Here is a 57,671-nt window from a genome sequence, read left to right as displayed (position 1 = left end):
TCAGAGTTGTTACTTTCAGAAGGATACAAAGTGAAATTGGTAGGTGGGTAATATGGTATTATTTAGATCTAAAAAGAATGCACTTAAGCGGCTATATTCCTTGTAACCATCTGTAAATTAATTATTAATAATCGTTTTAGCATTGTTTAAAGAGGGTTGATAGGTTAGAAGGTGGTGAGTGAGCGGTTACTTGAATTTGAAATTAAATCGTTTGTTTTCTTGCATATCAAAAAAAAAATGATTTTCATTGTAAAAAATTTATTGCTTTCTCCTGATAAACGATGCGAAGCACATAAATTCTAGTCGGAACCGCTGAGGTGATAACTGAATATTAAGAAATTGTAAAGGGAAATTAAAGTCTCTTTTATATTTCTAATTTATTTCGCTTTAAGATTTTAAATATGGCATAAAAGACTATATTTGCTTGACAAATTTTAAAACGAATACTTAGAAAAGCATATAATTAAAAAAAACATATTATATTTAACAACAGTAAAAAACTAAAAAATTAGAAAAATGGCAAACGCACCTAAAACAAGTCCTGCTGCAAAACAAGAGAGCAATAATTCAGGTTCTTTCTTTGCACAAGCTGCAATTATCATTTGTTTCATTCTCGGTTACCTTTTATGGAAATTTGTGATGGGTAGTCCTTCAAACTTTATTGATAATAATCCAGAAAACCAACCTTTACCAGGTAACTATTTAGGAATGGTTTATCACGCAGGTGCTGTAGTACCAGTTTTATTAGGTTTATTCTTTATGGTATGGGTATTCTCTATCGAGCGTTTCATCGTAATTGGAAAAGCTTCTGGAACAGGGAATGTTGGTAATTTCGTAAGAAAAGTACAAGTATTAATTAACGGTGGCAATTTAGATTCAGCTATTGCTGAGTGTGACAAACAAAAAGGTTCTGTTGCAAACGTAATCAAAGCTGGTTTAGTAAAATACAAAGCAGTTTCAGCTGATACTGCAGTAGATACAGAAAAAGCTACAATTGCAATTCAAAAAGAAATCGAAGAAACTACAGCATTAGAAATGCCAATGTTAGAGAAAAACTTAAACGTAATCGCTACATTAGTTTCTATCGGTACATTAACAGGTTTATTAGGTACAGTAACAGGTATGATCAAGGCCTTCAGTGCGTTAGCAACTGGTGGTACTCCTGACTCTGCTAAATTAGCAAATGGTATCTCTGAGGCCTTAATCAATACAGCAACAGGTATCGGTACTTCTACAATTGCGATTGTAATGTACAATATCTTGACTGCAAAAATTGATAAATTAACTTATTCAATCGACGAAGCTGGATTCTCTATCGTACAAACGTACGCTGCGAACCACAAATAGTAAAATATATGATTTTTGAAATTTTATTTTATGGAATATGAATTTCAAATGCATCATATAGTAAGAGATTGAATAATTAATTTATAAAGAAGTTTAAAAATGGGTAAAGCAAAAGTAAAAAGAGCCAGTACCTCCATTGATATGACCGCGATGTGTGACGTATCATTCTTGCTTCTTTCATTCTTCGTAATGACATCAACGGCAAAACAACCGGAAGCATTTCCGGTAGATACGCCAGCATCTACGACGAAAGATAAATTACCAGACTCTAATGTTGGTATCATTACCATTGGAGATAAAGGTAAAGTATTCTTTGGCGCTACAGATCGTGATGTTAGGGTTAAAACTTTAGAGAAAATGTCTTCCAGATATGGTGTTCAGTTTTCTCAACAAGATTACGACCAATTTGCGTTGATGGAAAATGTTGGCGCTCCAATGAAAGCTATTAAGCAAGTATTGGGAATGGAACCAAGCAAGCGTCTTGAAAAAGGGGTTCAAAATGGTATACCAGTTGATAGTACAGAAACATTATCAAATGAATTATACCAGTGGGTACAAACGGCACGTTTAGCTGCAGCAGAATTGAATAAGGAAAAGGAAAGTAACAAAGATTTTGTTGATCCAGGACCGTTAAAAATTGCTATTAAAGCTGATGGTGCAGAAAAGTATCCTTCAATTAATGCGGTAATCGAAACATTACGTAATCAAAAGCAAAATAAATTCAGTTTTATTACTGGTTTACGTGCTGAAGATAAATAGTGTTGATTTAATAAAAAGACATAAATGGCAGAATTAAATCAAGACAGTGGTAAGGGCGGAAAAGGTGGTAAAGTAAGATCAAAGAAAAACGGTGGTAAAGTCGATTTGACAGCCATGGTTGATTTAGCGTTCTTATTGATTACTTTCTTCATGCTAACTACGTCTTTAAATAAACCACAAGCAATGGATGTTGCGATGCCTGATAAAAATAAAGTTAAAGATGAGCAATCTGAAGTATTAACAGCAGATAATCGTTCGGTAACTGTTTTATTAGGATCTGACAACAAAGTTTCTTGGTATTACGGACAGGTTAAAGCACCTATAGAAGGTCCTACGGTTGCAGGATTCGGCGCTGATGGTATACGCAAGGTTTTAATTGAGAAAAAAGCTTACGTTCCTCGTGTTGCGGGCGGAAAAGATGTAATCGTGATTATTAGACCTAGTGATATGTCTACACAAAAAGATCTTGTTGACATCCTTGATGAGATGAAGATCGTAGATATTAAACGTTATATGATTGCGAAAATTAGTCCTGAAGAAATAGATGTTTTAAAACGTGATAATATCTATAATGACTAAGTTAGTCTTTATACAAATCACGAAAACTATAGAAATATGATTGGGTCAAAATTAGATATTTTTAAAAAGGAATGGCTTGATGTAGTATTTCAAGGCAGAAATAAGGAGTATGGAGCTTATGAGCTTCGTAAACTAGCTCCGAAAGCTACCAACGTTGGTTTGTTGGCAGTGGTAGTTGCCGTAGTACTATTAAGTCTTCTTAAATTATTCGGAGGAAGTCTATTTCCTGATAAACCTATTGAAGCCGCTCCAGTTATTACCGAAGTGACTTTAGAGGATTTGGAGGAAATTAAACCACCGGAGCCAGAAGAAGAAGAGCCACTTCCAATTGAGGAAGAGAAGCCTCAACAAGTTGCAATGGATATACCAAAAGAAGATTTGGTACGTTTTCCAGAGCCAAAAGTAGCTCCGGCTGCTCAGGTAAAAGAGGAAGTTGCTGCTCAGGAAGAGTTCAAGGATGATAAAAAATCACCAGCACGTATGACTTTAAAAGGTAGTGCGGCAGGTTCTTCAGTAGCAAGAGGTGAATTTGGTACTAAGAAGCAAGATGGTGCTATTACTGCAGGTGTGTCCAAAGGTGATCCAAATGGTGATCCAAATGGTGACCAAATCTTTAATGCTGTTGAGGTGCAACCTCAACCTCCTGGAGGAATGGCAGCATTTATGAAATGGGTAGGAGATACATATGAGTATCCTTCTGGAGCTTTAGAAAATGGAATTAATGGCGTAGTAGAGGTTTCCTTTGTCGTTGAAAAGGATGGTAGTTTAACAGATATTTCTGTAAAACGCGATCTTAAATATGGTACAGGTGAAGCTGCAGTTAGGTTGTTGAAAAAAGCTAAAAAATGGAGAGCAGGTATTCAAAATGGTCGTCCAGTACGTGTAGCTTATACATTACCTATCCGCCTAAACACAATTAATCAGTAATTAGTGGCGAATTTTAATTCAAATAATACAAATTACAGACAGAAATCGCCTATAAAGCGATTTCTGTCTATTTTAGGACTATTTATGTTCGGCCTATACTTTGGTTTAGGTCTCTTAGTGATCTTTTGGAAGGATTTACCTTTAGATATCAATCCAACATATAAAACTTTGTTTGGTATTGTACTTATTGTTTATTCCTTTCTGCGTTTTGTAAGGCTATGGCAAAGTAATTTTAATTAAGCCCTTATTACGAATCTGAAATCTTCATTATTTATTAATTGATTGCCATATGAAAAACAGCTTTAAAATAGTTTTAACATTGCTAGTCGCGATTTTAATTTTGGGAAGTTGTAATCGTTCCAAGAAACAAGAAACAACAGCTCCGACTCAGGATATTTTAAGAGGTAAAGTAAATGTCCTTGTTGATGAGACATTATATCCGATTCTTAAGGAACAAGTTGATGTTTTTCAAAGTTCTTACTCAGATGCAACTATTCAGTTACTCGCTAAGCCCGAAATTAAAGCCGTGAATGCCTTGCTTGCTGATTCATCTAGTGTTATTATTTTGACCCGTAAATTGACTGAAGCGGAAGGTAAAAATTTTAAAGATCGAAAAATTATACCCAAAGAGTATCAAATAGGAAGTGATGCAGTGGTATTGATAAATAATATTGCTGATGCAGATACTACAATTACTCTTTCTGACGTTAAATCATTGTTAAGTGGTGAGCTTAAAGGTAAGTATAAGGTGGTTTTTGATAATGCTAACTCCAGTACATTGAGATTTTTGAAGGAATACTTATCTATAAATAAGATAGATCCGGCATCGATTTCCGCATTGGAAAAGAATGCAGATGTTATTAAATATGTTAGCGAAAATAAAGGTAGTATCGGTATCGTAGGTTACAATTGGATATTGGATATGGCTCAAAAAAAATCTGATTTATTGAATAAAATTCGTACATTGAGCGTTGAAAATGCATTAGGCGCTAAGAAAGATGGTTTGTTTTATAAACCCTCGCAATCCAATATGTCTTTGGGATTGTACCCTTTTACGAGACCTATTTATGTTTTGAATTATCAACCGAATATGGGCTTGGGTCTAGGGTTTAGTGCTTTCTTAACGGGCGACAGGGGACAACGCATTATATTAAAAGCAGGTTTGCTTCCTGTGACAATGCCAGGTAGAGAGATTATCATAAGAGAAGAAAATAGTTTAAATTAGAATATAAAATAGTACAACAATAGATTATGACAAACAGTAAATTATTATTTAGTCTGTTATTAGCAGGTTCTGTTGGCACAGCAAGTGCACAAAGTTTAAAGGATGCTAGAGCGGCTATTGAAACAGAAAACTACGGTAAGGCAAAAACAATTTTGCAACAATTAGTAAGTAAACAAGCTAAAGTTGGGGATAATTACTTCTATTTAGGTCAGATTTATTTAGTTAATGATAAGCCTGATTCAGCAGCGATTATGTTTAATCAAGGTTTAGCAGCTGATCCAAAATCATTGATTAACAATGTTGGTTTGGGTTATATTGATTTATTGAAAAAGGACAAAGCATCTGCTGAGTCTAAATTTTCTGCTGCAAGTGCTAATTTAAAGAAAAAGGATTACGAAGAATTGTTGGAAATTGGACGTGCTTATATTAAAGCTCCAGAGCCAGACTATGCAAAAGCTTTAGATTACTTAACACAAGCCAAAGCAAAGAATACTAAAGATGCTGCTATTCCATTGGCATTAGGTGATGCTTATAGAGGATTGAAAGAAGCAAGTAGTGCTTATACAAGCTACAGTGATGCTGCTGAATTAGATCCTGCATCAGTTCGTGCAAAAATTGGTCTCGCTGTTATCGTTCGTGGTGCACAGGCTTATGATGAGGCGATTGCTCAATTAACGACCATTACAGAAGAAAATCCTACATATGCACCTACTTACCGTGAGTTAGCAGAGACCTACAATATGTGGTCAAAAGCTCCAGGTACATCTGATGAGAAATATGTAGAATTGAATAAAAAAGGGGTTGAGCAGTATAAAAAATACTTAGAAGTCAATGGAGATAACTCTTTGGAAGCAAAGATTCGTTACGCCGATTTCTTGGTATATGCTAGACAATATGATGAGTTAGGAACTGTTTCAGAGGAGTTAGCTAAAAATCCTGATGTAGATCCAAAAATCTATCGTTACTTAGCTTATAACGCTTTTAGAAATAAAGAATACACAAAATCTGCTGAATATTTAGAAAAAATGTTTGCTAAGATGGATGCTACACGTATCATTCCATTAGATCATATGTATGCCGGTTTATCTGATGTCGCAAACAAAAAGGTGGAGTCAGGTATCGTTCATATTCAGAAAGCAATCGATGCAGATAAAGAATTGTTAGCTGAAGTGGCAGAAACGGCCTTTGCTAAATATCAAGATCAAGAAACTGCAACTGCAGTATCTTTGTTTGAAATCATCGCCAAGTATCCTGATACTGACTACTACTATGATTCAAATTATTATGCTGGTGAGGGTAACTATTTAATTGGTTTCAAAAAAGATCAAGAAAGTAAAGATGAGGAAGGAAAAGTTATCAATCAAGCTTTAAGAGATGAAGCGATTGCTGCCTTTGTAGAATCTCAAGCCCAATTAGCTATAATTGAAAAAGCGACTAAGCCTGAAGTATTAGACAAGTATCTAATTACCGCATTGTATTACAAAGCTTTTTCAGCATTAGGAGCTGATAATTTAGAAGCACCTAAAGGAGATTTCGTAGCTCCTTTTGAAAAATTAATCCAAGTGGTTAATGAAAAAGGAACACAAGAGAAAAATAAAGCATATTTAATTGATGCGCATACTTATATTGGTTTCTATCAATATAACAAAAATGAAATTGCAAAAGCAAAAGCTAGTTTTCAAGAGGTTTTAAAATTAGATCCTGAAAATGAAAGCGCTAAATCTTATTTAGAAGGTTTAAAATAAGCTGATCAATATTTTGAAAAAAGGGTGAAACATTTGTTTCACCCTTTTTTGATTTACCCTATTTTTTTCTTAAATTTAGGTTTTACCAATATAAACATTTTGATATGGAACAAGTTAGTGCAAATGCACCAATTGATTATTTACCAATTTTATTCCAACTTATTGTTGCAGCAGGATTTGGTATTGGAACCATTATTATTACACATTTAATTGGACCCAAAGTTCGTACTGAAAACAAATTATCTTCTTTTGAATCTGGTGTAGAAGTGATAGGCAATGCTAGACAGCCCTTTTCCATCAAATATTTTTTAGTGGCCATCTTGTTTGTCATTTTTGATGTTGAAGTTATCTTTATGTATCCTTGGGCTGTTAATTTTCGAGATTTTGGTTTCGAAGGTTTGATTCAGATGTTTGTCTTTATGGGTATGTTGCTTTTAGGATTCATCTATGTCATCAAAAAGAAAGCATTGAACTGGGATTAGAATAGTTCTAAATTATGCTAACCGCTTGATTTTTATTCAGAAAATGTTAGTTTTGATATGTGCGAAGGCACACAACTATAAACCACTTTAAATTATATTTCCATGAGCGATATTAAGTTGGCCAAAGCACCTCCGGGAGTTGAGGGCGCTGGTTTTTTTGCCACGAGTTTAGATAAAGCGATTGGCTTGGCGCGTTCAAATTCTTTATGGCCATTGCCTTTTGCCACTTCTTGTTGTGGAATTGAGTTTATGGCCACGATGGGGTCAACTTATGATCTTGCTCGCTTTGGTGCAGAAAGACCAAGCTTTTCTCCTCGTCAAGCTGATATGCTATTGGTAATGGGTACAATTGCAAAAAAAATGGCACCCGTTTTAAAGCAGGTCTATACACAAATGGCGGAACCACGTTGGGTAATTGCTGTGGGTGCTTGTGCATCTAGCGGAGGTATTTTTGATACTTATTCTGTTTTGCAAGGTATTGATGAAATCATTCCAGTAGATGTATATGTGCCTGGTTGTCCACCAAGACCTGAGGCAATTTTAGATGGCGTACTACGTTTGCAGGATATTGTGAAAAGTGAGTCTTTAAATAGAAGAAATACTCCTGAATATAGAGCTTTGTTAGAAAAATATGGAATAGAAACTTATGAGTAAATTTGATAACACCTATTTATTAGATAAGTTAATTTCTCAATTTGGTACCGATGTTTCACCACTCCGTGATGAATATGATCTTTTGACTGTTCATGTAAATGTTGATGCCATTATTGATGTTTTAACTTTTCTAAAATATGATGAAGAATTACAATTTATTCATCTGACAGATATTACTGCTGTTCATTATCCACTTCAAAAAAAGGCTTTTGAAATTGTATATCATGTCAATAGTTTGATTAATAATATTCGTATTCGTGTTAAAGTGGAGGTGGATGGTATAGATCCAGCAATTCCAACAGCAACTACCATTTGGAAAGGTGCAAATTGGATGGAGCGCGAAACATATGATTTTTATGGAATCCAATTTTTGGGTCATCCAGATTTAAGACGGATTTTAAATGTAGATGATATGGAAGTCTTTCCAATGCGAAAAGAATATCCATTAGAAGATCCAAATCGTGTCGATAAGAAAGATCTTTATTTCGGCCGTTAAAGTTAAAAAGCAGACCAATTATGAGCGATTTTATTACCAAGATATCCCCCAATAAACCTGTATATGAAGATAACGATCCTCAGGATGAGTTAATCACTTTGAATATTGGTCCGACGCATCCTGCTACACATGGCGTGTTTCAAAATGTTGTTCAGATTGATGGAGAGCGGATCGTAAGTGGTGTGTCAACAATCGGTTATATCCATCGTGCTTTTGAGAAGATCGCTGAGCACAGACCTTTTTATCAAATAACACCTTTAACAGACAGATTGAATTATTGTTCTGCTCCTATTAATAATATGGGCTGGCATATGACTGTTGAAAAGTTATTAAAAATAGAAATTCCCAAACGTGTACAATATATGCGTGTTATTGTGATGGAATTGGCGCGTATAGCAGATCATATTATCTGTAATGGGATTCTTGGTGTTGATACAGGAGCTTTTTCAGGCTTTTTATATGTCATGCAAGAGCGAGAGTTTATTTATGAGATTTTTGAAGAGATTTGTGGTGCGCGATTGACCACTAATATTGGAAGAATTGGCGGTTTCGAACGAGATTTCAATGATATTGCATTTGCAAAAATTGAAGAGTTTTTAAAACGATTTCCTCCTGTTTTGACCGAATTTATGGAGTTGTTTGATCGCAATCGTATTTTTATTGAGCGTACTTCCGATATAGCTTCTGTGACAGCGGAAGAGGCTTTGGATTATAGTTGGTCCGGTCCTATTTTACGCGCTACAGGGGTGGATTATGATATTCGGGTTCAAAATCCTTACTGTTCCTATGAAGAGTTTGATTTTGAAGTCCCTGTTGGCACCAAAGGTGATGTCTATGATCGCTATATGGTGCGTAACGAAGAAATGTGGCAGTCTATGCGGATTATCGAGCAGGCGCTATCTAAAATAGCAAATGAGCCTAAAGGAGTTTTCCATGCTGATGTTCCTGAGTTCTATTTACCTCCAAAAGAACAGGTATATACCAACATGGAGGCATTGATCTATCATTTCAAAATTGTTATGGGTGAGGTGGAAACTCCGAAGGCGGAAGTTTATCATGCTGTAGAGGGTGCCAATGGAGAATTAGGATTTTATCTGGTGCACGATGGTGGACGTACGCCATATCGTTTACATTTCAGACGGCCTTCTTTTATCAATTATCAAATGTTTGCTCCTATGAGTGCAGGTATGTTACTTTCGGACGCAATTCTTAATATGAGTAGTCTTAACGTTATTGCAGGAGAATTAGATGCTTAGTGTCAAACATAATGAGATTGTTGAATTTTCTTCAACATTGCTAAATCAATTTGCTGAAGTAGTGGCGCGTTTCCCAGAGGGAAGGCAAAAATCGGCTTTACTTCCTATTTTACATTTAGTACAGGCTGAATTTGGATGGTTAAGTCCTGATGCCATGAATAAAGTTGCTGGCTATTTGGGTATTGAACCTATTGAGGTCTACGAGGTGGCCACTTTTTATACGATGTATTTATTACAGCCACAAGGAAAATATGTTTTGGAAGTCTGCCGTACCGGACCCTGTTGTTTGGTTGGTGCCGAACGTATTATGACGCACCTGGAGAATAAATTGGGCGTGAAAGAAGGTGAAGTGACGGCTGATGGCTTATTTTCTTGGCGGGGAGTTGAATGTCTTGCCGCATGCGGATATGGACCTGTCTTGCAGATAGGCCCTGAATATACGTTTTATGAAAACTTGACAGAAGCTAGTGTCGATCAATTAATAGATGATTTAAGCTCAAAAACGAATTAAAATGGCACGTAAACTTTTGCTAACACATATTGATGTCCCGGGAATCCAAACTTTCGAAGTATATCGTCAACAAGGGGGGTATCGTGCTGTAGAAAAAGCACTTAAGACGATGTCTCCTGATGATGTTGTTGAAGAAGTTAAGAAGTCAGGTCTTCGTGGAAGAGGCGGAGCAGGATTTCCTACCGGAATGAAGTGGAGCTTCTTGGCAAAACCAGAAGGTGTGCCTCGTTATTTAGTCTGCAATGGTGATGAATCTGAACCTGGCACTTTTAAAGACCGGTTTTTGATGACCCACATTCCGCATGCACTGTTGGAAGGTATGATTGTTTCCAGCTATGCTTTGGGAGCTAAAACTTCTTATATCTATGTTAGAGGTGAGATGATGCCCCAAATCCGTATTCTGGAACGGGCGATAGAGGAAGCAAAATCTGCTGGTTTTTTAGGTAAAAATATCTTGGGATCGGGCTATGATTTAGAAATTTATGTTCAACCGGGTGCTGGAGCTTATATATGTGGAGAAGAGACCGCTCTGTTGGAATCTTTAGAAGGTAAAAGAGGTAACCCGCGGATAAAGCCGCCATTTCCAGCAATAGCTGGCTTATACGGTTGTCCAACTGTTGTCAACAATGTTGAATCAATTGCAGCAACTGTCCCCATTATCAATGATGGAGGTGAAGAATATGCCAAAATTGGTATTGAACGGAGTACGGGTACAAAATTAATATCTGCCAGCGGTAATTTGCTGAAACCAGGTGTATATGAAATAGAATTGGGTTTGTCTGTCGAAGAATTTATCTATTCCGATGAATATTGTGGAGGTATGGCAAATGGGAAGAAATTGAAAGCAGTTGTGGCTGGAGGTTCTTCTGTTCCCATTTTACCTGCAAATTTGATCTTAAAAACGGCGAATGGTCAAAATCGATTAATGACTTATGAATCCTTAGCTGATGGAGGCTTCCAAACGGGAACTTCGATGGGCTCTGGTGGTTTCATTGCTTTCGATGAGGATCAATGCATTGTCCGTAATACGTGGAATTTTAGTCGTTTTTATCATCATGAAAGTTGTGGACAGTGTTCTCCTTGTCGTGAAGGAACAGGATGGATGGAAAAAGTGTTGCATAAAATTGAGATGGGGCATGGTAGTTTGTCAGATATTGAATTGCTTTGGGATATCCAAAGACGTATAGAAGGAAATACCATATGTCCTTTAGGGGATGCTGCAGCATGGCCAGTTGCAGCAGCGATTCGTCATTTTAGAGATGAGTTTGAATGGCATATCAATCATCCAGAGGATGCATTGACAAGAAATTATGGATTAGCACATTATGCAGATCCTTTAGTACCGATTGTTTCTTAATTAGATTGATAAACGAGATACGAAGATGGCAGAAGAGGTAAAATTGAAAGTTATTATAGATGGTATTCCTGTAGAAGTAACACCAGGCACTACGATTTTGAACGCGGCACGTCAGATCGGTGGAGATATTGTTCCTCCAGCGATGTGTTACTATTCCAAATTGGAGGGCACTGGGGGTAAATGCCGTACCTGTCTGGTTAAGGTATCAAAAGGATCGGAAAAAGATCCTCGTCCGATGCCCAAGCTGGTTGCTTCATGTCGAACAACGGTTATGGATGGTATGGAAGTTGAAAATATCACTTCACCTGATGTTGTCGAGGCACGTAAAGCTATCGTCGAAATGTTACTTATAAATCATCCACTGGACTGCCCTATTTGTGATCAGGCTGGAGAGTGTAAATTGCAAGATTTGGGTTTTGAGCATGGTTCTGCGCAGACACGCTATGAGTTTGATCGCCGTACATTTGAACGTATTGACATTGGAGAGAAAATACAATTGCATATGAATCGATGCATTTTATGCTATCGCTGTGTATTTGTTGCGGATCAGATCACAGATAAACGTGTCCATGGTATTATAGGACGTGGAGACCATGCTGAGATTTCGACTTATATCCAAAATGTCATTGATAATGATTTTTCAGGAAATGTCATTGATGTATGTCCGGTAGGTGCTTTGACAGATCGAACTTTCCGATTTAAGAACCGTGTTTGGTTTACAAAACCTGTAGATGCGCATCGTGATTGTCCAACTTGCTCAGGTAAGGTGACTTTATGGTATAAAGGGGCTGATGTTATACGTGTGACCGCAAGGAAAGATGAATTTGGTGAAGTAGAAGAATTTATCTGTAATACCTGTCGCTATGATAAAAAAGAAACTCGCGATTGGAAATTAGAGGAACCAACGCCAATTAGCGATCAATCTGTGATTGCTTCTAATCATTACACGCGTTTTAATCCACCAGCAGTTATTGAAAATGATCCTGTACTACAGGAACAAAATTTAGAACAACTGGCTAGAACTGAAAAATTGAAATAATATGGAGTGGTCATTTGTCATCGAAAAATTTGCCCTTGTCACAATTGTATTTGTTGTCACACTTGTGATCGCGATGTACTCGACATTGGCGGAGCGTAAGATTGCTGGATTTATGCAGGATCGTTACGGTCCAGACCGAGCAGGAATTTTTGGCTTATTGCAACCATTCTGTGATGGTGGGAAATTCTTTTTTAAAGAAGAAATCATTCCTGCCGGAGCACATAAGGCTTTATTTATCATCGGTCCCACTATTGCTATCATTACAGCATGCATCAGTTCTGCTGTTATTCCATGGGGCCAATCGTTAACGATCGGTGATCGTGTAATTTCACTACAAGTTGCGGATGTGAATGTCGGTATTCTTTATATGTTTGGTGTCATTGCATTGGGGGTATATGGTATTATGTTAGGGGGTTGGGCATCGAACAATAAATTTTCTCTGATGGGGGCTATTCGAGCTGCTTCACAGAGTATCAGTTATGAGATTGCGATGGGATTATCCATTATTGCTTTATTGATGATTACAGGATCACTATCCCTAAAAGAGATCGTTGCAGGCCAATCGGGATTTGTTAATTGGAATATTTGGTCTCAACCGTTAGGCTTTATCATTTTTATGGTTTGTGCTTTTGCGGAGTGTAACCGTGTTCCATTTGATTTGCCAGAATGTGAGACCGAATTGGTCGGAGGTTATCATACAGAATACTCTTCGATGAAATTGGGACTCTATATGTTCTCTGAATATATCAATATGTTTGTTTCCTCGGCATTAATGGCTTCTCTTTATTTCGGAGGGTATAATTTCCCTTTTATGAATGACTTAGGTCTTTCGGAGAATTGGATAACGATTCTAGGCGTATTGGCGTTCTTTATTAAAATATTTGCTTTTATCTTTTTCTTTATGTGGGTGCGATGGACTTTACCAAGATTCCGTTATGACCAATTAATGAATCTGGGATGGAAGATGTTAATCCCTTTAGCCATAGCAAATATCGTTTTAACAGGAATTATTACATTGATTAAGGATACATATTTTTCATAGAAAGGAACCGTTATGCAACCACTAAGTAATAGGAAAAAAGTTTTAGAACAGAAACCGATGAATTTTATGGAAAGGATTTATTTCCCAGCCATTGTAAAAGGTTTGTCCATTACGTTAAGACATTTTTTTAAAAAAATACCTACGATTAAATATCCCGAGCAACAACGACCTTTTTCTAAAAATTTTAGGGGACAACACTCTTTAAAACGAGATGAAGAAGGGCGTGAGCGTTGTACAGCTTGTGGATTATGCGCCTTGTCATGTCCCGCAGAGGCGATCACGATGATTGCTGCAGAACGAAAAAATGACGAAAAGCATTTATACCGAGAAGAGAAATATGCCGCAGTATATGAAATCAATATGCTCCGTTGTATTTTCTGTGGTCTTTGCGAAGAAGCATGTCCTAAAGAAGCCATTTATTTGGATGGACCACATGTGACCGCCGATTATTTACGTAAAGATTTCATTTATGGAAAAGATAAGTTGGTAGAACCAAAATTTGATATTACAAAGTTGAATAGTTAATCAAAGACTTATGACCGTTTTTTATTTAGTTGCTTTCCTTTCTATTTTTTTCGCGCTGATGACCATCTTCACGAAAAACCCGGTGCATAGTGTTCTGTATCTCGTAATTACGTTTTTTACATTTACCATTCACTATATTTTATTAAATGCACAGTTTTTGGCTGTGGTGAATTTCATTGTATATATGGGTGCAATTATGGTGCTCTTTTTATTTGTACTGATGTTGTTGAATCTCAATAAAGATACAGAGCCTATGAAATCCAATCTAGTAAAAATGATGGGTGTGATTGCAGGTTGCTGTTTGGTAGTTGTTCTTTTTGGTGCATTTCGAGTTTTTGACTTGTCAAATCCTTTGATTGTAAAAGATCCTGATATCGGTTTAGTGAAAAATTTGGGAAAAGTATTATTTAAAGAGTTCCTGCTTCCGTTTGAATTGTCTTCGATTCTATTGTTAACGGCTATGATTGGGGCAGTTTTATTGGCGAAAAAAGAAACAAGGAAAGTATAATGGAAGCAGCAATTCAACAATTACAAGGTGTTCCAATCAATCATTATTTGATTTTTTGCAGTATAATTTTCGTCATTGGTGTTATCGGTGTTCTTATTCGTCGCAATGTCATCATTATGATGATGTCGATTGAATTGATGTTGAACGCCGTTAATCTTTTATTAGCCGCATTTTCAGTACAACATGGTGATGCGTCGGGCCAAGTATTTGTATTCTTTATCATGGCGCTGGCAGCAGCAGAGGTTGCAGTCGGTTTAGCGATTATTATTATGGTATATCGAAATACGAAGTCAGTAGACATTGAGTCTCTACATAAACTTCGTTGGTAATTTAGAGCATTAAAAAAAGAAAGATAATAGCTATGCGTGATTTAATTTGGTTAATTCCTTTATTGCCCTTGATTGGATTTCTGATTAATGGGTTAGGACGACAGGTACTTTCAAAAGGTTTGGTAGGTTTTATCGGTAGTGCTACCGTATTTGTTTCCTTTCTATTGAGTTGTACCCTATTTGCATCTATTTATGAGGACCGTATAAATGGTGAAAGTGGAATTATACTGCATCATATTTTTGATTGGATCAAGATTGGGAATTTAGATATTTCTCTTTCTTTTCTGGTCGATCCTTTAAGTGCAATTATGTTACTCGTTGTAACGGGTATAGGATTTTTAATACATATCTACTCGATTGGATATATGCATCAGGATGCTGGCTTTGCCAAATATTTTGCCTATCTGAATTTGTTTATCTTTTTTATGCTGCTGCTCGTGATGGGCTCGAATTACTTGGTCATGTTTATTGGCTGGGAAGGGGTAGGACTATGTTCCTATTTATTGATTGGCTTTTGGTATAAAAATAGTGATTATGGCGCAGCCGCGAAGAAGGCTTTTGTCATGAACCGCATCGGTGATTTGGGGTTTCTGTTAGCCGTTTTCTTTATATTCAATGCATTTGGTTCTTTAGAATTTGCAACGGTTTTTCAATCTGCAAAAAACTATCCTGTAGGGGATATGACCTTATTAACGATTACACTTTTATTATTTGTTGCAGCGACGGGTAAGTCTGCTCAGATCCCTTTATTTACCTGGCTACCGGACGCTATGGCTGGACCGACACCTGTATCAGCTCTAATACACGCTGCTACCATGGTGACCGCTGGGATATATATGATCGCCCGTTCTAATATTATGTTTGTTCTTTCTCCTCTTACGCTTCAGATCATTGCAATAGTAGGTGTCTGCACTGCACTTTTTGCAGCAGCAGTTGCACTAACACAAAATGATATCAAGAAAGTATTGGCCTATTCGACCGTGTCGCAGCTAGGTTATATGTTCTTAGGCTTAGGAGTAGGCGCATTTACTGGAGCTTTCTTTCATGTATTGACCCACGCATTCTTTAAAGCTTTATTATTTTTAGGTGCAGGATCAGTTATTCACGGGATGAGCAATGAGCAAGATATGCGTAAGATGGGCGGTTTAAAAAAAGCGTTGCCTGTCACCTATATCACGATGTTGATTGGTACTATTGCCATTTCGGGGATTCCTCCCTTTTCCGGTTTCTTCTCTAAAGACGAAATTTTAGCTCATGCTTTTGCTGCTAACCCAGTTTTTTGGATTTTGGGATTTGCCGGAGCTTTGATGACTGCTTTTTATATGTTCAGATTGATTTATCTGACCTTTTTCGGGACTTTTAGAGGTACTGAAGAGCAAAAACATCACTTACATGAGTCTCCTAAATCGATGACTTTTCCCTTAATTATTTTGGCGGTATTATCTATTTTTGGAGGAGTCTTAAATCTTCCTGAGGTATTAGGGGGAAATGCTTGGTTGGCTAATTTCTTATCCCCCGTATTTGCAGATGGTGCTCGTCTACAACATACGCATGCCATTGCGCATAGTACAGAATATATGTTAATGGGCGTATCTATTGTTGGAGTTTTAGTAATGGCATTTGTTGCTTACAATAAATATGTCAAGCAAGGGGTTGTTCCGCAGCATGATCAAGTGGCAAGGACTGGCCTTGCAAAACTTTCTTATCATAAATTTTATGTCGATGAAATCTATGATCAATTGATTGTAAAACCGATTAATTGGTTATCTGTATTTTTTGCACAGGTTGTAGATGCTTCAGGCATCGATGGTTTGGTCAATGCAATTGGTAGATCATCATTTATGACAGGAAAGGGAGTACGTCTTTTACAAAGTGGAAATGTAGGTTTCTATCTTTTACTGATGGTAGTTGGGGCAATTGCCATCTTTATATACGGTTTATTGAGTTTTTAACATTGTAATAGCTATTTGATAATCAATGGATAACCTATTTTTACTTATTTTAACCCCTATCATTGGCGCAATCTTTTTACTATTTGTATGTCAACATGCATTAGCGAAAAAAGGGGCGTTGATTTTGTCTTTGATCACGTTGGGTCTGACTATTCCTTTTATTTGTCAATTCAATGCTTCAGGTGACTTTAATTATGAACAATCCTATCCATGGATTGCTGCTCTTGGAGTAAATTTTCATATTGGTATTGACGGTATTAGTTTGCCTTTATTGGTTTTAACAAATGTTTTAGTGCCATTGATTGTGCTCACGACTTTTAAAAAACCTTTTAAAGGTGATTTCTATGCATTGATGTTTTTCATGCAAAGCGGTTTGATGTTAGTGTTCTCTGCTATGGATGCTTTTACATTTTATGTGGGATGGGAAGCTGCTTTAATTCCGATTTATTTTATATGTGCATTGTGGGGTGATGGAGATCGAATTCGAGTTAATTTAAAGTTCTTTGTCTATACGTTTTTTGGTAGTTTATTGATGTTGATTGCCATATTATATCTACACCAACAGGTTGCTACCCATGATTTTGAATGGCATTCTTTTGTATCACTCGATTTGGATGCTTCTACACAACGTTGGATATTTTGGGCATTCTTTATTGCTTTTGCTATTAAAATACCCATTTTTCCTTTTCATACTTGGCAACCCAATACGTATACTCATGCTCCTGCTGCAGGCACGATGCTATTAGCGGGGATTATGTTGAAAATGGGTGTTTACGGTTTATTGCGTTGGTTATTGCCCGTTGTGCCAGAAGCTGTTGCCAGCTATGGTCAACTAGTGATGGTTTTATGTGTTTTTGCTGTTGTATATGCTTCCATCATTGCTATCCAGCAACAGGATGCTAAGCGACTGATCGCGTATTCGTCTATTGCTCACGTCGGATTAATTAGTGCAGGTGTGTTTACCTGGAATTTAACGGGTATGAGTGGTGCTATGATGCAGATGGTTAATCATGGGATATCTGTTGTTGGTTTATTTTTCGTACTTGATATCATTCAAGATCGAACCGGTTCAAGAGATTTAAGAGATTTAGGCGGTATTGCAAAGCAAGCTCCACGATTGGCAATTGTGTTTTTGATTATCGTAATGGGAGCAATTGGCTTACCATTAACCAATGGTTTTATTGGTGAATTTTTACTATTAAAAGGCATTTATGAATATGGCATTTGGTATGCAGTTTTCGGAGGATTAACTTTGATTTTGGGAGCTGTCTATATGTTAAGGTTATACCAAAAAACAATGCTCGGAACAACATCTGAAAAGACTGCGTCTTTTGCAGATATTTCTGGTGTCGAATTATATACACTAATAATCATTTCAGCATTGATTATTTATTTAGGAATTTTTCCAAATAGCTTATTGCATATTTCTTCAGAGTCATTGGCTGTATTAACGACCTTCCTCGGAAGATAATTTTAGACTTAAACTTTACGAATAATAGATTCGATTATGGGGGCGATTATTACATTATCAATATTAGCATTATTGGTACTTTATTTAGGATTATTTAAAGCAAATAAATCATTATTACCGGTATCCTTAGTTGGACTCCTTGTCGTCATCGGTCTATTGATCAATGACTGGAAAGGAGTAGCTATACCTTTATATAACGGCATGGTCTTATTTGATCATTATGCGGTAGCATTCTCCATACTTTGTACCGTGATTACGCTCCTGGTTTTTATACTATCTAAAGGGTATTTCACGTCTTCTAGTGATCATGTGGCAGAATATTATACCTTATTATTATTCTCCTTAACTGGAGCAGTGTTGGTCAATAGTTTCCACAATTTGGCACTATTGTTTTTAGGGATAGAGATTATGTCTGTTGCCTTATATATCTTGGTAGGGATAAGAAAAAAGGATCCTGCTTCCAATGAGGCAGCGATTAAGTATTTCATTATGGGAGCGTTTTCTACCGGATTTTTGCTCTTCGGTATCACTTTGTTATATGGCGCTTCAGGATCCTTTGATCTTGCCATGATTAAAGGTTATGTCACCAGTCATCCTAATGAGATCTCTCCACTTTTTTACGGCGGTATATTATTGATGATTATCGGTCTGATTTTCAAAGTCGGTGCCGCACCTTTTCATTTCTGGACTGCAGATGTTTATGATGGAGCTCCGATCTTGATTACGAGCTTTATGAGTACTGTTGTTAAGATTGCATCTTTTGCCGGCTTGCTTCGTTTGTTTACTTTCTCCCTATTACCTTTACAGGATTTTTGGATACCAATCTTTTTGGGAATCGCTATAATCACGTTATTTATAGGTAATCTGTCAGCATTAATGCAATCGTCATTTAAAAGAATGTTGGTGTATTCCAGTATTTCACATGCAGGGTATATGCTGTTTGCTATTATTGGTGTAGGAATAAACTCTGCCAATGCTATTTTTGTGTACGGAGCTTCCTATTCTTTAGCTACTCTAACTGCTTTTGCCGGATTGATTTTAGTGAAACGCGCTATAGGTTCAGATCATTTCGAGTCCTTCAATGGGTTAGCAAAAAAGAACCCCTATTTAGCAGCTATCCTGACTATAGCGATGCTATCGTTAGCAGGTATTCCACTTACAGCAGGCTTTATTGGAAAATTTATGATGTTCAGCGCTGTAATGGCTGATTATCATATTCTGTTATTGATTTTAGCGGTTTTGAATGCGGCAGTTGCGGTTTACTACTATTTAAAGGTGGTGGTAGCGATGTATTTTAGAGGTGGTGAAGGAAAGCATATTCCAATAAATATGAATTATGTTTTACTTTTTATCGTGACCACCGTCTTAACGATTTTAATCGGTGTCTACCCAAACTGCTTTATGGGGTTAATTTAGACGGTATAATATTTGTGAATATTGCGTGCATAGTTTATATAAGCTATGCATTTTTTAGTTGGTACTTAGGCAGTAATGGTAAACTTTTGGATAGCGAATAGTTTTTCTATATTTGAGTAAGATTATTTCTACCTATGTTATGGCTTTTAGACCACATTCTAATGAATCTGCATTGATGTTTGCTGCCGCAAATGGTGATGAACGTGCTTTCAGTAAACTGTTTTACTGGTATTATAAACAGTTGGGAGCTTATGTTTTTAAAATAACGGATTCCCAAATTTTAGCTGAAGAGATTGTGCAGGATGCTTTTGTCAAGATCTGGCTACGGCGCAGTACGTTAGAGAATATTACCAGTTTTGGAGCATATCTATTAACGATCTGTCGTCACGATACGTTTAAAGCACTAAAGAAAATAGCGGCACATAAAGTTTTACAGGCAGAATTGGAGCAATATCTGATGCAAGAGGAGGAAATGGCACTTTTGGACAATCCTGCAGAGGAGTTTCGTACTATTATCGCAAAGTCTGTCGAAAAGCTGCCCGAGCAGCAGCGTAAAGTTTATATCATGAGCCGTTATGATCGGCTCAAGTATGAGGAAATTGCTCAAAAACTTGGACTGTCTCCGACCACTGTCAAAAAGCACATCCAGCTTGCGACTAAGTTTATACAAGAAGATATTGCAACCAATAAGTTTGATATCGGATTAATCATTATTCTGACGACTCCATTAATACTTTAAATTTTTAGAGCATATACATATACCGTATTTTTAGATGTTGGATTTAAAAATTTCGTTTTTTTCATCCAAAACCTCCGAGAGCAGTTTTACATTTTATAAGCTGTAGTTTTACTTTTTTTCTTTTTGCTTACTCCCTTTTTCATCTTTATATGCTCTATATATATGAAGCGGCAGATAATTGGATTGGAAATCCTCTTGATATCTGTCCGGATTTTGAGAAAAGTAAATTATGCAAGCAAGATTTGATTATTTATTTTGGCGTTATATCGGACGAAAGGCCAGCTCACTAGAGTACAAAGAGTTTTATAACTGTGTTCATAGTGGTGGCTTTGATCAGAGGTTACAGGAATTGATGGATGACAGCGCCAAAGTAACTGGTGTTAATGAAGTTGCTGATGATTGCTTTCGACCTGGAGCAGCAGAGCGTATGCTTGCTCAGGTTTTTATTGAATCGCCAGTTGAGATGCGGATTTCTCCGAACAAAGTTTGGTTACGTATCGCTATTGCAATTGCAGCCTCACTTTTGCTTTTTATTGGATTATATTTTTATGTGCAGCAGCAAGATATTAGGCTACCAGACATCGCTATTGTAACGGATATTGCTCCTGGAACAACAGGTGCTACACTGACTTTAGCCGATGGTCGGAGCATTCGTTTGACCGAGCAGGAAGAAGGAGCACTTGCATATGAAGCCGGTCTTACGATTCGGAAAACGTCCGATGGACAATTGATCTACGAATTATCCGCTCAGCAGCACCCCGCTTCTGGCAAAGAAAAATTATTGAATAGTCTGAATACTTCGCGTGGTGAAATGTATCAGGTGCGATTGCCTGATGGTACCCGAGTTTATCTCAATGCCTCCACTCAGTTAACTTATAGTCCAAATCTGGTGCAGGAAGGAAAACGTGTTGTAGAGCTGACGGGAGAAGCCTATTTCGAGGTAGCAAAAGACAAATTGCATCCCTTTGTGGTCAAGAGTCCTGGACAAGAAGTAGAAGTATTGGGTACACATTTTAATATAGCCGCATATGCTGATGAGCCTGTGTTCCGTACCACTTTATTGGAGGGGCAGGTGCGTGTTCACGCATCAGGAACGATAGGAAATAGCGACCGTGTGCTGCGTCCAGGTGAACAGGCTACTTTGACAGAGGGCGCATTTATAGTCAACGAGGTGATTGCAACAGATGCCATGAGTTGGACGAAAGGATATTTTCTGTTTAACGACGAGCCCCTGGAGAGCATCATGCGTAAGATAGCCCGATGGTATAATGTAACAGTTGAATATAAACCAGAAGCACCTTTGAACATGAAATTTAACGGAACCGTATCACGCTATGCTCATGTATCACAAGTACTCCGTAAGCTCGAGCTGACCAACGCGGTCCGATTCCATATTGAAAAACGAAAGATTATCGTAGAGCGATAGGAAACCGTTCACAAACTATCCGTTAACCCTAAATAAAGATGAAAAGATGAAAGATACAGAAAATGACAGCTGATTAGTATAGCGACATTCAACAGGATCAGGAGCATGTGGCGTGCCCCTGATCTAATGAGTTGAATTAAACAAAACTGCTTATGAATCAAGTTTTTATTTAATCGCTAACCAAATGTATAAAAAAAATACGAAATTCTGGTACGGCTCCAAAGGCCGTATTGTAAAAATACTATGCATCATGAAATTGACAGTTGTTTTATGGATTGTGGCATTTATGCAAGTCAGTGCAGCTAGTTTTGGGCAGACGCTGACCTACAGTAAACAGCATACAACGTTGCGGGAAGTCATTCAACAGATCAAAGAGCAGACCGGCTACGATGTACTTTGGCCGTCTGGAGCGTTAAATCCAGGAGAAAAAATTACAGTGAATTTTCGTTCAACACCGGTGCGTGAGGTGATTGAAGTATTACTGATAGGTAAACCTTTGGCTTACAGTCTAGACGATGCAACCTTTGTGATCCGATCTTTACCAAAGGGGTCACAGGTTGCGGTCAAAGGAGTAGCGGTTTCAGTACAGCAGATTACTGTTCGGGGGAAGGTCGTTGATGAAAAGGGAAAAGGTTTGCCAGGTGCGACTATTAGGCTGAAAGGTTCACAAACGAATATCGGTATAACCAGTAGTGAGTCTGGTGACTTTATGTGGAATGTACCTGGTCGAGATGCGATTCTTTCGGTTTCTTATATAGGTTATGAAACCAAAGAGGTAAGTGTATCGGGGGCTGATGTGGAGCTGATCATTCGTATGGTGCCGCTCCCACAAGGGTTGAATGAGGTGACTATTGTTAATACCGGCTATCAAGAGGTACCCAAAGAGCGGGCGACAGGTTCTTTCGATTTCTTGAACAAAGAGCTGATCAACAGAAGTAATGGAGCTAATATCTTGTCCCGTTTGGAGGGACTAACTCCGAGTTTATTGGTAGATAGAAGAGGTAATCGTGGTGCTCCTCGTCCTGAAGATATGAGTATCCGGGGGTTAAGTTCTATGGATAATGCAACGGTTCCGCCTTTGATCGTCCTAGACAATTTTCCTTATGATGGTGATATCGGTAGCATCAATCCCAATGATGTGGAAAGCATTACCGTATTGAAAGATGCGGCTGCATCCTCGATCTGGGGGGCGCGGGCAGGCAATGGGGTTATTGTGATTACAACCAAAAAAGGAGCTTATGATCGTCCATTATCTGTTTCGGTTACTGCTAATACGGCAGTCAGCGCCAAACCAGATCTGTTCAGTTTAAGGCAGATGAGCACATCGGACTGGATCGATGTGGAGACGCGTTTGTTTAAAGAGGGTGCTTATACCTCGGCGATCAATAACACCTCTTCCAGGCCTTTTCTGACTCCAGTAGTAGAGACTTGGGCACAGACATTAGGTTCCAATCCCAAGCTCACCGAGAGTCAGGCAGAGGCACAGATCGATCAGTGGCGTGACCTGGATGTACGGCATGATTACCTGCGCTATGCGTATCGGCCAGCCGTTAGTCAACAGTATGCATTAGCATTCTCCGGAGGTGCAAGGTCCTTCAACTATAATATCTCGGGGGGTTACGATCGGCAATTGCAAGAGCTACGTACGAATAATAGCGACCGAGCAACCTTACGGACAGATTTTTCGTACAAACCGTTAACCAATCTAGAGATCAGTGCTAGTACCCTCTATACCCAAAGGCTCAGTCGTTTGCGGGGATCTCAGAGTCCTGGTTTACAGTATACATTGGGAACAAACCCCTATATGCTCTTAGCGGATGAAGCGGGAAATCCTTTGGTGGTGGGGCGTGATATCCGCAGTCAGTTTCTGGATGAACAGGCCGATCCTCGTTATTTGGACTGGCGGTACCGTCCGCTAGAAGATATGGAAGACAGCTACAACACGATCAAAAACTACGACCTGTTGCTCAATCTTGCCGCGCGTTACAAGATTACTAATTTTCTGAAGGCCGAGCTGAGTTACCAATATGGAAGGGGATTGGGAGAAGGTCGTGACTTGTATCGAGAGGATTCTTATTATACCCGAAATAAAATCAATCTTCTAACTCAATTTCCGAACGGTGAACTCCTGCGCAATCTACCTTTAGGTGGTATTTTAAAGCAGTTCAATAGTAACAACAGAACATCTAATTTGCGTGGGCAGATTAATATCGATCAAAATTGGACCTATAAACATCAGCTGACGGCGGTAATCGGTTTTGAGCGCAGAGAAAATAATCGGACGTCCAATACCCGAACGGTGTATGGCTATGACGAAGATAACTTGACTTTTGCGGAGGTCAACAATACGATGCGTATCATCAATTTTGGGGCCTATCAAACTTTACCTAGCGAAATTTCTTTTTCTGATCAAACTCAGCGCTTTGTGTCGGGCTATGTCAATGCTGCTTATACTTATTTAGACCGGTATACACTATCAGGGAGTGCACGTAAGGATGCAGCCAATCTTTTTGGCGTCAATACCAATCAAAAGGGGGTTCCTTTTTGGTCGGCCGGGGCCAGCTGGGAAATTTCCAAAGAACCCTTTTATGCACTGACAGCATTACCGTATTTACGGTTGCGGGGTAGCTATGGTTATCAGGGCAATACCAATCCATTGGTCAGCGCTTTCAGTACGATTCAATATGAGCAATACCCAGACTATAATTATAATTTACCCTATGCCAATTTGCTTCGTCCTGCCAATGATGATTTGCGCTGGGAGCGTGTTGGCATGCTCAATCTAGGGTTGGACTTTAGACTTCGGGATAAGCGATTATCCGGTAGTATTGAGTATTATACCAAAAATGCCCAAGATCTGCTCTTCTTCGCTCCCTTAGGCTATAGCACTGGATTTCTTGGCGCATTATACAATAATACCGCTTTAAAAGCAAAAGGTTTTGATTTGAGCCTACATTCTGTTAACCTTTCTCCTACAAGCCATATCGGTTGGACTACCGATTTTTTCGTAAGTTATGCTGCCAATAGGGTGACAGCCTACAAACCAACTAATCCACCGACCAGCCAAAGCTTTGTGGGAACTGGTATAGCAGCAGTCAATAGTATTCATATGGTCGGCAAGCCTGCTTCGGCACTTTTTGCCTACGCTTGGGGCGGTCTGGATCCCTTAACTGGTGATCCGCAAGGCTATCTTGATGGACAAATCAGTAAAGATTACAGCGCTATTTTTGCTAGTGATCCTAGCCAATTACACTATTTTGGACCGAGCACGCCCACCTATATATCCGGATTCCGCAATACGTTTACATTTAAAAATATTAGCCTGTCTGCGAATATCACGGGCAAGTTTGGTTATTATTTTAGACGCGAAAGTGTTAATTATTCTGCTCTTCTACCAAGCTTTCTCAGCCCTGGAATTAAAGAAGGTCATTCTGATTATAGTTTGCGTTGGCAGCAGCCAAGTGACGAGCAGAAAACCGATGTGCCATCCTTTATTTATCCCAATGATTCCAATAGAAACGAATTTTACGAGCAGTCAGCCGTTTTGGTGGAGAAGGGGGATCATATTCGTTTGCAAGATTTGGTACTTGGCTACACCCTGGATAAACCACTTTGGGGAATGCGTGCAGCCCGCTTCTTTGTTAATATGAACAATCTAGGCCTCATTTGGCGCACCAATAAACAGAAGCTCGATCCAGATTATCAACCTGGATATAGTGCTCCCCGGATAGTTGCAATCGGATTGAATGCTAATTTTTAAAAGATGAATAAGATGAAAATGACCTTCATATATGTAATTCTAGGCTTGGGAATTATACTTAGCTCCTGTGAGCGGTATCTGGATCTAAAACCTGATAAGAGCCAGGTTGTTCCCGCTACCCTCCAAGACTGTCAGGCATTATTAAATAATGGTATCAATGGAGAATTTCTACCGCAGGCAGTCGAGGTTTCTTCAGATGATTATGTATTGAATAGTTCAGGTTTTAATACCATGAGCCTAGAGGATCGGCAGACGTCTATTTGGCAAGCTGATGCTCAAGTGCAATTTGGCAATTGGTCGGGTCCTTATAAAAGAATTCAGGTAGCCAACCAAATCCTAGAGACCCTATCGAAAATCACCCCTTCAGTTTCCCAACAGACCGAATGGAGCCGTATCAACGGTGCTGCGTTATTATTGCGGTCTATGTCTTTTTTCAGCTTGGCACAAGCCTTTACGCTGCCCTACGATCCAGCTGCAGCAGACCAAGAGCTAGGGATTCCACTTAAATTGACGCCTAGCTTGAGCGAGGCTATTAGCAGGGGCACGGTGCAACAGACCTATGATCGCATTCTTACAGATCTACAAGAGGCTGTAACTTTATTACCAGATCGGCAACCATCGGATATTCCCTCGCGGACTATCCCCATGCCTGTACGTGCAGCTGCTCAGGCTGCGCTAGCTCGGGTATATTTGAGTATGGGAGATTATCCAAATGCATTATTACATGCTGATGCCTGCTTGCAACGTTACAGTACCTTGATTGATTACAAAGATTTGGACGCAGATAGTTATGTACCATTGGAAGCTTATAATGCCGAAGTGCTTTATAGTTACCATAGTGGAGGGAATGTACCCTTTGGGAATGGAAGGATATTACCTGCCATTTATCAAATGTATGTAACCGACGATTTGCGAAAAGATATATTTTTTGGACCTGATATTACAGAGCCGTTCGCTTTTACCGGTTCGTACCAACCCTATAATATTTTTGCCGGATTAGCAACAGATGAGGTGTACCTCATACGTGCCGAATGCCGTGCACGGGCAGGGAATACCACTTTGGCTATGGCCGATCTCAATCTGCTACGGTCAAAACGATGGGACAATAATTTTACCCCATTGGTAGCGGCTACTGCACAAGAGGCCCTCGATTTGATTATTGCTGAACGACGCAAGGAATTGGTTTATCGTGGCCTTCGCTGGTTCGATCTCCGTCGACTGAATAAAGATCCTCGCTACGCAGTGACATTGACGCGTACCATTGATGGACAGATGTATACACTGCCTCCAAATGATCTCCGATATGCGCTACCGATACCACGAGAAGTATTGGAACGGGAAGATCTGCCGCAGAATAGACGGTAATATTTAATATGGTTAAAAAGTCACCAGTAACCGAGTGATTAGTGACCTTGTCTCTATTCACTCATTACTATTATTAAAAAACAAAATAAAATGAAGATACAGATTATATTGATCGGCTTCTTGCTATGCTTGCTAAAGGGAGGTATATATGCGCAAGATAATGAAGAGGAGAGGCATACCCAATTGATGCAGGCACAGGAAAAAGGTTTAAAAATTGGAGATCAGGTTCCTGAGGTTCTCTTGGACAAAATTGTACATGCGGACGGAACACTAACTTCAGGAAAGCTTTCGGACTATGCCGACCGCTTGTTGATCTTAGATTTTATGTACACGACTTGTAGTTCTTGTATAGGAGGTTTGCCTCATAAGGATCAATTGCAAAAAGAATTTGGCGACCGTGTCAAGATCATGACAGTTGTCGGCGGAGAGTTGTATAGCCCAGGGATGATCGCCCGTGAAAATGCAGACTTTATAAAAAAATACCTGACGAACCCCAATAGTTTTTTAAGTATACGAGGGGTGCAGATCCCATGGGTGGTCGAGAATAAAACATTGAACACCTTATTCCCGCATATCTTGGTTTCGCATCTGGTCTGGATCTATAAAGGTAAGGTGCTTGCTTTTACAGAGGGAGACTATGTAGACCGGCATAACATCAAGATGATCTTGGCCGGAAAAGATCCGGAATTACCTCTTAAAAATGATTTTGTATCTGCTGTAGATGAAAAAACAGCCTTGATTATACAAGGGCATGAGCGTTTCACAGGCAAAATTTCGAAACATTATGTAGCGGTTTTTCCTGCTTATCAGGATGGTGTAGAAACGCGCTCGGGTACAATGATTGATTCAGTAAAAAGAACCCGTCGGGATTACATTATCAATTTACCGATTCTAAATATCTATACCAGCAGGTGGATGCAGGTTTTAGATTCCTTTTTTACATTGGATCCCACCAGTATCGTGTTAGAAGTTAAAGATCCTAGCATGTATGTTGGACTTCAGGATAAAAAAGAATATAATTTAGTTTCTCGTAATAAAACTAACATCTGTTATGAATCTGTTCGTCCTGCTACTGGACAAAATGATAAAGAAGTCGCCTTAACCACCATTCATGATCTGGATCATTTGCTTGGTCTATATGGCCGATTTGAACAGAGAAAAATGAAATCTTTGATTTTGGTACGAAGTGATAGTATTGATCGTTTACGGAGCAAGGGGATACCAAAAGCTGGAGATGTCAAGCTCGATCCTCCAAACATGATCATCAGAAATCAAAAACTGGATTTGCTTGTGTGGCAACTCAATCAACAGTATGGTAATCCACCTGTGTTTGATGAGACAGGTTATAGTGCAATGGTAGATATGGACTTGCAGTTAAATGGCTGGAAAGATATTCCTGCTTTGCGTGCACAGTTGAACACTTATGGATTGGATCTGCGGGAAGAGGAACGAGAACTGAAGGTATTTGTATTGACAGAACGGCATAAACCATAACGCATGATTGAAAATGAAAAATTATATTTTCTGCTGCTGGTTTGTTTTTATGGTGGTGTGAGCTACGGGAAGGACTTGGTACTGGATACGGCCGTCAAGTCAAGACAGCTGGCAAATGGCCTATGTTATTATATACGGCAGAATAATAGTTTATGCCGATTTTCACCTCATACAGTATGTTGGTTCGGCTCAGGAAGAGAAGCAGGAAAGGAGGATGGCTTATTTTTGAAACATATGGACTTTAACGGTACCAAACATTTTCCTGGCAATACGTTGGTCAGTACGCTCGAAAAGTGAGGAATCCGCTTTGGTAGCAATATCAACGCCACAACAGGTTATGATCATACCATTTTTAGGCTCACGGATATTCCTGTTCGTATCTGTGGCCTGTTAGATACGGCCCTTTTGATGCTTTTCGACTGGTCTTCCAATATCACCAATAACGACAACGATATCGAGGCAGAGCGTGGTATTATCCAAGAAGAGTGGCGCACCCGAACGGTTGTCAATCTTCGTGTACTGGACACTGGGATATTCCCCATGTTCTATGCAGCAAATCCTATGCCGACTGGATTCCGATTGGTGAGATGGAGGTGGTGACAACCTTTAAGCCACAATAGTTGCGGCGCGACACCATTATTTTTAAAGATACCCGTATTCCGGACAATGGAAAACCTATTGTGGCACGCGCCACAGACCCTGAATTGCAAGATATTCAATTAAGTATACACTGGAAACTTCCGGAAGTTACTAATAGTGAAAAGAAAACAGATGCCGATCTGAAGGACAAAATAATTGCCAATTTATTGGCAAATCGGTTCTGGAGAATAATTGACAAGGAAAAGAACCTGTATAATACTTCTTGCAGGTATTAGGAATAAATAACTGTATTGAAGTGGTTATGGACCCGAAATAATGCATTTAAGAAACACAGGGTGCAACAAAGAGGTGCATCCTGTATTTCTTAATGAGTAAACCTTATTGTATAAAACCTTAATTAGGTCTTAATCGAACATTTTCAGATTCCTGTTTGGTCATATTTGCAGCTGTAATTTCAGCTTGCAAAGGACCTGTGATTACAGGCCTCTCTATTCCGTCAATCAATTGTACTTCCGCATTAATCGTACAAATGCGTTGTTTTGGAGATGGACAATTTTGTGTACCTGTAACTATTGTGTAGTTAAGTGGATCATTTATTGAACCACTTCCATCATATAAAAATGAATTAGGCATAATCATAAAATTTAAATCTTTGCCTACTCTGAGACCAGGTTTTCGGCTTCCCCTGTTAACCTACTCTTTTCAGGATTTTCGGTATGCTCCTATTTTCCCTCCAGCCTGCAGTGCCTTTGGGTATTGTTAACAATATTTTCTTTAAATAGCTCCTGTTTTGGAGCGATTTTGAAATAACTATTTCGATAAGATTATGGACAGAGTCGTACATTTACAGATTCTGTTTTTGTCATCAGCGCTACAGTAATCTCAGCCTGTAGGGCTCCTGTAATGACAGGTTTTGCCACTCCGCCGATAAGCTGTACCTGAGCAAAAATGGCGCAAAGTCTTTGCTTAGGTGGTGGGCAGTTCGGGTTGCCACTAATGGCAGTGTAACTGCAGGGTTGACTTGGGTCTCCTCCTGTGTATTTAAACCAAGATGTTGCCATAATCTTAGTGCTTTTATAGGTCAAAAGCATAAACTTTAAATTGGTGCCTACTCTTTTCCAGGTCTTCGGCTTTCCCTGTTACCTCCTATATTGAGGATTTTCGGTTTACTCCTTTATTCACTATTTTAAACAACATAACATTTATAGACATGATGTATTAGCCATCTATGGGTTGAGCCGTTGTAAATAGTAACATAAAGGTCTAAAGAATGTCAAGACAAGTGTTAGCATATCATTGACAATTCTGATGACAAATTTTGGGTAAATAAAAAGTGAGTATTTGACATTCTTTTTGTTAATAATTAGTCAGTTTGAATTCTTTACACCTGATTTATTGAATTGATGCCTTGCTCTTATTTTCGATTTAATCGCTTTATTTTACCGAATAAGCCAATGAAATTAAAGAGGAAGTTAATTTTCATAGATGATAATCGGCATCTGCAAAACCACGATTTTAATCGGTGCCTACCCTAATTGTTTTATGGAGTTAATTTAGATGGTATAATATTTGTGAATATCGCATGCATAGTTTGTATAAGCTATGCATTTTTTATTTTTATTTCATGCTCTATAATTTATAGACAAATTGTATATTGTCAGTAGAATAAGTAATTGCAGATATTCATGATGTTTTTAGTACCGATTATAACTACAATAAAAAGACTTTTTATTATTGCTGTTGTGCTGGGTATTTTGACAAGCCTAGGATTTGCACAACGAAATATTAAAGGTCGTGTCATCGATGGTAAAACTGGAAAAGGGATCCCTTTAGCTAGTATTTCTTGGAGTGGTCATCATGGTGGTACTTCTGCTGATACCCTCGGTAATTTTAATATTACCCTGCGGGATGAATTTGACCAGATTGCTTTTCGAGCTGTTGGTTATGAACTTAAGTTAATCGATCTCAATGTGGTTCAAGACTCTATTTTGAATATTTTTTTATTTGGTAAAGAAAATAAGATCGGAGAAGTAGTGGTCCACGCTAAAGGTCGTAAATATAAGGATCCTGCTTTGGCATTAATCGAAAATGTCATTGCTCATAAAGACGCAAATCATATCTCCAGATTAAACCACATTCAATACGAGGAGTATGAGAAATCACAATTCGGGACTGTAGATTTAAAAGCTAGAGTAGATAAGCTCCCACGTAAGTTACGGTTTTTGTTTGAGAATAAAGATACAATCAGTATACCAGGGAGTTCTATTTTACCTTTTTTCTTAGAAGAGAATGTTTCAGAAGTATATTCTACTTTTAAACCTTCAAGAAGGAAAAAAATCATTATAGGTCATAAAGTAACGGAATTAAATAAGCGTTATATCAATAATGCCAATATCCAAAGTTATTTTCAAGATCAATTTCGAAACATCGACATTTATGAGAACAACATTCAGTTGATCAGTAAATCTTTTCTCAGTCCAATAGCAGGAAATGCTCCATCATTTTATAAGTATTCCATTAAGGATACTTTAGTTCATAATGGTCTCAAGTATATTGAATTGTATTTTGAAGCCAAGTCAAAAATGGATGTATTATTTAAAGGATCTATTTGGATTTCTGATGATGATCGATATGCTGTTTATTATGCGGATATGGAACTTGGTGAAGAGGCAAATATCAATTGGGTAAATTCCATCAATATCGGTTTAGAGTTTGAAAGGCATTCTGCTGGTCAAATGATCCCTAAGCGATCTAATCTTCAGATTTTGTTTGGAACGAGTAAAGCAAATGCGTTGTATGGAAAGAAAGAAACTTACTACTCAAAATATAAAGATGATCCGATCAGTGATCAAATTTTCTCCGGTATTCCTATTGAGAAACGCTATTTGGAACAAAAAGATTCTGTTCAATGGGATCGTGTTCGTGTAGTGCCTTTGACACAGACAGAAGCAAATACCTATACCAATATTGATTCGCTATCCGAAATGAAATCTGTCAATCGATTGATAGCGATAGGTTATTTCCTCGTGCGAAGTTATTATAATGTTGGTAAATTTGAATTTGGCCCATTAGAGTATACTTATAGCTTTAATGAAATCGAGGGAAGTAGAATACGGTTAGGTGGAAGGACTACAGAGTTACTGTCCAATAAATTCTTTTTCGAGGGGTATACTGCTTATGGCACCAAGGATCATAAGCTGAAATATTATTTGAATGTGGCGCACACATTAAACGGTCAGTCTATTGTACAGTTTCCTGCGCATTATCTTTCAGTGACTGTTCAGCATGACGTTATGGAACCTGGTCGTGGTCTTAGCTATTTGAAAGGAGATGGGTTTTTCCAGTCTTTTAGAAGAAATAAACCGACTAAATGGTTGTGGAATGATATTTATAGATTAGAACATTTGATCGAATTTGGCAATCATTTTAGTGTCAAGTCGACCTTGACTCGTCACGAACGTAAAGCCGCTGGTGATTTGTCTTTTGTTACTTCAAATGCATCGCCAGATACTATTCCCGGTATTAATACCAATGACGTGCAGGTTACTTTGCGATGGGCTCCTGGAGAGCAGTTCTATTATCGTAATTTAGTAAGAACACAAATCCGTAATAAATTTCCGATTTTGACATTGCAGTACAATAAAGGTTTAGATGGATTCTGGAATGCAAATCAACGCTATGATGCCTTGCGATTTAAAATTTTTAAAAAGGTCTTCCTGTCTCCTGCTGGAACTGCAGATATGGAGCTGAGCGCTGGAAAGATATGGGGGTCATTATATTACCCGCTATTGGAAATGCCGGATATTCAGGCGGATAAATCAGGTCCATTACAAAATTTTGATTTGATATCAAATATGGAGTTTGTTGCAGATCGTTTCGTTAAGTTTGCCTATTATCACCATTGGGATGGTTACATTTTCAATCGAATCCCTTTATTACAGCGCTTAAAATGGCGTGAGGTAACAGGATTTAAGTTCTATTATGGAAAATTGAGCGATCGTAATAATCCCAATATAAATAAAGATCTCATCCAGTTTGATCGCGATGATCAAGGTATTTACAAGACACAAGTGATGGGCAATCAACCCTACATGGAAGGAATCGTAGGGATTGATAATATTTTTAAAATATTGAGAGTCGAATATAAAAGGAGGTTAACCTATTTGAATCTACCTCATGTATCTCGTGATACGTATGGCGTTTCACTTCATTTAAATTTTTAAATTTATGGAATATCAAAATCTGTTATATCAAGTTGATAGGCATATTGCTCTTATTACGATCAATAGAGCTTCTGCATTGAATGCTTTAAATCATCAAACACTAGATGATCTGGAAGCTGCTCTCATCTCTGCTCAAGGGGATATAGAGGTTAAAGGAATCATCATTACTGGCGCAGGTGAAAAAGCATTTGTTGCAGGTGCCGATATTAAAGAATTTGTTGATCTTGGTCAAGCAGCTGCCCATTCTCTTTCTAAAAAGGGGCACTATATTTTTACAGAACTGATCGAAAAATCTAAGAAACCTGTTATCGCTGCAGTAAACGGTTTTGCTTTAGGAGGTGGTTTAGAATTAGCGATGGCTTGTCATATGCGTTTTGCTTCGGATAACGCAAAATTAGGGCTTCCAGAGGTTTCTTTAGGTCTTCTTCCAGGATACGGTGGTACTCAAAGATTAACCCAATTAGTCGGGCGTGGACGGGCGTTGCAGCTGATACTTACAGCAGACATGATCAGTGCTGATGATGGATTTAGAATGGGACTGATCAATGAGGTCGTAACTCCCGAGAGTTTAATGGAACGGGTGATTCAAGTCTTGTTCCGGATTTTCTCTAGATCAGCAACGGCTGTTGCTGCTGCTATTGATGCGGTCAATGCATGTGATGATCAAGCTAAAGATGGATATCAAGTCGAAATAGACCATTTTTCAAATCTGTTTTTAACGGATGATTTTAAAGAAGGAGTGGATGCATTTTTGGCAAAGAGAAAACCTAATTTTTAATATTGCGTTTAACTTGCTAAGTTGTGTTTCTGAAATAAAGAAGATATGATTTAAAATAAAAAAGCGACTCTATTGAGAGTCGCTTTTGTAGCCCGTAGGGGAATCGAACCCCTGTTTCTAGAATGAAAATCTAACGTCCTAACCCCTAGACGAACGGGCCATTTTGTTTATTAATGTGATGCAAAGATAAGCGCATTTTTTACTCTTCCAAAATAAATGTCACACCTTTTTCGTAACTGTTTGAATCTGAATAAAATTATTTTTTTTTCTCTTACGTTTTGAATACAAAATTGGCCTTATTCGACCACATATGCTAATAAATAGTCATTGAACTTCTCATAGTAGACATCAAAGGAGCGATTGTGCTTTTCACTTGTTAAGTATAATCTCAATATTCCTTCTTCTTCATATTCAAAGGGGGCGATGGTCATATTGTGAAGGAAGGAAACACCGATGTTGCCCTGCAGTTTGTAGACTGCTTCTTTTGCACTCCAGCAAGCATATAGTTGTTCGATACGATTTTTATCGTTAGAAATAAAGCTAAGTTCTTGTTCTTTGAGAAATTTATGTGCGATGCGCTCTACTTTTGATTTGATCAATTCCATATCAATGCCTACTTCGCCAGTTGAACTTACAATTGCGCCTGCGTAATCAAAAGAGTGCGTAAGGGATATTTTTTCAGAAAAATTGGCTAAGTAAGGTTTTCCATTTTTATCCGAAGGGCAGTCAATGTAAGCCGTTGTATTGAGCAATGTCCGCAATAGTACACGAGTAGCGAGCCAGTGCAATCGTCGCTTACCATTGGAGAGACTCATGAGTTTCTGTTCCTCTATTTCATCCAATTGTAATTGCTCAGCTAATGTTTGTTCATCTTCTTCAATTCGCCAAATTGCAAATTTGGTATGCTGATCCAATTCTCGTAGGTATACTAAGCTCATACTCAAACTTAGATAAATTTGATTTGATAAGCAATATTATTATATGGATAAAGCAGTAAAGATTTTGTTTGAGCCTATTTATCTTCATATTCTATGTCTGGTTGTCGTATTGTTTGTGTTTCCTTTATTTTAAAACTTTTCATGGCAGAAATTCTACTATAAACTATTATAAATCATGTAAAATTTCAATAATACTTTTCCTTTCACACTAAAATGGTTCTTGATGGAAGCGGAGAAATCGATAACTTTGTTGCTGATATAGCATATTTTAAATTGTAAATAACACAAATTTATCTAAGTTTGAAAATAAATGGTTAGTGTGGGTTCAATGGAAAAATTTGAAATTCAGCTTTAATCATATGTAATAAAGAATAATCATGATTTTATCAGATAAACGTATACTTGAAGAAATTGAAAAAGGCCATATTGTTATAGAGCCATATGACCGCAAATGCTTAGGAACAAATTCTTATGATGTTCACTTAGGAAAACATTTAGCGACCTACAAAAGTCGTGTATTGGATGCTAAGAAACATAATGAGATTGATCACTTTGAAATTCCTGAAGAAGGATTCGTTCTAGAGCCCAATACATTATATCTTGGAGTTACTTTAGAATATACAGAAACACACCAGCATGTCCCTTTCTTGGAAGGAAAATCAAGCACCGGTCGTTTAGGTATTGATATCCATGCAACAGCAGGAAAAGGCGATGTTGGATTTTGCAATACTTGGACATTGGAGATTTCCTGTGCGCAGCCAGTACGTATCTATGCTGGCATGCCAATTGGGCAGTTGATTTATTTTGTTGTCGAAGGTGAGGTGGAAACGCTTTATAATACCAAGGGCAATGCTAAGTATAATACGAAAACGACAAAACCTGTGGAGTCGATGATGTGGAAAAATTCATTTTAAAGAAAAGGTACACGGCAATTAAAATCAATATTTCCGGTATTGCCTTCTTATAGCACATATTAAAAAAAAACACCAGCTTATCAAGCTGGTGTTTTTTTATCCTTGGATATAAATATGCAAAAAAGATTAATTTTCAAGGGTGCAAGACATAATCTTTAAAAACTTTTTTTGATCTTTTATCCTCCGAATTCCATTAAATATGATTTTAAGAATTCATCCAAATCTCCATCTAATACAGCTTGAGTATTGGACGTTTCGTGATTGGTTCTTAAATCCTTAATTAATTTATAAGGATGTAAAACATAATTTCTTATTTGGGAACCCCATTCGATTTTCTTTTTGTTGCCTTCTATTGCGTCTGTTGCTTCTTGACGTTTTCGCATTTCAATTTCATACAACTGTGACTTCAGTAATCGGAAGGCATTCTCCTTATTTTGCAACTGCGATCTAGATTCTTGATTTTTGATGATGATACCAGTCGGTTTGTGATGCAGTCGCACAGCAGTTTCGACTTTGTTCACATTTTGACCACCAGCACCACCGGCACGGAATGTATCCCATTCGATCTCAGAATCTTTTACTTCGATTTCAATATTGTTGTCGATTAGTGGGTATACATATACCGATGCAAATGACGTATGGCGCTTACCATTAGAATCAAAAGGCGAAATTCTAACCAAACGATGGACACCATTTTCTCCTTTTAAATATCCGTATGCAAAATCTCCAGAAATTTGAAGTGTTACTGTTTTTATTCCTGCAACTTCACCTTCTTGAGAATCCTGTTCAGTCACTTTGTACCCGTTTTTCTCTCCCCACATGATATACATGCGCATGAGCATAGCCGCCCAATCACAGCTTTCTGTACCTCCGGCACCTGCAGTAATTTGTAGAATTGCATCGAGCTGATCTTCTTCAGCACTTAGCATATTTTTAAATTCCAACTCTTCTACTGCTTGTAGCGCAATATGATATTGTTCATTAAGTTCTGCCTCTGTAGCATCTCCAGCTTGGTAGAATTCATACAATACTCCCGTATCATCGACAGAGGCGGCGACTGCATCGAAATGATCTGTCCATACCTTCTGTACTTTGATCGATTGCAATATTTTTTCTGCTGCTTTTGAATCGTTCCAAAAATCAGGTTCTAAAGTAATTGCTTGGTCTTTTTCTAATGCTTCTTTTTTGACATCAATGTCAAAGATGCCTCCTCAGGGAAGTTACACGATCCCTCAAATCTTGAATTTGTTCTTTGGTCATAATAACAAAGATACAGCTTTCTGCACTAAATGCCCAAAACCTCCTTGATCAAGTGTGATGATCGTGATCAATTTTTATATTTCCTCTAATCGTATAGTTAGATAGCAGGGAAGAAATCATCAAATTTCTTTTATATATGCTACAATTAACATGGTAAATAAAACAAATTTATCTAAGTTTGATTAAAATAGAAATATATGTTACCAAAAATAGATTTTACACAGACTGCTGCTTACCGTTATTTAGCAGATCATTACATCAGTATCAATGCGCATAGCTTAAAAGATTTGTTTCAAGAGGATTCATTTCGATTTGAAAAATACAGTATTGAATTTAATGATCTGCTGTTAGATTATTCAAAGAATAGAGTGAACGATGAGACTTTAGCGTTGTTACGTCAATTGGCTAAAGAATGTCATCTAAGTGAAGCTATTGATGCGATGTTTGCCGGAGAGAAGATCAATGAAACAGAAGGAAGACAGGTGTTACATACGGCTTTACGTAATCAATCCGGAAAAGCAGTCTTAGTTGATGGTAAAGATATCATGGAAGACATCAATGCGGTGTTGGCGCAGATGGAGTCCTTTACGCAGCGTATACTTTCTGGAGAATGGAAAGGCTACACCGGTAAAACGATTACTGATGTGGTCAATATTGGTATCGGAGGGTCGGATTTAGGTCCTGTGATGGTGACTGAAGCTTTAAAAGCTTACCGTACACATCTCCATATGCATTTTGTATCAAATGTAGATGGAACGCATATTGCAGAAGCGATTAAAGGTCTTGATCCCGAAACTACTTTATTTTTAATCGCTTCAAAGACTTTTACAACTCAGGAGACAATGGCTAATGCCAACACAGCTAGGGATTGGTTTATAAAAAGTGGTGCCAATAAAGCTGATGTTGCGAAGCACTTTGCCGCTTTAAGTACGAATACGGCTGCGGTTGCTGAATTTGGTATTGATACAAAAAATATGTTCCAATTTTGGGATTGGGTTGGCGGTCGTTACTCTTTGTGGTCAGCGATCGGTCTATCGATCAGTTTGGCTATCGGTTTTGATCATTTTAAAGAGTTACTAACAGGAGCTTACGAGGCAGATGAGCACTTTAGAACTGCGCCATTTGAACAGAATATTCCGGTTACGTTAGGTTTATTAGGAATCTGGTATAATAATTTTTTCGAAGCAGAGAGCCATGCCATCTTACCTTACGATCAATATTTACATCGTTTTGCTGCTTATTTTCAGCAAGGTGATATGGAAAGTAATGGTAAGAGCGTAGATCGCAACGGTAATTCGATTGATTATCAGACAGGGCCCATTATTTGGGGAGAGCCAGGCACAAATGGCCAACATGCCTTCTATCAATTGATACATCAAGGAACCAAATTGATTCCTTGTGATTTCATTGCACCTGCGATTAGTTTAAATCCGATTGGCAAACACCATCAGATGTTATTGTCCAATTTCTTTGCGCAGACAGAAGCATTGATGAACGGTAAATCTGAAGAAGTTGTTGTTGCAGAATTAAAATCATCTGGTAAATCAGAAGAAGAAATTGAACGGTTGAAAAACTTTAAAGTATTTGAAGGAAATAGACCGAGCAACTCCTTTTTACTTAAAAAAGTAACACCACGTTCTTTAGGATCTCTAATAGCATTATATGAGCATAAAATTTTTGTGCAAGGAATCATCTGGAATGTATTTAGTTTTGATCAGTGGGGAGTTGAATTAGGAAAACAACTTGCTGGACAGATTCTTCCTGAATTGGAGTCCGAAGATATTATTACGACGCATGATTCATCAACCAATGGATTGATCAATCAGTATAAAGCTTGGCGATCAGCATAGCTAGACAAAAAAAAGCGAGGTTAAGTGTACTTAACCTCGCTTTTTTATACGTTATTTATTATAAAAACTTATCGATATATCGCTTTCTTTTTATAAAGAAAGAATCTCCACGATTCTCAATAAATTTTGATTGATCGAGTCTATATGTTTAATTGCTTTTTTGAAAGATATGAATTCAACCTCACCATGGACTAATCCAGCCATTTCACCTTTGCGACCTTCTAATAAAGCCTCTACAGCAGCAACTCCCAATCGACTAGCCAACACCCTATCCATACAAGTAGGGCTTCCACCACGCTGTATATGGCCTAGTATAGAAAGGCGAACATCATATTTAGGGAAGTTTGCTTTAATTTTTTCAGAAACCACCATTCCTCCTTCAGCATCGCCTTCGGCAACGATGACAATGCGAGATGCTTTGCTTTTACGCGTTTTATCTAAGCGTTTCATAATGGCATCATAATCGACGTTAAATTCGGGTATCAATACCGCTTCAGCACCCGTACTGATGCCAGATCTGAGTGCAATCAATCCCGAATCTCTGCCCATCACTTCTATGACAAAAAGTCGATCGTGTGATTCTGCTGTATCTCTAATTTTATCAACAGCTTGTACAACCGTATTAATCGCTGTATCGTATCCTATCGTAAAATCCGTCCCTGCAAGGTCGTTATCAATTGTTCCTGGGAGACCAATAATTGGAATATCAAACTCTTCAAGAAATTTAGAGGCACCAGTGAACGTTCCATCACCACCAATGACAACTAGGGCATCGATCTGATGTTGCTTGATGTTTTCATAAGCTTTTTGGCGGCCTTCTACCGTTCTAAATTCGTCGCTTCTCGCTGTTTTTAAGATCGTGCCACCGCGCTGAATGATATTAGCGACAGATTTTACATCCATGGCAAACATATCGCCATTGACCAAACCATCATAGCCTCTCCTTACCCCAAAAACATTTAAATCATTATATATACCTGCTCTAACTACCGCGCGAATGGCAGCATTCATCCCCGGAGCATCTCCTCCAGATGTTAATACTGCTATATTTTTAATATTACTCATATTTCAAACTTAAATAAATTGTCTCTTATATGCAATATAAATCAGTTGAATATAAAAAACAATAGTGGTGATATGATTTGTTGTAGGTGTAGTTGAGTACATATCCATGCTCTACTACATTTTTTATTTTCCTAATTACAGACCTATTCTGTTCTTAAGAATAGCTTATTTTTTAGCGTTGAAGGCATCAATGCCACTTTGTAAATACTTAGCATATTCAACAGGATCATAGTTTGCTCCTGAAGGTGGTACTAAAACATTTCCTTCCGTATCAACGATAACATAGAGTGGTTGCGAATTGCTATTGAATTTAGAAGCTTGGAAATCGGAGTTTTTATTTCCGATATTTTTTATCTTTTTACCAGAATAAGCAGATATAATCTGTTCTTCAACGGGCAATTCCGTACGATCATCTACAAAAAGTTCCGCCATTACAAAACCTTCTTTTAATAATTTCGCGACATTTGGATCTGTCCAAACGTTTGCTTCCATCTTTCTACAATTGACACAGTTCCAGCCTGTAAAATCAATTAAGACAGGTTTTTTTAATTCTTTGGCTGTTTCTAAAGCTTGGTCATAATCATAGTAAGGATCAAATCCTTTAGGTGTGCCACGCTCGTGAAATATCTCGGCATATTTTTTTACCTTACCATCTGAGTGTGCTGGTGAAGCATTTGCTATTCCTGCCGATAAATCAAAATCTTGAGTGGCGGATGGTGGTAGGAAAGCGGAGATTGACTTTAATGGTGCTCCCCATAATCCGGGAATCATGTACATCACAAATGAAAAAACGACAATTGCTAAAAATGTACGAGGAACCGATAAAAATTTTAAATCACTGTCATGTGAAAACTTAATTTTCCCAATTAAATAAAGACCCATTAAACCGAATATGACGATCCAAAGCGATAGAAAAACTTCACGATCTAACCAGTTCCAATGATAAGCTAGATCCACATTGGATAAGAATTTTAGTGCTAGTGCTAACTCTAGAAATCCTAATACAACCTTTACACTATTTAACCAACCACCAGATTTTGGAAGAGATTTTAAAAGAGAAGGAAACATGGCAAATAAACCAAAAGGGATAGCGAGTGCAATTGAAAAACCAAGCATACCGATTGCTGGTCCTAATCGTTCACCCTTTGATGCGGCTTCTACCAATAAAGTTCCTATAATAGGTCCAGTACAGGAGAATGAAACTAGGGAAAGACTAAAAGCCATAAAGAAAAGACCTACTAAACCACCTTTATCCGATTTGGCATCCATTTTATTAACAAATGAACTTGGGAGTGTAATTTCGAAAGCCCCAAAGAAAGACGCTGCGAAAGCCACCAATAATAGGAAGAATATAAAATTGAACACCCCATTTGTTGACAAAGCATTGAGCGCATCCGAACCAAAAAGAATCGTGATGATCATTCCTAAAGCTACATAGATGATAATGATAAAAAGACCATATAATAAAGCTTTACTGATACCATTGGCTCTCGATCCAGACTGTTTTGTGAAAAAACTAACCGTTAGCGGCAACATCGGGAAGATACAAGGCATTAATAGCGCTGCAAAACCCCCGATCAGGCCCGCAAGAAAGATTCCCCATAGTGATTTTTTTACTTCAGGAGTTGCTGTAATGGCTATATTTTGTGTGTTTTTAGCCGTATCTTGAGTTATTGTGTCGGGACTTTCAGAAAAAACCAAATCTGTAGGCACTTCTGATAGTGTTGAGGTATCGGCAGATTCGGAAAATTCGATTCCTTCTACACTAAGCAATGAGTCTTGCGTTGATGCGAAAGAGAAAATAGGAATGAATAAACTGAAAATAACGAAGTAGAGTAAAAAAAGTTTCTTTTTAGCCATTTTTTGTAGAGTTCATATGTAATTTGTAAAATTAGAAAAAGGTGATGAGAATCCTCTTATCTTTTAGTAGTTGTAAAGTCAATTTTACTTCATGAAGACCAATTTCTGGACTCTTCTTACTTGAAAGCTATCTTATTAGGGGCTATTTTTATAAAATTAACATCTTATTAAAGTTCAAAGTGATCTTAAACAAAATAGTCGACGATCTCAACCGAACCTTGGTCAAAAGAAAAACGCTATTTAGATCGTTTTTTACATGATCTAAATAGCGTTATATGTGTTGTAATTAGTTTTTACTATTTAATAGTAACTGTAAATGCATAATCGGTTGGAGGCAGACATTGTGTTTTATCACATGCTTGGTATTCAACAGAACCCTTTACCGTTGTAGTTCCCTTATTCAGTTTTACTTTTTGTTGGAAAACAACTTCCTTATTAAAATAACCTACATTCATTTTAAATACTTCTTCATACTTCATTGCTGGTTTTGGTTCCGCAGTTTTACCGTTTAAAGTATAATCTTTAGAAGCTGTATATGTAAATGAAGTTGGAATAGGACCATTTTCACCTATGTTCTGAGAATAGATATGCCAACCATCCTGAATGGTAGCTTTAATAAAAATAACAGCTTCCTTACTGTTTAATTTTTTCGAAGCAACAGTCCATTTCACTGGATTATGGATCTGAGCTACGGCACCTGAAATAGCAAAAAATAATACTGCTATTATTAATGTTAATTTTTTCATGGGTATATATTTGTTTTTTAATTTATAAAGCTACCATAAGCATTTGTTTCACTGTTTGTTATTACTTATGATGGTTTCATCAGAATAATTTGTTATTATAGTTATTTAAATCGTTATTGTGTTTTAGTATGACATCAAAACATAGCTAAAGTTTAATTTAGTTTAGCAAATTTAGTGCTTTGATGAGATATATTTATCTGAGGATCGTAAATATTTTTTTACTTACAACACATACTTGATCTCATGAAGATTGAACGTCATTATTTCGCCATCTATTTCTGCTTGTAATTGACCATTAGGCAATACCTGAATGATTTTTCCCTCTATTTCTACATCAGCAATTTTATAGGTCTTTATTTCATTTTTTCTAAAAAGATATTGATTGAACTCTTGCAGTTGCTGCACTTGATTTCCTTGTTTCAAGCGTTTATACTCCTGGTCTAAAAATAAATATAGTTCATTTGCTAAACTGGCTATATCATAATCCTCGTGGCTATCATTAATAGATTTTAGTGATGTAATATGTGGATTGTCTATAAATGTGGTCTGATTTATATTGACACCTATTCCGATAATACTCGTTCCGATCAAATCTCCTTTGATGCTGTTTTCAATTAGTAGCCCAGATATCTTTTTTTGGTTTACATAAATGTCATTCGGCCATTTAATTTGCACGACTTCCTTCGTTTTGGTCTTTAACCATTTCATTATTCCAAGACAGATTGCACATGATAAGGCAAATTGCTGATCGATTTTCAGAAAATGGGGGTATAGTAAAATTGATGTAATAATATTTTTACCCGGTTCTGTGATCCACATATTGCCCCTTTGACCTTTACCAGCATATTGTTCAACTGCTAAAATGGCAGAACCCTCATCCTGTGGCGTGAATTTTGACAAGTTATCCTTGAAATAATCATTTGTGGAAGACACTCGGTCGATAGTAATTACATTTTGACCAATGATAAGTCCTGAAAATGTGTTATTTTGCAAAGTGAAAAAAATTTAATTGTATATAATAGCAAAACTATAATATTTTTTAATGGATAAAAATAAAAGTTCGGAATTGTCAACGCGTCTGTCAGAGGTTGTTGTTTATGGTATGCAAGAGAAGAAAGCAAGTGAAATAGTGCGATTGGATTTGAGAAATATTAACAGTTCTGTTTCTGATTATTTTGTCATTTGCCATGCCGACTCACATATTCAAGCCAATGCAATAGCAAAAAGTGTGGAGGATGAAGTTTACAAAACATTTGGTCAAGATCCTCAATATAAAGAGGGTCATAGTATCGGAGAGTGGTTGATATTAGATTTTGTAGATGTGGTCGTTCATATTTTCAAAAAGGAAAAAAGAGCCCTCTATGCGATAGAAGATTTATGGGGTGATGCTCAAATTCAAAATTTTCAAAGTGCTTAGATTAGTAGAAAAATAGATTTAAAACGATATAAATAAGATAGAATGAAGAAAATACCAACTGGTAAAATAACCCCAAAACCGCCCAAGTTTAATATCTTGTGGTTAAGTTTTGCTTTGATAGTGGTCTTTTTTGCCTTACAATACGTTTTTAGCGATACAACGGCTAAAAAGATTACTTACAGTGAGTTTGAATCTACAATCTTACCAACAGGAGATGTAGAGCGGTTAGAAGGAACTAAGAAAAATGACCTCGTACAGATTGACGTTTATATTAAGAAAGATCGTTTAAAAGATGAAAAATATAAAGATGTTGCTCCTGGACCTAATGCGTTAGCTTTAACGCCAGTTACGGGACCACAATATTTTTTCACAGAAGCTTCTGCAGAGATTTTAGCTGCTAATTTAAAGGCCGCACAAGAAAATCTGCCTGCAGGTACACCTCGATTAAGTGTCAGTTATGAAGATCGTTCCAATCCTTGGGCTAATTATTTTGTAACCTTTATTTTACCATTAGTCGTGATGGTATTATTGTGGTTATTCTTAATGCGTCGCATGAATGGTGGTGGTGCTGGAGGTGGTGGCCAAATATTTAATATTGGTAAATCTAAAGCGCAGCTTTTTGACAAAGAATCATCCATTAATATTACATTCAATGATGTCGCTGGTCTAGAAGAAGCAAAACAAGAAGTCATGGAGATTGTGGATTTCTTGAAAAATCCGCGTAAGTATACCAATTTGGGGGGTAAAATTCCGAAAGGAGCTCTGTTAGTCGGCCCTCCAGGAACAGGAAAGACATTACTTGCCAAAGCAGTTGCTGGTGAAGCGCAAGTTCCTTTTTTCTCTTTATCAGGTTCTGATTTCGTTGAAATGTTTGTCGGTGTAGGTGCTTCTCGTGTACGTGATTTATTTAAACAAGCGAAAGAAAAGGCACCATGTATTATTTTTATTGATGAAATTGATGCTATTGGTCGTGCTCGTGGTAAAAACTCGATGATGGGTGGTAACGATGAACGTGAGAATACTTTAAACCAATTATTGGTGGAGATGGATGGTTTCGGTACAGATTCAGGTGTTATCATCTTGGCCGCAACAAACCGTATTGATGTATTGGATAGTGCTTTACTTCGTCCAGGACGTTTTGATAGACAAATTTCGATAGATAAGCCAGATTTAATTGGACGTGAGCATATTTTTAAAGTACACTTAAAGCCTTTAAAATTGTCTCAGGAAGTTGATGCTAAAAAATTATCGGCACAAACTCCTGGATTTGCAGGCGCTGAAATTGCCAACGTTTGTAATGAGGCTGCTTTAATCGCTGCACGTAAAAATAAAACAGAAATCGATATGCAAGATTTCCAAGATGCAGTAGATCGTGTCATTGGAGGGTTGGAAAAGAAAAATAAAATTATCTCTCCAGAAGAGAAAAAGATTGTTGCTTATCATGAGGCAGGCCATGCGATTGCTGGTTGGTTTTTAGAGCATGCTGATCCATTGGTGAAGGTGTCTATCGTACCGCGTGGTGTTGCGGCATTGGGTTATGCCCAATACTTACCGCGTGAGCAGTTCTTATATACAACTGAGCAGTTAGTCGATAGTTTGTGTATGACTATGGGTGGCCGTGTTGCCGAAGATATTACTTTCGGACGTATATCAACTGGGGCTCAAAATGATTTGGAACGTATCACAAAATTGGCATATGCTATGGTTGCGATCTATGGTATGAATGAAAAAGTAGGAAATGTTTCTTTCCGTGATGGATCCGAACAATTTCACAAACCTTATTCTGACAAAACGGCAGAGTTGATTGATTCTGAAGTTCGTAACTTGATCACTGATGTTTATACGAGAACAAAACAATTGTTACTTGAAAAACAAGATGGCTTAATCGCTATCGCAGAGAAATTATTAGAAAAGGAAATCTTGTTCCAAAGCGATTTAGAAGAAATATTAGGAAAACGTCCATTTGATACGAAGACCACTTATGATGAATTTGTGAATAGTGGAGATGGAGGTGGTGTTCCACAAACGGATCTACCTTTAGATGTTTTACCAGAAGAAGCTAGTGTCGCAGACCCTAAAATTGGGATCAAAGAAGAAGATAATCCAAACACATAAATTTAATTATACAGCGCTTCTTTTATAAAGAGGCGCTGTGTTTTTTATTTCCTCCGCCACATGAATGTTAAAAATAGCAGTAGCAAAGAGCAGATGTTAGGCAAGATCAGACAGGCTCTAATTCAAAAAAGTGAAAATCCACATCCTAAATTCAAGAAATCTCCTTTATATCAGGATGAAGATGAGTTAGTTGACGTTACGTTTGCGCGAGAACTGACAGCTGTTGGAGGAAAGTTTTTGTATTGTGATGGTGAGATCAATCTCATCGAAAATTTGATTCATTTGACCGAAGAAAATAATATTAAAAAAATATTTACATGGGAAAAAGGTGTTCAAGATCTTTTAAATCCTTACGGGTTTCCTATACACACCAATGAAATTGAATTCGATGCTGCAGATGCTGGTATTACGTCTTGTGAAGTTCTGATTGCACGCAATGGAAGTATTATGGTCAGCAATGCGAATGCTTCTGGACGTAGACTGGGGATTTATCCGCCTATTCATATTGTAATTGCAAAAGCTTCCCAAATGGTGTGGGATATAAAAGATGCTTTATCTTATATGCAGCGTCGCTATGGTAGTCAGATGCCCACGATGGTTTCTACCGTCACGGGACCATCACGCACAGCAGATATCGAAAAACGCTTAGTTTTGGGAGCGCACGGTCCAAAAGAATTATATGTTTTATTATTAGAGGATCGTTTTTAATTATATGATACAAGAATATCTGTTTTTAACTCCCGTAGCGAGTATTATTTTTGCTTTAACCATAGCTTCAAGTATTTATAGTTTTTCAAATCCTCAAGTACTGGGTGAAATGATGTTGCACCCTTATAGCATCTATCGAAAGAAAAGAGTCTATACGATCTTAACGAGTGGGCTGATTCATAAAGATTGGGGTCACCTTTTATTCAATATGATCACGTTTTATTATTTTGGATTTGGTCTAGAAAAGATACTCATTCAAATTAGTGATTGGGGTCATTTGCAATTTGCCATTATCTATGTATCAAGTTTGATTCTGAGTGATATTCCCACCATTTTTCAACATAAAAATAATTCTGGTTATTACAGTTTAGGAGCCTCAGGAGCTATCTGTGCCGTATTGTTTAGTTATATTATGTTTGATCCAAAAATGATGCTCGGCATCTTCATGATTATTCCGATGCCTGCGTATATATTTGCAGTGCTCTTTTTAGGTTATTGTGTGTGGGCATCTAGAAATTCAAGAGACGGTATCAACCATGATGCACATTTATTTGGGGCATTATCTGGTGTGATTCTCACGTTGATACTTTACCCCTGGATTTTTAAACATTTTCTAAGCCAGTTTTAATTTATCCTGTCCAACTTTGGCGGTCAAGGCTTCTAAATTGGATAGCCTCCGCTAAATGATGGTTTTTAATATTCGCTTCTTTTTCCATATCAGCGATTGTTCTAGCGACCTTTAAGATACGATCATAGGCCCGCGCAGACAAGCCTAATTTTTCCATGGCAGTTTTAAGTAATTTCCTTCCCTCGGCATCAATTTGACATCTTTCCCGAACTTGTGTACTGCTCATTTGAGCATTATTATGGATATGTTGAAGGGTCTTAAAGCGTTCATTTTGGATTTTTCTGGCAGCCATCACCCGTTCTCTGATGTCCATGCTTTTTTCGGATTTTTGATCAGATGCTAGTTCTTTAAAAGCTACTGGGGTGACCTCTACATGCAGATCGATACGGTCTAGCAGAGGGCCCGATATCTTACTTAAGTAGCGTTGCACGGTACTCGTGCCACAGGTACAATCTTTTTCGGGATGATTATAGTAGCCACATGGACAGGGATTCATAGCTGCTATAAGCATAAAACTAGCGGGATAATCAACCGAAAATTTAGCTCTTGATATGGTAATACTACGTGATTCCAAAGGTTGTCTCATCACTTCTAATACCGTTCTTTTAAATTCAGGGAGCTCATCCAAAAATAATACACCATTGTGGGATAAGGAAATTTCGCCTGGCTGAGGGCTGGTGCCGCCACCAACCAGTGCCACGTCCGAAATGGTATGGTGTGGAGCTCGAAAAGGTCTTCTCGTCATTAGGGAATCTTTTGCCGATAATTGACCTGCCACAGAGTGTATTTTAGTTGTTTCCAAAGATTCCTCTATGGTTAGTGGTGGCAATATCGTGGGCATGCGTTTGGCAAGCATTGTTTTGCCCGCGCCCGGAGGGCCTATCAAAATCACATTATGACCGCCAGCGGCTGCTATTTCCAAGGCTCGTTTAATATTTTCTTGTCCTTTGACATCTCCGAAATCGTCTTCATTTTGATCGGTCTGATTTGTAAATTCATCCTCAATGGCAACAGTTGTAGCTTTTAAATTAGTCTTGTCATTAAAAAAATGAATCACTTGCAATAAATTATCCACACCTAAGACAGTTAAGTTTGAAACGATAGCTGCTTCTCTGGCATTTGCCTCAGGTAGGATAATACCCTTAAATTTGTCTTTTACAGCTTGAATAGCTATCGGTAAAATTCCCTTTATAGGTTGAATACGACCATCTAATGATAGCTCTCCAAGGATCAGGTAATCTGCTAGCCGATCCGCTTCAATTTGATTTGAAGAAGCTAATATGGCAGTTGCAATCGCCAGATCATATGCGGAACCTTCTTTTCGAATATCTGCAGGGGCAAGATTGATGACTATTTTTTGCCTTGGCATACGATATCCACAAGACACAATGGCACTTTCTATTCTTTGTAGACTTTCTTTAATTGCATTATCTGGCAAACCAACTATATAGTACCGCGTCCCTGCAGTTATATTTACCTCTACAGCTACAGAGGTTGCCTCAATACCATATACAGCACTACTATAGGTTTTTGTTAACATAAAAATGGTCTAAATGGTATTTAAAGTTAATAAAATTTATTTAATAATTCTGAGAATTATTTTTTTACCTTGAAAAATAACTCCAATTGTATTTTTTGTTCAAATTTGTTATATTGTAGCTGATGGTATTTATCATATATCAAAAAATATTGGCTTTTGGCAAACGATTTGCTTAGCTAATTGTATTATTACTGAATAAAACAATTACAAAGGATTAACATTTAAAGTTTAATAATATGAACGATAATAGTAAAGTAGTATTGGCATTATTAGCAGGTTTGGCAGCAGGAACCGCTTTAGGAATTTTATTCGCACCTGATAAAGGAACAGAGACAAGAGACAAGCTTAATGAATCCTTAGCTGATTTGGGAGATGCTATTCGTGAGCGTGCCGAAGAGCAGTTTGATCAATTAAACGATTTTAAAGAAAAAGTTGTTTCTACTCTCAAAACAAAAATCAATAAAGGAGAAGAAATTTTCGAAGATGAAATTACAGAACATGCTTAGATCGCAGTAATTTTTTACCTAAAGAAATTATTATCAATACTATAATCAGAGGCCTAGCCTCTGGTTCTTAAAATAGAAATAAATGGAAGAAGAAAAATTCTCGCTAAGTGGTACATTCCAAAAGACAAAGGAATATTTAGATTCGCAATTAAATTTAATTCGGCTAAAGACAGTGGAGCGATCTTCTCGTTTAATTGCAAGTTTGATTGTTGATGGTGCAAAAATAATTTTAAGTTTATTTATTGTATTTTTTCTATGTCTTGCTTTGGGATTTTATTTAGGAGAAGTATTAGGAAGCAATTCTTTAGGTTTTTTAGCTACGGCAGTTATATTTTTGCTTATACTCGTTTTGATTCGGGTATTTGAGCCGACGTTGGAGTCTAGATTTATGGATTTGTCAATTCGTCGATTTTCTGCCAAATGGACAGATGAATTAGAGGAAGAAGAAAATAGTGTGAAACAAGAAAATGTAGAAGATGACGAAACAAAGCAAAATTCATAACCTCGCAGAGCTTAAGGCGGAAATCACTCGTCTTAAAGTTTTAAAAAGTGAACAAGAAGCGTATTTGAAGTCGCAGATGACCTTGTTAAATCATAAAATTGAAACTCCCATGCGTATTTTTAATGTCGTGAAAGCAAATGTTCCGGGATTAAATTTGATTACGGGACTTTTCTCTCCAGCTAAAAATAGTGGAGGTACAGATTCTGATTGGTTAACCAAAGTATTGCGCATTGGTGTTCCTTTTGTCATGAATCGATTTTTCTTTAAAAAAGCTGGTGTTTTGAAAAAAGCACTGTTGTTATTAGCTTCAGAAAAAGCTCTTGGTCAAGTCAATCAGGATAGTATTTCTGGTATTATAGGAAAAGTTACCAATTTTATCAAACCTAAAAAAAATAAGAAAAGAAAAGGTACCATTCAGAATCCTCCTGTCATTGAAGATCAGGTCAATGAATATGGTATTCCATCTTATAGTGAAACCTATTAGACTATATGTTTTTCTTAACTTGAGATCATTTTGGCCTTTTATTCTTAAAATTGAATCTATTTACATTCGATGATTTTGATCTGGTTAGTAGAGTAACGCCAGATCAATCAATAGATGATCGCAATTTCTATTCAAGTACAACTTGTCATTTTTGTTAAAAGTTACCAATGCTTGAAAATACCAATCACATCGATTGAAGTCAGTAATACGGGTATCAACTAAAATTACCACATAAACTATTGATTAGTGCAATAATAAGGTTATTTTTGCAGGATATTTTATTGTAATGGGTAAAGACAAACTTAGAAAATTTGCGGAGATTGGTACTTTTGACAATGTGGTAGAACTGGATGCAGGTAAAGCACTTAAAGGTCAGTGGGCAAAATCGCACTTTAAAAATGATCATCCAATCGTTGTAGAATTGGCTTGTGGAAAGGGTGAATATACGGTCAATCTGGCAAAGCTTTTTCCCGAGAAAAACTTTATTGGTGTGGACTATAAAGGAAATCGTATCTGGAGAGGTGCTAAAACAGCTATTGAAGAAGGGATTCATAATGTTGGTTTTCTCCGGATTCAGATCGAGACTATATTGGATCACTTTGATGAAAATGAGATTTCTGAAATTTGGATTACATTTCCAGACCCGCAACCACAAGAAAGCCGTGAGAAAAAACGTTTAACAAACCCCACCTTCTTAGGTCGTTATAAGTTTGTATTAAAAGAAGGTGGATTGATGAATCTTAAAACGGACAATGATGGATTCTACAATTATACTTTGGAACAGATTGAAATTTTGGGATTCCATAAACACGCACAAACTGCTGATTTATATCATTCTGATTTAGTCAATGAAGTATTATCGATTAAGACATATTATGAAAAAAAATATTTGGCCGTCGATAAGAACATCAATTATGTAAAATGGTCTTTTGATCAGATTTAATTCATAAAGATTATGATATAAGAGGAGTAAATTTTAAGTTTACTCCTTTTTTTGTGCATTTTAATTAACATCATCTTTATATAGCCCATCATTTAGTAAAATAATGTTAACATAAAACTAGGGCTATCTTAATATAGTGATTGCATTTTTGTGCGGAAGTAAAACCCGTTGACAAAACAATTTTGCATGAATCATTATTACCTATCACATTTAAAAAAGGCACTGCTTGTATGTAGTATACTCAAATGCAGTTCTCATTCTCTTTTTGCGTCAGATCTCGCGTTCAACACTCAAGTATTACCAACAATTTTGGAACAAGAAAGTGTTTCCTTTCAAGGAAAAGTAGTGGATGGAAATGGGCGACCACTTGTTGATGTTTCTATTCTAAATGGCAATAAGAGCATTGGAAAGACGGATAAAGATGGGGCATTTTCATTGCATGTTACTAAGGGAACTGTTTTGACTTTTAAGTCATTGGGGCACCGGAGTCATGAGGAACATGTGATTAAACCATCTTCCCATATTGAGATCAAATTACACACCACCGAGCGCGCATTAGAAGAAGTGGTTGTCACGGCATTAGGTATCAAGCGTGAAGAAAAGTCTCTCGGTTATTCAGTTAGTACTGTAAAAGGTGAGGAGCTTACCAATGCCGTTTCGAGTAACTGGATGGATGCGCTCTCTGGTAAAGTTGCTGGACTCAATCTGATGCGTTCAGGAGCAGGACCAGTTGGATCAACTAAGATTATCTTACGTGGAGAGAATAATCTAACTGGAGAAAACCAAGCATTGATTGTTGTTGATGGTGTAATTATCAATAGTGGGTCAGGCAGACGATCAGGTAATGTTTCGGATGCTATTTATGGCACTGGAGGTGATAATATGCCCGCAGATTATGGTTCAGGGATGGATGACTTAAATCCGGAAGATATCGAAAGTGTTTCGGTATTAAAGGGACCGGGAGCAGCAGCTCTTTATGGACAAAAAGCAGCCAATGGTGCAGTGATCATCACGACTAAATCAGGTGCTAAAAGAAATGGAAAGTCATTAGGGATAACATTAAATTCAAATACTTCATTTGAAAGCGTCAATCGTTGGCCAGATCTGCAATATGAGTATGGCCAGGGTACAGGAGGCTCAGATTATTACTCATATGGAACTTCGATTGATGGAGGGAGTACAAGCGGTACTAGTTCTGCTTATGGTCCTAAGTTTGATGGTCAGTACTTTTTTCAGTATGATCCCAATCTTCAAGCAGTAGGAACAGAGCGGACACTTTGGAAACCTTATAAAAATATCAATAGTTTTTTTGACGTTGGCAAAACGTATATGAATACCATTTCGATCGATGGTGGAACAGAAAAAACCAATGCACGTTTCTCTGCAACGAATGTTCGTAATACATGGATTGTTCCCAATACAGGTTATGATCGCAATACCGTCGCTTTATCGATCAATTCGAGAGTTAGTGATAAATTGAGTATCACTTCTAAGGTCAGTTATAATAACCGTCATAGTGATAATCTTCCTGGAGCAGGTTATGGTAATCAATCGTTGATGTATTGGTATATCTTTTGGCAACCTAGTGCGGATGTGAACTGGTTACAAGATTATTGGGTAAAAGGCAAAGAGGACCGGAAAATCATGTATCCATTCAGCAGTTACCCTGAAAATCCGTATGCGATCTCTTATGAATTTATCAACCGTAATAACCGTAATACATTTACCGGAAATGCACAAGCCTCTTATCAGTTTTCAAAAGAATTTAGTGCACAGATCAGAGCATCTATAGATTTTTCCAGTGAAGACCGAGGACAGTTAAGACCTTATGATGCTGGTTCTAAATTGGCCGAAGGAAGTTATCGTACACAAGAAATCTTTTCTAAAGAAACCAATCTCGATTTCTTATTGAAATATGATAAAAAAATACATGAAGATTGGCAAATAACTGCTACAGGAGGTGGTGGTACACTGCGTAATAATTACCGAATGACATCCCTGGCCTCGGATGGCTTGACTTTTCCAGGAGTATATAACCATACCAATAATAAGTACGGTATCAAAAGTGTTCAGGATATTAGAAATTTTGAAATTAATAGTTTTTATGGTTTAATTACCGCAGGGTTCAAAGATTATTTATTTTTTGATGCAACGGGGCGTATGGACTGGTCAAGTACCTTAGCAACATCCATCGTTCCTGATAAAAATGTTGGGTTCTTCTATAATTCTTTCAATAGTAGTTTGGTACTATCAGAAGTATTTTCATTACCCAAAACTATTAATTTCGCAAAATTGCGTGCCTCTGTTGCTTGGGTAGGGTCGGGTGTTGATGCTCCCTATATGACACAATTTGGATATGTCGGTGGTAACCCACTGATTGGAGGCTCCTTGCAGAACCCATCTACACTCGTCAATCCGTATATCGAACCGCTTTCAACACGATCAATAGAATTTGGAACAGATGTTCGCATGTTTAAGAATCGTTTAAATATTGATGTCGCAGTTTATCAGGGGAATACAAGTAAACAACATCTTTACCGTACAATAGATCCATCATCAGGTTACTCCAGATACCTGATGAATATGGGAGAAGTTCGTAATAGAGGATTGGAAATCGCTGTCAATACCAATCAGTTAGTCAATAAACACGGATTTAATTGGTCATCGAGTATCACCTATAGTGCTAATACCAATAAAATTATGTCCATTCCCGACTCTTCGATTGTGCTTCAGTATCGCTCAGTCGGAAGTGGTCAAATTGTAGGCTTACAAGGGGGAAGTATGGGTGATATGTACGGTATAGGATATCAACGTGCTCCAGATGGCCAGGTGATATACGATGAAAAAACAGGTGTAGCGTTATTAACAGAGCAAGTTGTCTATTTAGGTAACACAATTCCTACAGGTAAATTAAGCTTAGGAAATACATTTAGTTACAAAAATTTTAGATTAAATGTCTTATTCGACACGCAGTGGGGAGCAGTTGGTCATTCTTTGACACATTATAAACTCGCTGAACAAGGAAAAACAAAAAATACACTTCCAGGTCGTTATAATGGTATTATTGGAAATGGAGTTGTTTCCAATGGTGATGGTACATATCGCAAAAATGATGTAGTAGCAACCAATATTGACGAATATTATCGTTCACATTATGGTCAAGACAATGCCGAAGGAAGTACATTCCCAACCGATTTTATCAAATTTCGAGAAGCAAGATTAGATTATTCTTTCAAAAAAGATGTTTTAAAACGATGGGGTCTAGATAGGGCGACAATCGGTCTTTATGGAAGAAACCTATTTATTTGGTCTAAATGGCCAGCCTTTGATCCTGAGTTTGGAACATTAGATGGTGGAGATATTGTGAAAGGTTTTGAAATCGCTCAATTTCCTTCAACACGCACAATAGGGTTTAATTTAGTCTTGGGTTTTTAAGCTGAAATACAATGAATAATACGATAAAAAAAATATCTTTTGCTTTCTTGGCATTATCGATCAGTCTTCAGGCCTGTGATAAGGGTTTCATAGACTTAAATACAGATCCTGTAAAAACAACACATGCTTACCCTTCGCAATTTATGGCCAATGCATTTTTAAATGCAATCACAGCCAATATGAGTCGAAATAGAAGTTTTACCAATGAATTGATGCAAGTAACGGTTTCTATTGGTGAAGGAGATGGTAAAGTGTTTCGTTATGACTTTAGACCAAGTTGGTCAAGCTATCTGTGGGATCAACATTACAAGCAGCTTATGAACTTTAACGACATGTATCTGGCAGCCTCAGAAGGAATAGGTCTTAATAGATCCTATCAAGGAGTTGCACTACTTGGTCAATCTTGGTTATTCTCCATATTGACAGATACCTACGGTGATGTCCCGTATTCAAAGGCATTAATCGGGAGAGATTCCCTTATTTTGGAACCACAGTTTGATAAACAACGGGATATCTACACGGGTATGTTTGAAAAATTTGAAGAGGCAAATCAATTATTCAAAGCAGGTGATGCTCTTGAAGCATCTAGTGATCCCATTTTTTCAGGAGATGTTCTGAAATGGCGCAAATTTTCAAATTCCATGTACCTGCGGTTATTGCTTCGTATTGCACACAAAACAGAGGTCGGTCCCAATGCAATTAATAAGATAAAAGAGATTCTAGAAGATAATCCAAATGAGTATCCGATCATGAGCAGTAATGCTGATGTTGCCGTTTTAAGATGGACTGGGCAAGGAGCTTATGTATCACCATTTATGGGAACTAGGGCACAGGATTTCCGTGCTACTTCTCTTGCATCTTTCTTTATTGATCATCTACGAGATTGGAACGATCCACGTCTCAACATTCCGGAATATGGGATTAGTGGTGTCAACAGATTGGGTATTGCACCTGTATCTGGAAACTATATTGGCGTAGAGAGCGGCTATGCTGCTGGAAACGCAGAAGATTACACAAAGTTGAGTTATTTCTATTCCTACGATCAAAATGCGGGGGTGAATAGTTTACAAACCGAACCATTGACTGGTATGTTGATGAATTATGCCGAAGTCGAGTTTATCAAAGCAGAAGCAATCATCAGAGGTTGGATTTCCGGATCTGCCGAAATTCACTATAAGAGTGGAGTAGAAAACAACATTAAGCTGTGGATTCCCAATTGGGCACTTCCGGTGCAAGATTACCTAACGAATGCGGACATACAGTGGGACGATAGTAAAACTGTCGCCCAAAAAATGCAAAGTCTGCATTTGCAGAAATATTATGCACTTTTTATGGTGGATATGCAGCAATGGTTTGAACATCGCAGAACCGGTTATCCAATTTTACCAAAAGGTCCAGGTTTGAAAAATAATGGTGAAATGCCAGCAAGAATGGTGTATCCAGTTATCGTACAGTCCTCAAATCCGAATAGCTATAAAGAAGCGGTTGCTAATCAAGGAGCTGATCTGATTAATACCAAAGTCTGGTGGCAAAAACCTGAATAGCTGATTCAATAGAAATTAAGATGAAAAAAATATTATTTAATATTATTAAAGTGATGGTGGTTCTGGTGGCCATGACATCATGTCAAGACACCAATTATCCAGGAGCAACAATTAGTTCATACATTGGTATCTTTGATCTTCGGGCTCTATTTAAAGGAGAAGTAGTAACACTAGATGCAGAAAAACTAGGTGGTTCCAGTAAGTTAGCAGCACTAGTCGTATCCGATCATAAAGGCGGCAATCTGCCTGATGGATTATTAGTCGTACAAGATACAAGACGTTTAGGGAAGTTGCGTGGGATTTCAATCGATCTTGGCGATGCTGCAATGAATTATCAACCTGGAGATTCGGTCATTATTGATATTATAGGCAGTCAACTTTTGAGGGAGGATGGTCTATTGAAACTTAAAAATATCAGAGAAAATCAAATTTTAAAGGTCGCTTCTGGACGACCGATTAAAAACAATGTGGTGACCTCAAAGGCCATATTGGAAAATCCCGAGGCCTATGAAAGTACTTTGGTTATTATTTTAAAGGGAGGGTTTAATCCAATTCCGAAAGCTGGAGATGTACTATCTGGAACTAAAGTCTTGAATGACGGTTTTGCAAACATAAAGTTAGTAACCAATGAAAAGGCTGAATTTTCCCAACAATCACCATATATTCTCGGGAATTATTATGGGATTGTTTTTAGTCAGGAAGATGGTGCAGGTCTACGTACTCCTTATCTGAGATGTCGCGCAAAAGAAGATATTTTGATGCTAAGTTCTGAAATTGAACTCGCATCCATTGTGATCACAGGTTTTGCTAGTGATGTTAAAGGTTCAGATACTAACTATGAATATATGCAATTCATGGCTACAGAAGATATCGATTTCTCGAAAACACCTTATGCCGTAGTTGTGAGCAATAATGCCAATGCTTCAACGCCTACGGGTGCACCAGCGAATGGGTGGGCAACTGGAGGTATGAGAACGTACAAGTTTAATTTAACAACAGGTATCGCTCGTAAAGGTACGTTCTTTTATGTCGGGGGAAAATATCAGATGATCAATGGAAGCGCTTCCACAAGTTTGGAAACTTCCAATTGGGTGTTAAATTATGATTACAATGAAAATAATGGATTTGATTTTGGAAATAAAACTTCAGGATTGTTAGCCAACAGTGGCAATGCCTTTGGCATTGCTGTTTTCAAAGGAACCACCGTGACA

At 37.6% G+C, this 57,671-nt stretch carries 53 protein-coding genes and 1 tRNA gene (2 of these 54 running past the window's edge); 44 read left to right on the top strand and 10 right to left on the bottom strand.

From position 1 onward, the window contains the following. From B3P23_RS13055 to B3P23_RS12915, 29 genes are all read left to right on the top strand, one after another. A protein-coding gene (locus tag B3P23_RS13055; protein WP_045754005.1) for a translation initiation factor crosses the window boundary here: on the top strand, positions 1 to 51 show its final stretch. It extends 300 nt beyond the left edge of the window; the window shows 51 of its 351 coding nt (coding positions 301–351); its start codon lies beyond the left edge, outside the window; the stop codon is at positions 49 to 51. Between the two features lie 465 nt (positions 52 to 516). Beyond that, complete coding sequence (locus tag B3P23_RS13050) at positions 517 to 1,347, top strand: MotA/TolQ/ExbB proton channel family protein (RefSeq protein WP_094771701.1); 831 nt, start codon at positions 517 to 519, stop codon at positions 1,345 to 1,347. A 99-nt stretch (positions 1,348 to 1,446) separates the two neighbouring features. Then, entirely contained in the window at positions 1,447 to 2,106 is a 660-nt protein-coding gene (locus tag B3P23_RS13045; protein WP_045753764.1) for an ExbD/TolR family protein, read from the top strand. Positions 2,107 to 2,130: 24 nt separating this feature from the next. Beyond that, the gene (locus B3P23_RS13040; RefSeq protein WP_045753763.1) at positions 2,131 to 2,685 is read left to right on the top strand and encodes an ExbD/TolR family protein; all 555 of its coding nucleotides are present in this window, start codon (positions 2,131 to 2,133) and stop codon (positions 2,683 to 2,685) included. A 36-nt stretch (positions 2,686 to 2,721) separates the two neighbouring features. Next, the gene (locus B3P23_RS13035; RefSeq protein ID WP_045753762.1) at positions 2,722 to 3,612 is read left to right on the top strand and encodes an energy transducer TonB; all 891 of its coding nucleotides are present in this window, start codon (positions 2,722 to 2,724) and stop codon (positions 3,610 to 3,612) included. A 289-nt stretch (positions 3,613 to 3,901) separates the two neighbouring features. After that, a complete protein-coding gene (locus tag B3P23_RS13030) occupies positions 3,902 to 4,837 on the top strand; it encodes a PstS family phosphate ABC transporter substrate-binding protein (protein ID WP_293926688.1) in 936 nt (311 codons plus the stop codon). A 26-nt stretch (positions 4,838 to 4,863) separates the two neighbouring features. Next, positions 4,864 to 6,582 (top strand): tetratricopeptide repeat protein, encoded by a 1,719-nt coding sequence (locus B3P23_RS13025; RefSeq protein ID WP_045753760.1) that lies wholly within the window; start codon positions 4,864 to 4,866, stop codon positions 6,580 to 6,582. A 104-nt stretch (positions 6,583 to 6,686) separates the two neighbouring features. Next, positions 6,687 to 7,064 (top strand): NADH-quinone oxidoreductase subunit A, encoded by a 378-nt coding sequence (locus tag B3P23_RS13020; protein WP_045753759.1) that lies wholly within the window; start codon positions 6,687 to 6,689, stop codon positions 7,062 to 7,064. Between the two features lie 102 nt (positions 7,065 to 7,166). Further along, a complete protein-coding gene (locus B3P23_RS13015) occupies positions 7,167 to 7,718 on the top strand; it encodes an NADH-quinone oxidoreductase subunit B (protein WP_045753758.1) in 552 nt (183 codons plus the stop codon). Further along, the gene (locus B3P23_RS13010) at positions 7,711 to 8,214 is read left to right on the top strand and encodes an NADH-quinone oxidoreductase subunit C (protein ID WP_293926684.1); all 504 of its coding nucleotides are present in this window, start codon (positions 7,711 to 7,713) and stop codon (positions 8,212 to 8,214) included. The genes B3P23_RS13015 and B3P23_RS13010 overlap by 8 nt, the downstream gene beginning before the upstream one ends. A gap of 20 nt (positions 8,215 to 8,234) precedes the next feature. Next, positions 8,235 to 9,470: an NADH-quinone oxidoreductase subunit D gene (locus tag B3P23_RS13005; RefSeq protein ID WP_293926681.1), complete on the top strand. Its 1,236-nt coding sequence runs from the start codon at positions 8,235 to 8,237 to the stop codon at positions 9,468 to 9,470. Beyond that, complete coding sequence (gene nuoE, locus B3P23_RS13000) at positions 9,463 to 9,981, top strand: complex I 24 kDa subunit family protein (RefSeq protein ID WP_045753756.1); 519 nt, start codon at positions 9,463 to 9,465, stop codon at positions 9,979 to 9,981. The genes B3P23_RS13005 and nuoE overlap by 8 nt, the downstream gene beginning before the upstream one ends. A gap of 1 nt (position 9,982) precedes the next feature. After that, positions 9,983 to 11,338, top strand: coding sequence for an NADH-quinone oxidoreductase subunit NuoF (nuoF, locus tag B3P23_RS12995; protein WP_293926678.1), 1,356 nt, complete (start codon positions 9,983 to 9,985; stop codon positions 11,336 to 11,338). 25 nt (positions 11,339 to 11,363) lie between these two features. Then, complete coding sequence (locus B3P23_RS12990) at positions 11,364 to 12,377, top strand: 2Fe-2S iron-sulfur cluster-binding protein (protein ID WP_293926676.1); 1,014 nt, start codon at positions 11,364 to 11,366, stop codon at positions 12,375 to 12,377. A 1-nt stretch (position 12,378) separates the two neighbouring features. Further along, entirely contained in the window at positions 12,379 to 13,419 is a 1,041-nt protein-coding gene (gene nuoH, locus B3P23_RS12985; protein ID WP_248755175.1) for an NADH-quinone oxidoreductase subunit NuoH, read from the top strand. A gap of 12 nt (positions 13,420 to 13,431) precedes the next feature. Continuing rightward, positions 13,432 to 13,944, top strand: coding sequence for a NuoI/complex I 23 kDa subunit family protein (locus B3P23_RS12980; protein WP_045753752.1), 513 nt, complete (start codon positions 13,432 to 13,434; stop codon positions 13,942 to 13,944). Between the two features lie 10 nt (positions 13,945 to 13,954). Continuing rightward, on the top strand, positions 13,955 to 14,452 hold the full coding sequence (locus B3P23_RS12975) for an NADH-quinone oxidoreductase subunit J (protein ID WP_094771699.1): 498 nt from the start codon (positions 13,955 to 13,957) through the stop codon (positions 14,450 to 14,452). Next, on the top strand, positions 14,452 to 14,781 hold the full coding sequence (nuoK, locus tag B3P23_RS12970; RefSeq protein ID WP_045753750.1) for an NADH-quinone oxidoreductase subunit NuoK: 330 nt from the start codon (positions 14,452 to 14,454) through the stop codon (positions 14,779 to 14,781). The genes B3P23_RS12975 and nuoK overlap by 1 nt, the downstream gene beginning before the upstream one ends. Before the next feature lie 32 nt (positions 14,782 to 14,813). Next, on the top strand, positions 14,814 to 16,733 hold the full coding sequence (gene nuoL, locus B3P23_RS12965) for an NADH-quinone oxidoreductase subunit L (protein ID WP_293926664.1): 1,920 nt from the start codon (positions 14,814 to 14,816) through the stop codon (positions 16,731 to 16,733). A gap of 25 nt (positions 16,734 to 16,758) precedes the next feature. Further along, positions 16,759 to 18,204 carry a complex I subunit 4 family protein gene (locus B3P23_RS12960; RefSeq protein ID WP_293926661.1) on the top strand — a complete coding sequence of 482 codons (1,446 nt, stop codon included), beginning with the start codon at positions 16,759 to 16,761 and terminating at the stop codon, positions 18,202 to 18,204. Between the two features lie 36 nt (positions 18,205 to 18,240). Further along, on the top strand, positions 18,241 to 19,620 hold the full coding sequence (locus B3P23_RS12955) for an NADH-quinone oxidoreductase subunit N (RefSeq protein WP_293926658.1): 1,380 nt from the start codon (positions 18,241 to 18,243) through the stop codon (positions 19,618 to 19,620). Positions 19,621 to 19,732: 112 nt separating this feature from the next. Further along, positions 19,733 to 20,359 carry an RNA polymerase sigma-70 factor gene (locus tag B3P23_RS12950; RefSeq protein WP_293926655.1) on the top strand — a complete coding sequence of 209 codons (627 nt, stop codon included), beginning with the start codon at positions 19,733 to 19,735 and terminating at the stop codon, positions 20,357 to 20,359. 229 nt (positions 20,360 to 20,588) lie between these two features. Next, entirely contained in the window at positions 20,589 to 21,785 is a 1,197-nt protein-coding gene (locus tag B3P23_RS12945; RefSeq protein WP_293926653.1) for a FecR family protein, read from the top strand. Between the two features lie 250 nt (positions 21,786 to 22,035). Continuing rightward, positions 22,036 to 25,545 (top strand): SusC/RagA family TonB-linked outer membrane protein, encoded by a 3,510-nt coding sequence (locus tag B3P23_RS12940; RefSeq protein WP_293926650.1) that lies wholly within the window; start codon positions 22,036 to 22,038, stop codon positions 25,543 to 25,545. Between the two features lie 3 nt (positions 25,546 to 25,548). Beyond that, positions 25,549 to 26,910 carry a RagB/SusD family nutrient uptake outer membrane protein gene (locus B3P23_RS12935; RefSeq protein WP_293926647.1) on the top strand — a complete coding sequence of 454 codons (1,362 nt, stop codon included), beginning with the start codon at positions 25,549 to 25,551 and terminating at the stop codon, positions 26,908 to 26,910. A 90-nt stretch (positions 26,911 to 27,000) separates the two neighbouring features. Further along, positions 27,001 to 28,404: a TlpA family protein disulfide reductase gene (locus B3P23_RS12930; RefSeq protein ID WP_293926644.1), complete on the top strand. Its 1,404-nt coding sequence runs from the start codon at positions 27,001 to 27,003 to the stop codon at positions 28,402 to 28,404. A 3-nt stretch (positions 28,405 to 28,407) separates the two neighbouring features. After that, positions 28,408 to 28,701 carry a hypothetical protein gene (locus tag B3P23_RS12925; protein WP_293926641.1) on the top strand — a complete coding sequence of 98 codons (294 nt, stop codon included), beginning with the start codon at positions 28,408 to 28,410 and terminating at the stop codon, positions 28,699 to 28,701. Between the two features lie 111 nt (positions 28,702 to 28,812). After that, entirely contained in the window at positions 28,813 to 29,004 is a 192-nt protein-coding gene (locus B3P23_RS12920) for a hypothetical protein (protein ID WP_293926639.1), read from the top strand. A gap of 20 nt (positions 29,005 to 29,024) precedes the next feature. Continuing rightward, positions 29,025 to 29,279 (top strand): hypothetical protein, encoded by a 255-nt coding sequence (locus B3P23_RS12915; protein WP_293926637.1) that lies wholly within the window; start codon positions 29,025 to 29,027, stop codon positions 29,277 to 29,279. A 118-nt stretch (positions 29,280 to 29,397) separates the two neighbouring features. Here the strand turns inward: B3P23_RS12915 and B3P23_RS12910 are convergent, their stop codons facing one another. After that, positions 29,398 to 29,637, bottom strand: a complete 240-nt coding sequence (locus B3P23_RS12910) for a hypothetical protein (RefSeq protein WP_293926634.1) — start codon at positions 29,635 to 29,637, stop codon at positions 29,398 to 29,400. A gap of 191 nt (positions 29,638 to 29,828) precedes the next feature. Next, positions 29,829 to 30,065 carry a hypothetical protein gene (locus tag B3P23_RS12905; RefSeq protein ID WP_293926631.1) on the bottom strand — a complete coding sequence of 79 codons (237 nt, stop codon included), beginning with the start codon at positions 30,063 to 30,065 and terminating at the stop codon, positions 29,829 to 29,831. Between the two features lie 624 nt (positions 30,066 to 30,689). On the opposite strand from B3P23_RS12905, the gene B3P23_RS12900 reads away from it, so the two are divergent. Both B3P23_RS12900 and B3P23_RS12895 read left to right on the top strand, forming a co-directional pair. After that, a complete protein-coding gene (locus B3P23_RS12900) occupies positions 30,690 to 33,227 on the top strand; it encodes a DUF5686 family protein (RefSeq protein ID WP_293926629.1) in 2,538 nt (845 codons plus the stop codon). A gap of 4 nt (positions 33,228 to 33,231) precedes the next feature. Beyond that, positions 33,232 to 34,005 (top strand): enoyl-CoA hydratase/isomerase family protein, encoded by a 774-nt coding sequence (locus B3P23_RS12895; RefSeq protein WP_293926626.1) that lies wholly within the window; start codon positions 33,232 to 33,234, stop codon positions 34,003 to 34,005. Between the two features lie 88 nt (positions 34,006 to 34,093). Here the strand turns inward: B3P23_RS12895 and B3P23_RS12890 are convergent. Together B3P23_RS12890 and B3P23_RS12885 are read right to left on the bottom strand one after the other, a co-directional pair. Then, positions 34,094 to 34,165, bottom strand: a tRNA-Glu gene (locus tag B3P23_RS12890). Positions 34,166 to 34,301: 136 nt separating this feature from the next. Continuing rightward, positions 34,302 to 34,943 carry a 4'-phosphopantetheinyl transferase family protein gene (locus tag B3P23_RS12885; protein WP_293926623.1) on the bottom strand — a complete coding sequence of 214 codons (642 nt, stop codon included), beginning with the start codon at positions 34,941 to 34,943 and terminating at the stop codon, positions 34,302 to 34,304. 377 nt (positions 34,944 to 35,320) lie between these two features. Between B3P23_RS12885 and dcd the strand changes: the two genes are divergently transcribed. Beyond that, on the top strand, positions 35,321 to 35,857 hold the full coding sequence (dcd, locus tag B3P23_RS12880) for a dCTP deaminase (protein ID WP_094771694.1): 537 nt from the start codon (positions 35,321 to 35,323) through the stop codon (positions 35,855 to 35,857). A gap of 176 nt (positions 35,858 to 36,033) precedes the next feature. Here dcd and prfB read toward each other — a convergent pair. Continuing rightward, positions 36,034 to 37,117 (bottom strand): peptide chain release factor 2 gene (gene prfB, locus B3P23_RS12875; protein WP_248755182.1). Its coding sequence is split into 2 segments (ribosomal slippage): positions 36,034 to 37,056 and positions 37,058 to 37,117, totalling 1,083 coding nucleotides; the frame shifts between segments, so codons are not numbered across the junction. A gap of 197 nt (positions 37,118 to 37,314) precedes the next feature. On the opposite strand from prfB, the gene pgi reads away from it, so the two are divergent. Then, complete coding sequence (gene pgi / locus B3P23_RS12870) at positions 37,315 to 38,967, top strand: glucose-6-phosphate isomerase (RefSeq protein WP_293926618.1); 1,653 nt, start codon at positions 37,315 to 37,317, stop codon at positions 38,965 to 38,967. A 90-nt stretch (positions 38,968 to 39,057) separates the two neighbouring features. On the opposite strand, the gene pfkA is transcribed toward pgi, so the two are convergent. From pfkA to B3P23_RS12850, 4 genes are all read right to left on the bottom strand, one after another. Continuing rightward, positions 39,058 to 40,032 (bottom strand): 6-phosphofructokinase, encoded by a 975-nt coding sequence (gene pfkA, locus B3P23_RS12865; protein ID WP_045755144.1) that lies wholly within the window; start codon positions 40,030 to 40,032, stop codon positions 39,058 to 39,060. Positions 40,033 to 40,197: 165 nt separating this feature from the next. Further along, the gene (locus B3P23_RS12860) at positions 40,198 to 41,892 is read right to left on the bottom strand and encodes a protein-disulfide reductase DsbD family protein (RefSeq protein ID WP_293926615.1); all 1,695 of its coding nucleotides are present in this window, start codon (positions 41,890 to 41,892) and stop codon (positions 40,198 to 40,200) included. A 296-nt stretch (positions 41,893 to 42,188) separates the two neighbouring features. Beyond that, positions 42,189 to 42,638: a protein-disulfide reductase DsbD N-terminal domain-containing protein gene (locus tag B3P23_RS12855; RefSeq protein ID WP_045755146.1), complete on the bottom strand. Its 450-nt coding sequence runs from the start codon at positions 42,636 to 42,638 to the stop codon at positions 42,189 to 42,191. A 222-nt stretch (positions 42,639 to 42,860) separates the two neighbouring features. Next, positions 42,861 to 43,631, bottom strand: a complete 771-nt coding sequence (locus B3P23_RS12850) for a biotin--[acetyl-CoA-carboxylase] ligase (RefSeq protein WP_293926612.1) — start codon at positions 43,629 to 43,631, stop codon at positions 42,861 to 42,863. 49 nt (positions 43,632 to 43,680) lie between these two features. On the opposite strand from B3P23_RS12850, the gene rsfS reads away from it, so the two are divergent. Genes rsfS through B3P23_RS12830 form a run of 4 tightly spaced genes read left to right on the top strand, consistent with a single transcriptional unit; the run spans position 43,681 to position 47,506 of the window. Continuing rightward, positions 43,681 to 44,055 (top strand): ribosome silencing factor, encoded by a 375-nt coding sequence (gene rsfS, locus B3P23_RS12845; protein ID WP_045755147.1) that lies wholly within the window; start codon positions 43,681 to 43,683, stop codon positions 44,053 to 44,055. Positions 44,056 to 44,097: 42 nt separating this feature from the next. Continuing rightward, positions 44,098 to 46,170, top strand: a complete 2,073-nt coding sequence (ftsH, locus tag B3P23_RS12840) for an ATP-dependent zinc metalloprotease FtsH (protein WP_248755186.1) — start codon at positions 44,098 to 44,100, stop codon at positions 46,168 to 46,170. Between the two features lie 60 nt (positions 46,171 to 46,230). Next, positions 46,231 to 46,878, top strand: a complete 648-nt coding sequence (locus tag B3P23_RS12835) for a LutC/YkgG family protein (RefSeq protein ID WP_293926604.1) — start codon at positions 46,231 to 46,233, stop codon at positions 46,876 to 46,878. A 4-nt stretch (positions 46,879 to 46,882) separates the two neighbouring features. Next, positions 46,883 to 47,506: a rhomboid family intramembrane serine protease gene (locus B3P23_RS12830; RefSeq protein ID WP_045755150.1), complete on the top strand. Its 624-nt coding sequence runs from the start codon at positions 46,883 to 46,885 to the stop codon at positions 47,504 to 47,506. A gap of 1 nt (position 47,507) precedes the next feature. On the opposite strand, the gene B3P23_RS12825 is transcribed toward B3P23_RS12830, so the two are convergent. Further along, a complete protein-coding gene (locus B3P23_RS12825) occupies positions 47,508 to 49,046 on the bottom strand; it encodes a YifB family Mg chelatase-like AAA ATPase (protein ID WP_045755151.1) in 1,539 nt (512 codons plus the stop codon). 236 nt (positions 49,047 to 49,282) lie between these two features. On the opposite strand from B3P23_RS12825, the gene B3P23_RS12820 reads away from it, so the two are divergent. From B3P23_RS12820 to B3P23_RS12790, 7 genes are all read left to right on the top strand, one after another. Then, complete coding sequence (locus B3P23_RS12820; protein WP_293926600.1) at positions 49,283 to 49,552, top strand: YtxH domain-containing protein; 270 nt, start codon at positions 49,283 to 49,285, stop codon at positions 49,550 to 49,552. Between the two features lie 82 nt (positions 49,553 to 49,634). After that, positions 49,635 to 50,054 (top strand): hypothetical protein, encoded by a 420-nt coding sequence (locus tag B3P23_RS12815; RefSeq protein ID WP_045755153.1) that lies wholly within the window; start codon positions 49,635 to 49,637, stop codon positions 50,052 to 50,054. Beyond that, on the top strand, positions 50,029 to 50,538 hold the full coding sequence (locus tag B3P23_RS12810; RefSeq protein WP_094771689.1) for a hypothetical protein: 510 nt from the start codon (positions 50,029 to 50,031) through the stop codon (positions 50,536 to 50,538). The genes B3P23_RS12815 and B3P23_RS12810 overlap by 26 nt, the downstream gene beginning before the upstream one ends. A gap of 286 nt (positions 50,539 to 50,824) precedes the next feature. Further along, the gene (gene trmB / locus B3P23_RS12805; RefSeq protein ID WP_045755155.1) at positions 50,825 to 51,481 is read left to right on the top strand and encodes a tRNA (guanosine(46)-N7)-methyltransferase TrmB; all 657 of its coding nucleotides are present in this window, start codon (positions 50,825 to 50,827) and stop codon (positions 51,479 to 51,481) included. 309 nt (positions 51,482 to 51,790) lie between these two features. Beyond that, the gene (locus tag B3P23_RS12800; RefSeq protein WP_293926596.1) at positions 51,791 to 54,916 is read left to right on the top strand and encodes a SusC/RagA family TonB-linked outer membrane protein; all 3,126 of its coding nucleotides are present in this window, start codon (positions 51,791 to 51,793) and stop codon (positions 54,914 to 54,916) included. Positions 54,917 to 54,927: 11 nt separating this feature from the next. Beyond that, complete coding sequence (locus B3P23_RS12795; protein ID WP_045755157.1) at positions 54,928 to 56,460, top strand: SusD/RagB family nutrient-binding outer membrane lipoprotein; 1,533 nt, start codon at positions 54,928 to 54,930, stop codon at positions 56,458 to 56,460. Between the two features lie 20 nt (positions 56,461 to 56,480). Beyond that, positions 56,481 to 57,671, top strand: partial view of a DUF5689 domain-containing protein gene (locus B3P23_RS12790; protein ID WP_094771685.1) — the 5' portion only. The gene runs 333 nt beyond the window's last position; 1,191 of the gene's 1,524 nt are visible here — the first part of the coding sequence; its start codon is at positions 56,481 to 56,483; its stop codon lies off the right edge, out of view.

The organism is Sphingobacterium sp. UBA6320 (genome assembly GCF_002440335.1).
Taxonomy (GTDB): domain Bacteria; phylum Bacteroidota; class Bacteroidia; order Sphingobacteriales; family Sphingobacteriaceae; genus Sphingobacterium.
The sequence above is the reverse complement of the archived record's forward strand: the minus strand, read 5'-3'. Positions and strand labels throughout refer to the sequence as shown.

Excerpts from the sequence above, each read along its gene's own strand:
- B3P23_RS12960 (WP_293926661.1), top strand. The coding sequence starts at position 16,759 with ATGGATAACCTATTTTTACTTATTTTAACCCCTATCATTGGCGCAATC.
- B3P23_RS12980 (WP_045753752.1), top strand. The coding sequence starts at position 13,432 with ATGCAACCACTAAGTAATAGGAAAAAAGTTTTAGAACAGAAACCGATG.
- B3P23_RS12820 (WP_293926600.1), top strand. The coding sequence starts at position 49,283 with ATGAACGATAATAGTAAAGTAGTATTGGCATTATTAGCAGGTTTGGCA.
- nuoE (WP_045753756.1), top strand. The coding sequence starts at position 9,463 with ATGCTTAGTGTCAAACATAATGAGATTGTTGAATTTTCTTCAACATTG.
- B3P23_RS12920 (WP_293926639.1), top strand. The coding sequence starts at position 28,813 with ATGCTTTTCGACTGGTCTTCCAATATCACCAATAACGACAACGATATC.
- B3P23_RS12795 (WP_045755157.1), top strand. The coding sequence starts at position 54,928 with ATGAATAATACGATAAAAAAAATATCTTTTGCTTTCTTGGCATTATCG.
- B3P23_RS12905 (WP_293926631.1), bottom strand. The coding sequence starts at position 30,065 with ATGGCAACATCTTGGTTTAAATACACAGGAGGAGACCCAAGTCAACCC.
- B3P23_RS13015 (WP_045753758.1), top strand. The coding sequence starts at position 7,167 with ATGAGCGATATTAAGTTGGCCAAAGCACCTCCGGGAGTTGAGGGCGCT.
- B3P23_RS12895 (WP_293926626.1), top strand. The coding sequence starts at position 33,232 with ATGGAATATCAAAATCTGTTATATCAAGTTGATAGGCATATTGCTCTT.
- B3P23_RS12835 (WP_293926604.1), top strand. The coding sequence starts at position 46,231 with ATGAATGTTAAAAATAGCAGTAGCAAAGAGCAGATGTTAGGCAAGATC.
- nuoF (WP_293926678.1), top strand. The coding sequence starts at position 9,983 with ATGGCACGTAAACTTTTGCTAACACATATTGATGTCCCGGGAATCCAA.
- B3P23_RS12900 (WP_293926629.1), top strand. The coding sequence starts at position 30,690 with ATGATGTTTTTAGTACCGATTATAACTACAATAAAAAGACTTTTTATT.
- B3P23_RS13030 (WP_293926688.1), top strand. The coding sequence starts at position 3,902 with ATGAAAAACAGCTTTAAAATAGTTTTAACATTGCTAGTCGCGATTTTA.
- B3P23_RS13035 (WP_045753762.1), top strand. The coding sequence starts at position 2,722 with ATGATTGGGTCAAAATTAGATATTTTTAAAAAGGAATGGCTTGATGTA.
- B3P23_RS12855 (WP_045755146.1), bottom strand. The coding sequence starts at position 42,638 with ATGAAAAAATTAACATTAATAATAGCAGTATTATTTTTTGCTATTTCA.
- B3P23_RS13025 (WP_045753760.1), top strand. The coding sequence starts at position 4,864 with ATGACAAACAGTAAATTATTATTTAGTCTGTTATTAGCAGGTTCTGTT.
- dcd (WP_094771694.1), top strand. The coding sequence starts at position 35,321 with ATGATTTTATCAGATAAACGTATACTTGAAGAAATTGAAAAAGGCCAT.
- pgi (WP_293926618.1), top strand. The coding sequence starts at position 37,315 with ATGTTACCAAAAATAGATTTTACACAGACTGCTGCTTACCGTTATTTA.
- B3P23_RS12910 (WP_293926634.1), bottom strand. The coding sequence starts at position 29,637 with ATGCCTAATTCATTTTTATATGATGGAAGTGGTTCAATAAATGATCCA.
- B3P23_RS12940 (WP_293926650.1), top strand. The coding sequence starts at position 22,036 with ATGAAATTGACAGTTGTTTTATGGATTGTGGCATTTATGCAAGTCAGT.
- B3P23_RS12810 (WP_094771689.1), top strand. The coding sequence starts at position 50,029 with ATGACGAAACAAAGCAAAATTCATAACCTCGCAGAGCTTAAGGCGGAA.
- nuoH (WP_248755175.1), top strand. The coding sequence starts at position 12,379 with ATGGAGTGGTCATTTGTCATCGAAAAATTTGCCCTTGTCACAATTGTA.
- trmB (WP_045755155.1), top strand. The coding sequence starts at position 50,825 with ATGGGTAAAGACAAACTTAGAAAATTTGCGGAGATTGGTACTTTTGAC.
- B3P23_RS13005 (WP_293926681.1), top strand. The coding sequence starts at position 8,235 with ATGAGCGATTTTATTACCAAGATATCCCCCAATAAACCTGTATATGAA.
- B3P23_RS12935 (WP_293926647.1), top strand. The coding sequence starts at position 25,549 with ATGAATAAGATGAAAATGACCTTCATATATGTAATTCTAGGCTTGGGA.
- B3P23_RS13040 (WP_045753763.1), top strand. The coding sequence starts at position 2,131 with ATGGCAGAATTAAATCAAGACAGTGGTAAGGGCGGAAAAGGTGGTAAA.
- B3P23_RS12955 (WP_293926658.1), top strand. The coding sequence starts at position 18,241 with ATGGGGGCGATTATTACATTATCAATATTAGCATTATTGGTACTTTAT.
- B3P23_RS12885 (WP_293926623.1), bottom strand. The coding sequence starts at position 34,943 with ATGAGCTTAGTATACCTACGAGAATTGGATCAGCATACCAAATTTGCA.
- pfkA (WP_045755144.1), bottom strand. The coding sequence starts at position 40,032 with ATGAGTAATATTAAAAATATAGCAGTATTAACATCTGGAGGAGATGCT.
- B3P23_RS12990 (WP_293926676.1), top strand. The coding sequence starts at position 11,364 with ATGGCAGAAGAGGTAAAATTGAAAGTTATTATAGATGGTATTCCTGTA.
- rsfS (WP_045755147.1), top strand. The coding sequence starts at position 43,681 with ATGGATAAAAATAAAAGTTCGGAATTGTCAACGCGTCTGTCAGAGGTT.
- B3P23_RS12975 (WP_094771699.1), top strand. The coding sequence starts at position 13,955 with ATGACCGTTTTTTATTTAGTTGCTTTCCTTTCTATTTTTTTCGCGCTG.
- B3P23_RS12925 (WP_293926641.1), top strand. The coding sequence starts at position 28,408 with ATGATTGAAAATGAAAAATTATATTTTCTGCTGCTGGTTTGTTTTTAT.
- nuoL (WP_293926664.1), top strand. The coding sequence starts at position 14,814 with ATGCGTGATTTAATTTGGTTAATTCCTTTATTGCCCTTGATTGGATTT.
- B3P23_RS13010 (WP_293926684.1), top strand. The coding sequence starts at position 7,711 with ATGAGTAAATTTGATAACACCTATTTATTAGATAAGTTAATTTCTCAA.
- B3P23_RS12860 (WP_293926615.1), bottom strand. The coding sequence starts at position 41,892 with ATGGCTAAAAAGAAACTTTTTTTACTCTACTTCGTTATTTTCAGTTTA.
- B3P23_RS12930 (WP_293926644.1), top strand. The coding sequence starts at position 27,001 with ATGAAGATACAGATTATATTGATCGGCTTCTTGCTATGCTTGCTAAAG.
- B3P23_RS12945 (WP_293926653.1), top strand. The coding sequence starts at position 20,589 with ATGCAAGCAAGATTTGATTATTTATTTTGGCGTTATATCGGACGAAAG.
- ftsH (WP_248755186.1), top strand. The coding sequence starts at position 44,098 with ATGAAGAAAATACCAACTGGTAAAATAACCCCAAAACCGCCCAAGTTT.
- B3P23_RS13045 (WP_045753764.1), top strand. The coding sequence starts at position 1,447 with ATGGGTAAAGCAAAAGTAAAAAGAGCCAGTACCTCCATTGATATGACC.
- B3P23_RS12830 (WP_045755150.1), top strand. The coding sequence starts at position 46,883 with ATGATACAAGAATATCTGTTTTTAACTCCCGTAGCGAGTATTATTTTT.
- B3P23_RS13050 (WP_094771701.1), top strand. The coding sequence starts at position 517 with ATGGCAAACGCACCTAAAACAAGTCCTGCTGCAAAACAAGAGAGCAAT.
- B3P23_RS12815 (WP_045755153.1), top strand. The coding sequence starts at position 49,635 with ATGGAAGAAGAAAAATTCTCGCTAAGTGGTACATTCCAAAAGACAAAG.
- B3P23_RS12825 (WP_045755151.1), bottom strand. The coding sequence starts at position 49,046 with ATGTTAACAAAAACCTATAGTAGTGCTGTATATGGTATTGAGGCAACC.
- B3P23_RS13020 (WP_045753759.1), top strand. The coding sequence starts at position 6,687 with ATGGAACAAGTTAGTGCAAATGCACCAATTGATTATTTACCAATTTTA.
- nuoK (WP_045753750.1), top strand. The coding sequence starts at position 14,452 with ATGGAAGCAGCAATTCAACAATTACAAGGTGTTCCAATCAATCATTAT.